This is a genomic window from Sulfitobacter sp. AS92, from assembly GCF_038900015.1.
Taxonomy (GTDB): domain Bacteria; phylum Pseudomonadota; class Alphaproteobacteria; order Rhodobacterales; family Rhodobacteraceae; genus Sulfitobacter.
This window is the reverse complement of the sequence record NZ_JBBMQL010000008.1, coordinates 113,875-171,362: the sequence shown is the minus strand read 5'-3', so window position 1 is coordinate 171,362 and position 57,488 is coordinate 113,875. Positions and strand designations below refer to the sequence as shown.

The following is a 57,488-nucleotide window of genomic DNA, read 5'->3' as shown; positions in this document are numbered from 1 at the left end:
CCGACTGGTCGAAACGCAGCGGCGCGGATTACCTCAACATGCGCGAAGATGGTGCCCATTCGCCCGGCCCCACACCTGCCGCAATTGAACTGCTGTTGGAGCGCGGCATTCGCGGCTTTGGCACCGAAACCGTCGGCACCGACGCGGGGCAGGGGATGCACTACGACCCGCCCTTCCCCGCGCATTATCTGCTGCACGGGGCGGGGAAATATGGGCTGCAATGCCTTTGCAACCTCGACCAACTGCCGCCCACGGGGGCCATGCTGATCGCACCGCCGCTCAAGATCAAAGGCGGGACCGGCAGCCCATTGCGGGTGCTGGCGCTGATACCGGGAGAGAGACCATGAGCGAGTACACCGCCGTCATCACCGGGGGCAGCAAGGGCATCGGTGCCGATCTGGCGCAGCGTCTGCTGGAGCGCGGCTATCGGGTGATCTCAATCGCGCGGGGCAGGCCGGAATGGGAGGCGGAAGGATGTGAGCATATCGAAGCCGACCTTCTCGACCCCGCCTCCGTCGCTGCCGTCGCCGCCGATATCGCTGCACGCTATGACGTGACCCATCTGGTGCATAACGCCGGTTTGATCTGGCCTAATCTGATTGAAGAGGCCAAGCCCGAAGACATCACCGGTCTAGCGCAACTGCACCTCGGCTCGGCCCTGACGCTTCTGCAAGCCTTCCTGCCCAACATGAAAGAACGGGGCTTTGGTCGGGTAATGTTCAACGCCTCCCGCGCGGCCTTGGGCGCGCCGACGCGCACGGCCTATTCGGCATCCAAAGCGGGGATGATCGGCATGGCGCGCACATGGGCGCTGGAGCTTGCGCCGCATGGAATCACCGTCAATGTCGTCGCCCCCGGCCCGGTGCAGACGGACAATTTTTGGGGCATCATCCCCAAAGAAAGCGAACGCGAAGCGGAATTGGCCAAACGCATTCCGGTGGGGCGCCTGGGGCAGGTCGAGGACGTGACCAACGCCTTTTTGTTCTTCTGCGATCCGGCCAATAGTTTCGTCACCGGCCAGACGCTTTTTGTTTGCGGTGGGTCAAGCATCGGGACGCTGACGCTCTGACGCCGATCCTCAGTCCTTGCGGAAATGCTGAACCAGTTCAGGCACATAGGCCTCACCCGCGCCGTTTTTGACAACTTTGGACAAGGCGCCATAAACCCCGTCGGCAATCTCAACCTGTGCGCCGGCTTGGGCGGACATTTGGCGGTAATAGTCGAAATCCTTCAGCGCGTTGCTGATCGCAAAGGGCAGCGCCTCGCGGTCGCCGCTTACGATGAAGGGCGACAGCCGATCAAGCGCGACGCTGGCGCCGCCGCCACCCGCCAAGACATCGACAAAACTCTGCGGATCAATACCCGCATCGGCCGATTGCGCGGCGGCTTCGGCGAGCAGCGACATAAAGCCAACCGAAACGTAGTTGTGCAGCAGTTTCAGGCGGTGGCCTGCGCTGACCTCACCCACATGTTTCACCTCTTCGGTGAAGGAGGCGAGAACCGGAGAGACCTTCTCAACAACAGCGGCATCACCCCCGACCAGCAAGTTCAGCTTCCCCTCATGGGCGAATTGCGCGGTGCGGGTCATTGGCGCGTCAACGAATTCGCCCCCCGCCGCTTTGACCGCCTCGGCCATCTTCACCGTCGAGGCGGGCAGGGAGGTGGAGCAATCGACCACAACCGCACCGGGGGTCAGCCCGGCAATCACGCCGCCCTCGCCGGTCAGGATCGCTTCGACCTGCGGGGAACCGGTGACACAGAGGATGATCACATCGGATGCGGCGGCAAGATCGCCCAGACTGTCGAAGGTCGTGGCACCAAGACTGTCCAATTCATCAGTCGACTGGTTGCCGGGGTGGTCGAAATAGCCAAGCGCAAAACCCCCGCGCCGCATCACGTTGCGGGCAATGCCGTGGCCCATCAAGCCAACACCGATCATACCGATTTTCATGGATTTTCCTTTGTTTGCCACCGCCTGCCCTGCGCGCGGTTCCCTCGGTGAAAGTTCTAGCGCGCGGCCCGCTATGGCGCAACGCGGATGAGGCGGCCTTTCTTGGCAAAACAGGGCTTTGTATATTTGAAACCGACACAACGGTTGATAGGAATAGCGCATTCATTGAATGAGGCTGACATGACTTTGACACCCCACCAGATCGCTGAGACCCTCTACCACGGGCAGTTCTGTCCGATGTTCATCGATGGCAAAGACGTGCCCGCGCTGTCGGGAGAGGTGCTGAATGTGGTCGATCCTGCCTCAGGCCGGGCGCTGGCGACGGTGCCGCGTGGTGGGGCCGAGGATGTCGATGCCGCCGTCGCCGCCGCGCGCCGGGCGTTTGAGGGGGAGTGGTCAACCTTCACGCCCTACGACCGGCAAGAGGTGCTCTTGCGCATTGCCGATGTGATGGAGCGGGATTGGGAAAGGCTCTGCGTCTCTGACACCGCCGACATGGGCCTGCCGTTGGCGCGGACCTTAGGCAACAAGCGCCGGGTGATCGGGATGCTGCGGTTCTACGCGGGCCAAGCGGTGGCGCTGCACGGCGATGTGATCGAGAACTCAGTCTCGCAGTCGATGTTCTCTTTCACCACGCGTGAGCCGGTGGGCGTGGTCGGCGCGATCATCCCTTGGAACGCGCCGACTGCCGCGTCGATCTGGAAGATCGCGCCAGCACTGGCGACCGGCTGCACCGTGGTTCTAAAACCTTCCGAAGACGCGCCCCTCACCCCGTTGCTGATCGCGCGATTGATGCAAGAGGCAGGTGTGCCCGATGGGGTGGTCAACGTGGTCACTGGCACAGGCCGCGAGGCCGGAGCGCGTCTGGCCGAGCATCCGGACGTCAACAAGGTGGTCTTCACCGGCTCTACCGCGACAGGCAAGACCATTGCCCGCGCCGGGGTCGAAAACCTTAAACGCATCACGTTGGAACTGGGTGGGAAATCTCCGCTTATCATCTGCAAGGACGCGGATATCGATAAGGCGGTTCCGGTCGCCGCGATGGCGGTCTACGCCCACTCGGGACAGATTTGTATCGCAGGGTCGCGGCTTTTCGTGGCGCGCGAAATTCAAGATGAGTTCATTGAAAAACTTGCAGCTTTCGCGCGCGGGCTGAAGATCGGACATGGGCTTGAGGAGGGCACAGACCTTGGCCCGCTGATCAACCGCGTGCAGGCCGAGAAGGTTGAGGGCTATATCGCTGCGGGCAAAGCCGAAGGCGCGCGGCTGGTCACGGGCGGCGCGCGACCCGAAGGCGACAGCTATGCCGGGGGTAACTTTCTTGAGCCGGTGATCTTTGCCGATGTGACCGACGATATGACCATCGCGCGCGAAGAGATTTTCGGCCCCGTGATCTCGGTCCTGCCCTTCGACACGATGGAAGAGGTGATCGCGCGGGCCAATGCCACGCCTTACGGTCTGGCCGCGGGCATCTTTACCCGCGATTTAGGCACCGCGCACCGCACGGTGAAGCGCCTGAAGGCAGGCTCAGTCTGGGTGAATATGTACCACGCAATAGACCCTGCGGTGCCGTTTGGTGGCTTGAAAATGTCGGGCTATGGCAAAGAAGGCGGGATCGAGCATCTTCACGCGTATTTGGATACAAAAGCGGTTTGGATTCAGACGGAATAATTTGCGCGCCGCCCGGCATCAACGTCGGGCGGCGCGCTTTAAAAACCGCTGACCTTCGGCAGCCAAGTGCTAATCGCTGGCACAAACGTCAGCAGCATCAGCACCAAAAAGTTCGCCAAAAAGAACGGCGGCATCTCGCGGATCAGCGCAGCGGGCCGCAGGTTCACCGCCGAGGATACCACGAAAATCAAGCTCCCCACTGGCGGGGTCGTAAGTCCGAGTGTCAGGTTCACGATCACCACAATCGCAAAATGATCCGGCGCAATGCCGAGCGCGTGGCTGATCGGCGCCAAGATAGGCACCAAAATCATCACACCTGGCAGCGGGTCCATGAACAGCCCAAAAAGCAGCAGGAGTACGTTGACCGCCAAGAGGAACAAGATCGGCGACAACTCCCAAGAGATGATCGTTTCCGCCAGAAACTGCGGCACGCCTTCGATCACCAGAACCCATGCAAAGGCGCGCGCCGCACCAAGGATCAAAAGCACTGCCGAAGAGATCAACGCCGCGCGCAGGATCAAGCCGGGCAGGTCGCGCAGCCGCAGCGCGCGGTAGACAAAGAACCCGCAGAAAAGTGCATAGAAGACCGCGATGACCGACGCCTCAGTCGGGGTGAAGATGCCGCCGCGGATGCCACCGACGATCAGCACGATCAGCCCAAGCGCGGGCAGCGCCATGAAGGTATTGCGCCACATCTGCGCTCGGTCGGGCCGCGCCTCATCGCTGCGGTAGTCGCGGTTCCAACTGACCCAACCATTGGCAGCAAGGCTGCCGACGGCCAGCAAAAGCCCCGGAATGACACCCGCCATGAACAGCGATCCGACGGACACTTCCTGATCTTGCAATGCGTAGATAATCATCACGATGGACGGCGGAATAATCGGCCCAACCACGGCCGACGAAATCGTCAGCGCCCCGGCGTAGGGGCGATCATAGCCGCCTTTTTCCATCATGCGGATCATCATCGCGCCCGGACCCGCGGCATCGGCCAGTGCCGATCCAGAGATGCCTGCAAACATCGTGGAGGAAATCACATTGGCATAGCCCAACCCGCCGCGCAGATGGCCGACAAACTGTGCCGCAAAGCGCAGCAGAGTGTGGGTGATTGCGCCGCCGGTCATAATCTCAGCAGCAAGGATGAAAAAGGGAACCGCCAGCAGGGGGAAGCTGTCGAGACCCGAGAACATTTCTTTCACCACAACGATCTGAGGGTAGGAACTGCCCAAGCCAATCGCGGCAAAAACCGAGATCGCCATGGCAAAGGCCACCGGCAGCCCCAGCACCATCAGGACAAAAAGCGACAGGAACAGAATTTCAGCCATTGGCGGCCCCCGGCATGCTCTCGGTCTCGCCGCTGGCGTGGTGGTAGTGACCCGCCATGATGAATGACTTGGCGATGATCAGCAGATGGACGATCAGCAGGATGAAACCCACCGGCATGGCAGCATAGACATAGCGAAAAGACAGCCGCAGCGCGGGTGACATTTGATACTGGGCGCGCTGCATGTAGTCCCAGCCGACCTGCACCATATAAGCGAAGAAAAACAACAATATCGCGACGATTGCTGCGCGCAATATCCGCTGGGTCCGGGTGCTCATCACATCATGTAAATTGGTAATCGCGACGTGGCCACCTTGGCGAAGGGCGAGACCTGCGCCGAGGAATGTCATCCAAATCATTAGATAGCGGGCAACCTCGTCAGACCAAGACAGCGAGTGATTGGTGCTAAACCGCAGGGCGACATTGGCCCCCACGACCAAGACCATCCCCGTCAAGCAAGCGATCACCACAGCGGCATTCAACCTGACGAATAGCTGTTCCAATCTGCGCATGGTTTTCCTTCCCGTGCAAAACGGCCGGAAGCGCTGCTCCCGGCCGTTTTTCGAATGTTGTCGCGCTTACTCAGTCGCGGCGATCTGGTCGATCAGCTCTTTGCCGTAAGTCTCATAGTAGCCTTCATAGGCGCTCTCAATCGAGGCGCGGAAGGTGGCTTTTTGCTCTTCGGTCAGCTCGTTGACCTCCATGCCGCGCTCTTTCAGCGTTTCGACGCCGCTTTGCTCAACATCGTCGACGAAGCCGCGCATGGCAGCCACAGCCTCGGTCGCGCCCTTCTCAAAAGCGGCCTTGTCTTCGTCCGACAGACCTTCCCAGAAGGGTTTGCTAACCAGCAACATTGCGGGCGAATACACATGGCCCGACAGCGTTAGGTACTTTTGCACTTCGTCCAGCTTGACTGAGACGATCACCGACAACGGGTTTTCCTGCCCGTCAATGGTGCCTTGCTGCAGCGAGCTGATGACCTCAGGCCATGCCATTGGCGTTGGTGCCGCACCGGCGGCGTTGAAGGCGTCAAGGTGCACCGGGTTTTCCATGGTGCGCAGCTTCATGCCCGCGATATCTTCGGGGGTCTCAATCGCGTTGCGGTTGTTTGTAATGTGGCGGAAACCCTGCTCACCCCACGCCAGCGCCACCATGCCCGCGCCGTCAAACTCGGCAAGGATATCTTGGCCAATTGGGCCGTCGAGCACGCGGCGGGCGTGGTCAAGGCTGCGGAACAGGAAGGGAATGTCGGTCACGCCGGTGGCGGGGACAAAGTTGCTCAGCGTGCCGGTGGAGACGATGGTCGCCTCAACAGTGCCAAGCTGCAAACCTTCGACCACTTCGCGCTCACCGCCCAAGCCGGAGGATGGGAAATGGCGGAAGCTGAACTTGCCGTCGGTTTCGGCTTCGACGACTTCCTGCCACTTCTGAGCCGCGACGCCGTAGTGGCTGTCGGGGGCAAGGGCATAGCCGATTTTCACTTCGGTTTGCGCGCTCAGTGCTCCTCCGGTGAGCGCGGCCAAAGTGGCGATAATTGCCGTGGGCTTCGTGATTTTGAACATTTTGTATCCTCCAGCGAACTTATTAATAAGGTCAGGAAAATTGCTAGCGTTAGGCACCTGGATTTGCAATGGGGCAAGGCCGCTTTGTGGACAAAGTTTCTACAGCGTTTTGGGTTGATTCCCTTCGTGATATGGTCCGGTGCGGATGCTACAACCTTTGACCACTTCAGCAGTATTCAGGGCTGACCCGGCTAGAGATCGAGTTCGATCTTGCGCACCCGGTCGCGCAACAGGGTTTTGGAAACCGTGAGCAAATGCTGCTCCATCGCCGAGGCTGCGCCGAGGGAGTCGCGCCGCGCAATGGCGTCGTTTAGCGTCATATGCTGCTCACCAAGGATTTGGAGCGTTTCAGGCGCGTGATAGGTGCGGCGGCGCGAGGTCCAAGCCACTTCGCGGCGGACTGCGCGGATGGATTCGTAAACGGTAAGAAACAGCGGATTTCGGGCCATCTCGGCGATCTTATAGTGGAACATGTCATCCGCGGCTTCATAGGCGTCCGGATCACTCAGGTTGACCGTGGCGCGCATCAATTGACCCAAACGCTCGATCTCTTGCGGGCGGGCGCGGTCGGCGGCGAGGGCGGCAAGGGCGGGTTCGATCTCAAGCCGCACTTCCATGACATCGCTTGGCGTCACCTGCCGGGCAAGGTGGCGCAGGCTGTCGGCGTTGGTGGCGGGGGGCGGCGTGGCGAAAGTGCCTTGACCGTGACGGCGGTAGATCGTGCCATCCTCTTGCAGCAGGCCAAGCGCCAACCGCAGCCGCGCGCGGCTCACCCCGAAATGTTCCGCCAGTGCCCGCTCGGGCGGCATGCGCCCGTCGTTCAAGATATCCCCCTGTCGGATCGCCCCGCGCAGCCGTTCGGCCAATTCGTCTTCTCTTGGGGCGGTCTGGGGATTTTGGTTCATGACTTGGAAAACGCTTCGAATAAATCAAACAACATACGCAGTGATGTTATCATCAGGAAAATTCCGAAGGCAAACCGAAGCGCGCGGCGCGGGATGCTGTGTGCCAATTTCACACCGACATGGGCAAAGCTGCTGGTCAGCGGGATGATGATGGCCGCAGCGGCAAGGTTCACATAGCCAAGCGAGAAGGGCGGCAGCCCCTCGGCCCCGAGCCCGGTCAGCGCATAGACCACCGCACCGGGCAGTCCGATGACAAAGCCTATCGCGGCAGAGGTGCCAACGGCGCGGCGAATGTCATAGCCCAGAAAGTTCAACAGCGGCACGCCGATGGTGCCCCCCCCGATGCCCATCATCGCCGAAAGCCCGCCCGTGATCACGCCAAGAACGGCCCAGATCGGTTTGGCAAAGCCGCGCGGCGTCGGGTCGTCCTTGGTCTTGCGAAAGATCATGTCGAGGGCGACGAGGGCCGCGACGGTGGCAAAGACCGCAACCAGGATCAGCCCTGAGACATAGCCCCCCAAAAGCGCGCCGATGACAACGCCCACCAAAAGCGACGGCGCCCAGAGTTTCAGCAAGTCCATATCAATCGCGCCGCGTTTAAAGTGGCCATAGCCCGAAGACAGCGAGGTAAAGACGATGGTCGCCAGCGAGGTGCCGACGGCCACTTGCATTGTAATCGCCGGGTCCATCCCCGCCGTCGACAGGGCAAGATAGAGCGCAGGGACAATCACGATGCCACCGCCAACACCGAGCAGACCCGCAAGGATGCCGCCAAAAATACCGGCAGTCACCGCAATGGCGAGGAGGGGCAGAAGCTGGCCGAGGTCTAGCGCGTTCATCGATTTAATCTTTCTTTGTCTCTAAATCTGTCGCCTGCGACCGGCTGGGTTTCCCCGCGGCGCGGCGCGCCTCTTCGGCCCGCGCAATCGCGGCATCAATCGGCGCGCGATCAGAGGTGCCCGAGAAATTGTCGAGGCTTGGCATCGCTTCGGCCACATGGAGGTAGCGCTCTCCTGCGACTTCAAGCAGCCGGTCAAGTTCGCTGAGCGGATCGCCGTGATCGTCGACGCGCAGGTCGAGATAGGCATGGTCCTGCCCGCGATGGATCACTAAGCCTGCCGCCTGGCGGCCCCGCTTGTCGCCGCCCGCCTCTTCGCCTGCGCGCATGGCAGCAAGCAGGCGTTCGGCCATCGGCAAGTCACTGCGCGCGGCATAGGTTTCAAACGTGGCCTCCACCACCTCCGGCCCGGTCAGCATATTGCCTGCGACGGAATGCATGTCGCCCACACGGTGCCCGGCCCAATCGACGCAGCCCGCGCCAGTGTGCGCGGCGAAATTCCCCTTAGCGTCGAGCATGTGGCATTGTCTGATATCGCGCCCCGCGTCGCGTGCGGCGAATTCCTTTAGCAGTGCGTCGGCAGGGTCACCGCTTTCCAGCATGCGCCGACCCTCGGTCCCCCAGAGCGGGTTAACGAAAGCTTGCGTCGCCACCGCGACGCGGCGACCGATGTAGGGCACAGCAGCCCCACACGCGAAAAAGCGGCTGGCGACAGCGATGCCGATCTCATGGCTTTCGGGGTCACGGGCGATGATGGAATAGGTCATGGGTCAACGTCCTACGGCATAGGCCTGCATGAGGCGGGGGGTCGCGGCGGCCTGAAGGCTGCCATCGGGGTGGCGCAGCGCGGCGGTCATGCGCCCCACTGACCAAGGCTCGGCCACGGTGACGATATGTCCCCGCGCGCGCAGACCGTCGATTACGGCAGGCCCGACATTGGGTTCGATCATCATCTCGCCGGGCAGGGCTTGGCGGGGGAAGAAGCTGCTTTGAAAATGCATGGTGTGGAACAACGGCGCGTCCATGCCTTCTTGCAGGTCGAGCCCGTGATGCACAAAGCGCAGGAACCAGATCAACTGCCATTGATCCTGCTGATCGCCACCCGGTGTGCCAAAGACCAACTGCCGCCCGTCCGAATGCTCGGCAAAGGAGGGGGTCAATGTGGTGCGCGGACGCCGACCGGGGGCGAGGGAGGTGGGCAAGCCCCGCTCAAGCCAGAACATTTGCGCGCGGGAGTTCAGCGGAAAGCCAAGCCCCGGCACGACAGGATTGCTTTGCAGCCAACCGCCCGAGGGGGTGGCCGAAACCATATTGCCCCAACGGTCGATCACATCAAGATGCACAGTATCGCCGCGTTTTTCGGTCAGATGCGCCATCGTCGGCTCTTGGGGGGCGGCATTCCTGATACCGAAATCACGGGCAGCGCGTTCGATATAACGCTCGGCCAGATGCTCCAGCCCCGCGATAATGCCGGGGCGTTGCTCTAGCGAAGCCTTCCCGTTGACCAGTTTCGCGCGTTCCGCGTTATATGCGTCAGAGAGCAGCTCTTCCATCGGGATGATGCTCTGTTCTGGGTCGCCGTAATAGGCCTCGCGATCGGCATAGGCGAGTTTCATCGCCTCGATCACCGTATGAGTAAAGGAGGCGCCCATCGGGTCCATTGCGGCAAGATCGAAATGCTTGAGGATGGCGAGGGCCTGCAAGAATACCGGCCCTTGCGACCATGCGTGGGTCTTATGCACCGTCCAGCCGTGGTACTCGTAAGTAAGCGTGTCTTCGTAGCTGGCCTGCCATTTGGCCATGTCCTCGCGCGCCAAGAGGGCGCTGTTCTTTTGCTCTGACACGTCATGCACGCAGGCGTCTTCAAGATAGTCATAAATCGCATCCGCCACGAAACCTTCGGACCAGATTTTGCGTGCGGCCTCGATCTGCGTCACGCGGTCCTCGCCCGCGGCTTCGGCCTCGCTTACCAACCGTTCATAGGTTGCCGCCAGATCGGGGTTTTTGAAGTTGGCGTTCGGCTCAGGGGCCTTGCCATCCGGCGTCCAGACAGCGGCGGAGGTGGGCCATTCGGCGGCGAAATACTCGGCCAGCCCCTTGATGGTGTTCGACACGCGCGGCAGCACTGGGTGGCCGTCGCGGGCATAGTCGATCGCGGGCTGCAGCACGTCGCGCAGGCCCATGGTGCCATGGTCGCGCAGCATCAGCATCCAGCCGTCAAAGGCACCGGGCACCACCGTCGACAGAAGCCCCGAGCCGGGGATCAGTTTCAGCCCGAGTTCCTCAAAATGCTCCAGCTTGGCGGCGGCGGGGCTGACCCCTTGGGCGCAGACGACCTTGGTCTCTTTTTTTTCCGCGTGGTGAAAGATGATCGGCAGATCGCCCGCCGGGCCGTTCAAATGCGGCTCGACCACCTGCAGGACAAAGCCCGCAGCGGCGGCGGCGTCAAAAGCATTGCCGCCTTTTTCCAGAATGCCGAAACCGACGGTCGAGGCGATCCAATGGGTCGAGGTGGTGACACCGAAGGAGCCTCGGATCTCGGGGCGGGTGGTAAAGGGGGTCATGTCGTCTCCGGTCAGTGTTCGCGCGGGTCCAGCGCATCGCGCAGACCATCGCCAAGAAGGTTAAAGCCGAGCACGACCATGAAGATCGCAATGCCGGGCCAGAGCGCCATCCAAGGCGCTTGATTGAGGAAGTTCTTCGCCGTGTTCAGCATTGAGCCCCAAGAGGGGGACGGCGGCTGCTGGCCGAGGCCTAAGAATGACAGCGATGCTTCAGCGATGATCGCGGTCGCCACAGTCAGCGTGGCCTGCACCAGCACGGGCGGCAGCACGTTAGGAAAGATATAGCGGCGCAGGATGCGCGGTGTGCTGAGACCAATGGCACGCGCGCTTTCCACGTAATCTTCGGCAGCAACACTTAGCACCTGACCGCGCGTCAGACGGATAAAGACCGGCGTGGCCGAGATGCCGATGGCGATCATGGCGTTGGTCAGACTTGGCCCCAAAAAGGCCGCCAGCGCGATGGCAAGGATCAAGAAGGGTGCGGCCAGCAGAGCTTCGGTGCAGCGCGAAATGATCGCATCCGTCCAGCCCCCGAAATACCCCGCGATGATGCCCAAAGGCACGCCAAGGCCAAGCGCGATGGCGACCGAAACGACACCCGCCAGCAAAGATGCCTGCGCCCCCCAGATCAAGCGCGACAGCACATCGCGGCCCAATTCATCGGTGCCTAGCCAATGCGCCGCCGACGGCGCTTTGCGCACCGCGCCCCAATCGGTCGCAGAGGGGTCGGGGATCGGAAGAATGGGCGCCAGCAATGCAATAGCGCAGAAGAAGACCACCAGCACCCCGCCCAGCATGGCACTGCGGTGGTGGCGAAACTTTTTCCAGACGCGGTTTTCAGGACGTGCCGAGAGGACGGGATCAGCGGCGCTTTCGGCGTCAATCGTGATGGGTGTGGCAGGTTGAGCCATTATTGCTTCCTCAGGCGGGGGTTCAGCAGCACATAGGCGACGTCGGCCAGCAGGTTCATAAAGATAAAGCCGACAGCGGTGACCAGCACGATCCCCTGCACCACGGCGTAATCGCGGTTGAACACCGCATCGACCACAAGCTTGCCAAAGCCGGGGATGGTGAAGATTTGCTCGGTCAGCACGGCCCCGGCGATCAGCTCACCAAAGAGCAGAGCGGTCAGGGTAACGATGGGTGTCAGCGCGTTGCGAAACGCGTGTTTCAGGATCACTTTGCGCTCTACCAGACCCTTGGCGCGGGCGGTGCGGACGTAATCACTGCTCATCACGCTCAGCATGGCGGAACGGGTGTGGCGCATCAGCGTTGCGGCTAGCGCCGTGCCCAGCACGAAGGCGGGCATCAGCATGACGGTGATTGAGCGAATGGGGTCTTCGCTCAGCGGCACATAGCCAGAGGCGGGCAACAGTTTCCATTTCACCGACACCAGCAGGATCAGCATGATGCCAAGCCAAAAGTTAGGGATCGACAGGCCCGACAGGGCCACGACATTGGCGACGTAATCGGTGACAGTGCCCTTCTTGACGGCAGAGAAGATGCCCGCAGGGATGCCAATCACCATGGCAAAGATCATCGCCATCGTCGCCAGCTGGATCGTCACGGGAAGTTTCTGTCCAATTAGCTCGAGCACTGGCTGGTTGGTGCGCAGCGAGATGCCGAGGTCTCCAGTCAGCGCGTTGCCGATCCAAGTGAAATATTGCACCGGGATGGGATCGTTCAGGCGGTATTTTTCGCGCAGAAATTCCAGCACCTGCGGGTCGCGTTCTTCGCCGGCCATGGCCAGCACCGGATCGCCCGGCAGCAGCTTTTGCAAGGTGAAGACAAAGACCGAGATCAGGATGATCGTCGGGATCGCGATCACCAGTCGGCGCAGGATGAAGGACAGCATTTTAAAACGTCTCGCTCAGAGGGAGGGACACCGCCGGGACCAGCCCGGCGGTGCGAATGAAGAAGGTTTAGCCTTCTTCTTTTTTCATACCTTCAAGGCGGATCATGCCATCAGGATAGGGGGTGAAACCGGTGATGCCGGAGTCCAGCGCCCAGATCCACGTCTCGTGGTAGAGGTACACGATCGGCATCTCGTCGTTCAGGATGGCCCGTGCGGCGGTGTAGCTTTCGCGGCGCGTGTCCTGATCGTTGGACTTGCGCGCCTTGTCGAGCAGCTCATCCACTTCCGGGTTCGAGTACTTAGAATCGTTGATGCCGCCTTCTGTGGTCATGAACTGGTGGATGTTGCCATCCGGGTCCACGCGACCGGACCAACCGATTTGGCTCGCCTGATAATCGCCCGCAGATTGGTCGGCCAGCAGGGTGGCGAATTCCTTGGAGGTGATTGAGATGTTGATCCCCGCCTCAGCCGCCATGGATTGCACGACCTGCATCAGTTGCAGCGGGATCGTGGTGTTAGGCACCTGTACCTCAAGGTCGATGCCATCGGCAAAGCCCGCTTCGGCCAGCAGTTCCTTGGCCTTTTCTACGTCACGCTCGGGCACGGGGAAGTCGGTGCTGTACCAAGGCGAGTTCGGCGGGAAGGGCTGGTTGCCCGCGGCGAAGGCACCGTTGAAGACGACCTGATTGATTGCTTCGCGGTCGATGGCATAGCTCAGCGCCTGACGCAGACGTTTGTCGTTGCCCCAAGGGTTGTCGCCCTTGTCGCCGTTGGCCACATTGACGGTGATGCCCTGATAGCCCAGCGACACGGCGCTTTCGACTTGGATGCCATCATCGGCTTCGGCCTGCGCCAGATCGGTCGCGGCCAGACGCTCAATCATGTCGACGTCACCCGATTGCAGGTTCGCCAGACGCACGGTGGTGTCGGGGATCGGCAGGTAGGTGACGGTGTCAAAGTGGTATTCGTCGGCGTTGTAATAGTCGGCGAATTTTTCCAGCACGATGCGGTCTTGGGCCACGCGCTCTTTGAACTGGTAGGGACCCGAGCAGACCGGCGCGAGGCCAAAGTCATCGCCAGCCGCTTCGGCGGCGGTGGGGGAGACCATCATGCCCGCGCGGTCAGCCAATTGGGCCATCAGCGTGGCGTCGGCATCTGCCAGGTCAAAGCGGATTTCGTGGCTGCCCAGCACTTCAACACCGGTGATCGAGCTCAGCTCGGACTTGCGGCGCGAGGTCTCAAGGTTCTGGCTGCGGTCGATGTTGGCGGCCACGGCTTCCGCGTCGAAGGGCGTGCCATCGTGGAACACCGCATCGTCGCGCAGTTTCATGGTCAGCTGCTTGCCGTCCTCGGAAAAGGACCACTCGGTAGCCAATTGCGGGATGATCTCAAGGTCGGGCGTGATGTCCACCAGCTTGTCGCAAAGCGACGTATAGACGATCCGCCCCACAAAGGTGCGCGACTGGTCGGGGTCCAGCACATCGGCATCCGATTGCAGCGCAATGCGCAGATCAGCTGCCTGAGCGCCGAGGGTCGTGGCCCCCAGTAACGCAGCGGCAAGGGTCATTTTAGTCAGTGTCATATCGTACTCTCCTGTCGTTTCATTTGGTCTGGTTCAGCCTGTTATTGTTGGTCTTGGCGGGGGCGGAGCGTTGTCCGATCCCGCATGGCGTCTTGGTAAAGCGCAAAGCGCGCAGCCGCGCCGGGGGCACGTTCGGGCACATCGGCAAGGCCGAGATCCGGCGTGGCGGCGGCGATCTCTTCGAAATAGTGGCAAGCGGCGATATGGCCGTTGCCGGCATCGGTTTCGCGTAAGGTGGGCGGCTCGCTCGCGCAGCGCTCTTTGGCATAGGGGCAGCGGGTGTGGAAACGGCAGCCCGAGGGCGGGTTTGCGGGGCTGGGCATCTCGCCCTCAAGCGCAGTCTGGGGCGTGCGCGCACCATGGGCGGCCACCGGAATGGCCGACAGGAGGGCGCGGGTATAGGGGTGACGCGGGTGGTTGTAGACGGTGTCAACATCGCCCTGTTCGACGATCTGCCCCAGATACATCACCGCCACGCGGTCGCTCATGTGGCGGATCACGGCCAGATCATGCGCGATGATGACCAGCGTGAGGCCCAACTCGTCGCGCAGATCGCTTAAAAGGTTGATCACCTGCGCTTGCACCGACACGTCAAGCGCCGATACCGGTTCATCCCCGATCACCAGCTTGGGGGAGGAGGCCAGCGCGCGGGCGATCCCGATCCGCTGGCGTTGACCGCCGGAAAACTCATGCGGATAACGTTCGGCGTGCTCGGGGCGTAGCCCGACTTTGGCCAGCAGTTCTGCCACTTTGCCGCGCCGATCAGCGGCGGACATTTTCGGGAAATGCGTCTCCAGTGGTTCGCCGACCAGCTTGCCGACACTCATGCGCGGATTCAGCGAGGAAAAGGGATCTTGAAAGATAAACTGCATGTCGCGGCGCAGCGCCGTCAGATCACGCCCAGCGAGGCTGCGCACGTCCGTACCGTCAAACTGTACATCGCCCTCGGTCGGCGTCAGCAGCCGCATCAAGAGCCGCGCGAGGGTGGATTTGCCGCAGCCGGATTCGCCGACAATGGCAAATGTCTCTCCACGCCGCACGTCGAAGGACACGCCGTCGACGGCCTTCACGGTGCCGCTTGCAGCCAGCATGCCGCCGCCAGTCTTGAAGTGTTTTTTAAGCGCGCGCGCCTTGAGGATATGGTCGCTCATGCGCTCTGCTCCAGATGGTTTTCCAGCGGGGCGAAATGACAGGCCACGGCGTGCCCGCCCTCAAGCGGGGCAAGCGGCGGCTCCTTGGCGCAGACCGGCTGAGCAAAGGGGCAGCGCGTGGAAAAGCGGCAGCCTTCGGGCATGTTCTGCGTCGTCGGCACCATGCCCGGCACGGTGGCCAAACGCCCGCGCGGACCGCTCAACTGCGGGATCGAGGACATGAGGCCGATGGTATAGGGGTGCTGCGGATCGTTAAAAATACGCTCCGCCGGACCGGTCTCGACAATGGTGCCCGCATACATGACGGCCACGGTATCAGCGATTTCGGCGACAACACCCAAATCATGGGTGATCATGATCGTGCCCATGTCGGTCTCGGCCTGAAGGTCGCGAATCAATTCCAAAATCTGCGCCTGAATGGTCACATCAAGCGCGGTTGTCGGCTCATCTGCGATCAGCAGTGCGGGGTCGTTCACCAGCGCCATGGCGATCATCACCCGCTGGCGCATGCCGCCCGACAACTGATGCGGATAATCCCGCATCCGCTTTTCCGGCGCGGGAATGCCGACACGCTTGAGGATCGCCAGTGCCTTATCCTCGGCCTCGGATTTGCTGGCGTCGCTATGGGCCAGCACGGCTTCGGCAATCTGGTCGCCAATGCGAAACGCGGGGTTGAGCGAGGTCATCGGCTCTTGAAAGATCATCGTCATCCGGCTGCCGCGCAGCTTGCGCATTGCCCTGTGATCAGCAAGGTCGAGTTTTTGCCCCTCAAAGATCATCTCCCCCGATCGGATCGTCGCAGCACCCGCAGGCAAGAGCCCCATCATCGCCAATGAAGTCACGCTTTTGCCGCAGCCACTCTCCCCGACAACGCAGAGCGTCTTGCCGGGGCTTACCGAGAAATTGACGTGATTGATCTGGTCGCTCGGCAGGCCACGAAAGCGCAAGCTGAAGTCACGCACTTCGAGTAAAACCTTGTCGGAACCGGTGTCAGGGTTGGGCAATGGACCGCTTTCTTGAACCAATATAAGATTGGTCGAGTATGCGGTTGCAAGTTTCTTGCTGTCAATCCGGGGATTTCAGTTTTTAAAAGAGTCCTTACCGCACAATCTGTTGCATCCGCTTGAGCCGGATTTTCCCGCGGTATAGCTCAATTTTTGAGCGGCTTTTGAAGGTTAGGTGCGCGTTCAACCGGAAAGGACTGCACCCGGTAGAGAAGGCGGACGGTATTTGCGAAAGGATGAATTGAGGAGGGTGGGGGCGCTTTCTACGCGACAGCGCTATTGTAGGGCGGTCGATTTGTTGCTTTATCGAAGGGGAGCCAAGAATTTCGAAAGGGCGGCATAACCCCATGACCAGCAAACCTAAATCGGCAGAACGCAAACGCGGGTCCGGGGCGCAATTTGTCTATTCGATCTTACGCGATGAAATTCTTGACCTAACCCTGCTTCCTGGCAGCCCCATCGACGAGATTCGCCTCTCCGAGCGGTTGTCGATGTCGCGCACCCCGATCCGTGAGGCATTGGTGCGACTGGCGAGCGAGGGACTGGTGACCACGCTGCCCAACCGCTCAACCGTCGTGTCGAACATCGACTTCATGAACCTGCACACCTTTTTCGATGCGATGACATTGATGTACCGCGTCACGACGCGCCTTGCGGCGCAGTTTCATACGCCCGCGGATATGGCCGCAATCCGCGCCCGGCAGGCCGAGTTCGCAAAAGCGGTAGAGGCACAAGATGCATTGTCGATGATTGCCACAAATCGAGAGTTCCACGCCGAGATCGCCCGCGCCGGGCGTAACCCCTATTACGAATCGCTCTGCCTGCGGCTTTTGGATGAGGGGCGGCGGCTTCTGCGGATGTACTACCAGTCCTTCGACGACCAGCTCCCGAATGAGTATGCGCAAGAACATGAAGACCTGATCGCGACCATTGAAGCCCGCGATATCTCCCGTGCGGATTCTCTGGCCAAAACCCATGCCGACCAAATCGTGCGGCAGATTCAGGCGCTGATTTCACGGGACCGGCGGCAACATATCGACATCTAAACTGCTGTAGTAAAGTCGTAATTTCAAAAGAATGCTTAGTAGAAAGATTTATTGTCGACAAATAAAATACAATCATTAAAATGTAGCCAAGCCCGGCAATAACGCAGCCGGTTACTATGATGGAGAGATAAATGAACCCTTCGATTTTTTCCGGCTGCATCCCGGCCCTAATGACCCCCTGCACTGAAGACCGTATTCCTGACTTCGACGCGTTGGTGCGCATGGGCAAAAAGCTGATCGCCGATGGTATGAGCGCGGTCGTTTACTGCGGCTCAATGGGTGATTGGCCGCTGCTGACCGATGCAGAGCGAATGGAGGGGGTTGAACGTCTAGTCAACGCGGGCGTTCCGGTTGTTGTTGGTACGGGTGCTGTGAACACCAAGCTGGCCGCCGAGCACGCAGCACATGCGCAGAAAGTAGGCGCAAAAGGTTTGATGTTGATTCCGCGCATCCTGTCGCGTGGCCCTTCGGTCGCTGCCCAAAAGGACCATTTCAAAGCTGTCCTTTCCGCTGCACCAGAGCTTCCGGCCGTAATCTACAACAGCCCCTATTATGGTTTCGCCACCCGTGCCGATCTCTTCTTTGCCCTGCGGGCGGAGCATTCGAACCTCGTCGGTTTCAAGGAGTTCGGCGGCGCGGATGACTTGCGCTATGCGGCTGAAAACATCACCAGCCGCGATGATGACGTGACTCTGATGATTGGCGTCGACACCACTGTTTTCCATGGTTTCGTCAACTGCGGTGCGACGGGCGCCATCACCGGCATCGGCAACGTACTGCCGCGCGAAGTGTTGCATCTGGTGGCCCTCAGCCAAGCCGCAGCGGCGGGCGATGCCGAAGCGCGCCAGCGGGCGCAGGAACTCGACGCGGCGCTTGGTGTTCTGTCCTCCTTTGATGAGGGTCCCGATCTCGTACTCTATTATAAGCATTTGATGGTGCTCGAAGGCCATGCAGAATATGCGCTGCATTTTAATGAGACCGACGCGCTGAGCGACAGCCAACGCGGCTATGCAGAGGTGCAGTATAAGCTGTTCCGCACGTGGTATGCCGACTGGAGCCAGCAAGGCGGCGCGGTCGCCAAATACGCGGCCTAATTTTCCGCCCACCTCTCCCCGGCTGGGCAGGCCCGTCGCATCCGCGGCGGGCCTTTTGCGTTGCCGGACAGTCATCTCAAAGAAGATAATTGCAAACGCATATAAATTTGATTAGCATCTTTTCAGGGATCAACGCACCAAGAGCGGGTGCGCCAATTTGGGGAGAATAATTGAGATGAGTGCAACAGATTTAATGCGTGATTTTGGGGCGATGCTCGCCTCTGGCGGGGTCGAAGTGGTGGACTGTTCGGGCGTTTTGGGTCCGGATACACCGATCCTGCAACTGCCAGCCGATTTTGCCAAGCCGACACCCAAAGTCGAGATCCACAAGATCAGTGAATATGATGAAGATGGCCCATTCTTTGCGTGGAACTGGATGGTTTTGGGCGAGCATTCCGGCACGCATTTCGACGCGCCGCATCACTGGATCACGGGCAAGGATTACGAAGACGGGTTCACCGATACGCTTGACGTGCAGCGCCTCGTCGCGCCGGTGAATGTGATCGACTGCTCGCAGCAATCTCAAGAAGACCCTGACTTCCTGCTCGACGCCAAAGGCATTAAGGAATGGGAGGCCGAGTATGGCGAGATTGGCGAGGGCGAATGGGTCGTCATGCGCACCGATTGGGACAGCCGTGTAAATGACGAAGCGCGGTTCCTTAACGCGGATGAAACCGGACCGCACAGCCCCGGACCGACCCCGGATGCGATCGAGTATCTGATAAGCAAAAAGATCGTCGGTTGGGGCACCCAATGCATTGGCACCGATGCGGGTCAGGCCGGCGGGATGGAGCCGCCGTACCCGGCGCATAACCTGCTGCATAAGAACAACTGTTTCGGTCTGGCAAGCCTTGCCAATCTCGACAAGCTGCCGCCCAAGGGCGCGATCCTGATTGCGGCGCCGCTGAAGATTAAGAATGGCACCGGCAGCCCCATTCGGGCGCTGGCGCTGGTGCCGAAGGGCTGATCGGTGTCGGATCCACGCCTTTCTGACGCGGACAGCGCGCCGCTCGACCAGATGGGGCTCGATAACTTCGCGCCCTATCTGATGAACCGGATCATGGGGCGGTATAATGCCGCCCTATCTACCGAGATGGCGGCGCTTGGCTTGACCACGCCGCAGATGCGCTCCTTGGCGGTGCTTTCGGTCACGGATGGGATCTTGATCCGCGAATTGGCGGTCTATGCGGTGGTTCAGCAATCCACGCTCAGCCGTGCGTTGGACGCGCTGGTGCGCGACGGCCTGGTGCGGCGTGAAACCGATGCCACGGACAGCCGTGCCACCCGCGTCTACCTGACTGCAAAGGGCGGCGATGCCTATGCCCGGCTCTGGCCGCATATGGCCGAAGCCTATGGGGCGATGTTCAAGGGCATCGACGCGGTCGAGAAAGAGGCCTTTGTGGCCACGCTGCGCACCATGCTGCGCAACATCCGAAAACACGATTTTTAAGAGGGTCCAATGGCCGAGCGTTCGTTCAAGGCAGAGGTGGAACACCTGCGCAAAGGAGACGGTGACGTCTTCACAGGTGAGGGTATCCTCGCGATTACCAAAGCCCTTCTGGAAAACGGGGTCGGCTATGTGGGCGGCTATCAGGGCGCGCCGATCTCGCATCTGATGGACGTGTTGGCCGATGCCGAAGAGCTTATGGGTGAGCTTGGCGTGCGGTTTGAGGCGAACGCTTCTGAAGCTGCAGCGGCGGCGATGCTGGCAGCGAGCGTGCATTACCCGATCCGTGGGGCGGTGACCTTCAAGGGGCCGGTGGGGGTCAACGTCGCCTCCGATGCGCTGGCCAACCTGAGTTCTTCGGGCGTGACCGGCGGGGCGCTGGTGATTGTGGGCGAAGACTACGGCGAAGGCTCTTCGATCATGCAAGAGCGCAGCCACGGCTTTGCCATGAAGTCGCAGTTCTGGATGCTCGATCCGCGCCCCAACCTGCCCTGTATCACCAAGGCGGTCAAAGACGGGTTTGAACTGTCGGAGGCGAGCAACACGCCCGTCATGCTGATGGTGCGCATCCGGTCGTGCCATGTGACGGGCAGTTTTGAGACCAAAGACAACCAGCGCCCACCGCTGACCGTGTCCGAAGCCGCCGCCAACCCCCGCTCGGACTTCAACCGCGTTGTGCTACCCCCGATGTCCTATCTGCATGAGAAGGATAAGATCGAGAACCGCTGGCCAGCGGCAGAGAAGTTCATCCGCGACAATAAGTTGAACGAGTTCTTCGGCCCCGAAAAAGCGCCCTTGGGCATCGTCGTCCAAGGTGGCATGTACAACTCCGTCATCCGCGCCCTGCAACGGCTGGGCCTTGCGGATATCCACGGCCAGACCGAAGTGCCGCTCTATGTGCTGAACGTCACCTATCCGCTGCTCAAGGATGAGTTCGACGACTTCTGCGCGGGCAAAGACCATGTTTTGGTGGTCGAAGAGGGCCAGCCGGATCACATCGAACAGCAGCTTGGCTCCTACCTTTATAAACTCGAACGCAAGGTCCGGCTGCACGGCAAAGACGTGCTGCCGATGGCGGGGGAGTACACCGGTCAGGTTTTGCTCGACGGTGTTACAGACTTCTTGAAAGTCGCGGCACCAGACATGTTGCCCGGTAAGGTCCGCGCCCCCAATGCAGAAGCGCCCGCGATCCCCGATCTGTCCGACACGGTGCCTATCCGCCCGCCCGGTTTCTGCACCGGCTGTCCGGAGCGGCCGATCTTTGCGGCCATGAAACTGACCGAGCAGGAGTTGGGCAAACACCAGATTACCGGAGATATTGGCTGCCACCTGTTTGGCGTTCTGCCCCCATTTGAGATCGGCGGCTCGACCATGGGCTATGGCCTAGGCCCCGCGTCAAATGCGGCCTTCGATGGGGGCGGCGACAGGCGGGTGATCTCGATCATGGGCGACGGCGGGTTCTGGCACAATGGGTTGTCGACCTCGATCGGGAACATGGTTTTTAACAAATCCGACAGCGTCGCGGTGATCGTCGACAACTACTATTCTGCCGCCACCGGCGGGCAGGATGTGATGTCGTCCCGCGCGCATAATGACACAAAATCTACCAACAATCCGATTTCCAAGGCGCTCAAGGGCGTGGGCGTGGAATGGGTGCGCCAGATTGACCGGACCTACGATGTCGGCAAGCTGCGCGAAGTGCTGCGCGAGGCGCTGACCACCGACTATAAAGGGCCGAAGGTGATCGTCGCCTCCTCGGAATGTATGCTCAACAAGCAGCGTCGCGAGAAGCCGCTGCGCAACAAGGCGATCAAGGAAGGCCGCCGCATGGAGGTGCCGCGTTTTGGCGTCGATGCGGATGTCTGCACCGGGGATCACGCCTGTATACGGCTCTCGGGCTGCCCGTCGCTGTCGCTCAAACGGCTCGACGATCCGCTGCGCGATGACCCGGTGGCGCATATTGATCAGACCTGCGTCGGCTGCGGCAACTGCGGCGAAGTGGCCGATACGGCGGTGCTCTGCCCGTCCTTCTATCAAGCCGATGTGGTGCATAACCCGACCCGTTTTGAGCGGTGGCGTGCCGAAAAAACCAGCCAAATCATCTCGTGGCTACAAAGACGGCGCGACGCGAAGCGGCTGCGCAGCGAAGGAGTGACGACGTGAATATGATCCTGCCGCAAAAGACACCCGATGCGCGTGTCGGTGAAATTATCAAGCTTGCGGTCATGGCCGTGGGCGGGCAGGGCGGCGGTGTCTTGACCGGCTGGATCGAATCCATGGCGCGGGCCGAGGGCTATGTCTGTCAGGCGACCTCGGTCGCGGGCGTGGCACAGCGGACGGGGGCCACGATCTATTACGTCGAAATGGCCCGCAAGAGCGCGTTAGAGCCGGTCTTTGCCCTCGCCCCTGCCGCGGGTGATGTCGACGTGTTGATCGCGGCCGAGATGATGGAGGTTGGCCGCGCGGTGATGCGCGGTTTCGTGACGCCAGACCGCACCACGTTGATCGGCTCGACCCACCGCGCGCTTGCGGTGAGCGAGAAGATGGCCCCCGGCGACGGCATTGCCGACGCGGATGAAGTGCGTGCCGCTGCAGAAATCGCGGCGCAAAAACTGGTGTTGGAGGATATGGAAGGGCTGGCCGTGGGCGCGGGTTCTGTCATCTCCGCCTCGCTTTTCGGCGCATTGGCAGGCTCTGGCGCGCTGCCGTTCCGCCGCGAAGCTTATGAAGATGCGATCCGCGCAGGCGGCAAAGGGGTGGAACCATCGTTGCGTGCCTTTGCTGTGGGATATGACGCGGCGCAGGGCCGTTTGCCGACCGCCGCATCTGTCGCATTGGACGAGTCCGAAACCCCCTTTCGCCTCACCGGACCCCAAGCGTTGCAAACCCAATGGGACGCGTTGGTCACCCGCGCCGATGCGCTGCCAGAAGCGGTGCATGATCTGGCGTTTGCGGGCCTGTCTAAGGTGGTCAATTTCCAAGACTGCGCCTATGGCACGCTCTACCTCGACCGGCTCGATACCGTGCTGGCCCGCGACAGTGCTGCCTGCGATTGGCGGCTGTCGGCGGAGGCGGCGAAATACATCGCCAATGCCATGGCCTATGATGACATCATTCGTGTGGCAGACCTGAAAACCCGCGCGCCGCGTTTTACCCATATCCGGCAGGAAATGCGGGCGGGCGACGCGAACCTGATGCAGTTGACCGAGTACTTTCACCCCCGCGCCGAGGAAATCGCAGGGCTGATGCCCGCGCGTCTTGGGGCGAAGGTGGAAGCGAGCGACACGTGGATGGCCCGGCTGAACCGCTGGTTCGATAAGGGCCGCCGCCTGCGCACGGACCGGCTGCCCGCATTCTTAATGCTGCATGTGCTTGGGGGGCTGAAGGGCTACCGCTTGAAAACCCACCGCCACGCGATTGAGGTGGCGCATCTTGAGGATTGGCTGTCGCGCTGTCTGGCCCAGGTCGAGGCCGATTACGACGTCGCGGTCGAGCTGGTGAAATGCCGGCGCCTTATCAAAGGCTATTCCGACACCCACGCGCGAGGTTTGGGGAAATTCGACAAGGTGATGGATGCCGCTGATCTGCTGCGTGGGCGCGATGATACGGCGCAATGGATCGCGCGTCTGCGGGAGGCGGCCTTGCAAGATGCCGAAGGTAAGGCGCTTGATGGGGCGATCGCGACAGTGCGTTCTTTCGTTTAGGGGCAGCGCCTATTTTCTGTGCAAATCCTGCGTGACGTTTGACAGGACGCGCAGGTTGCTCGTATCCCAGTTGACCGGCCCACAATGCCGCGCATAGCTGATGCTGAACAACCGGGGTCACTGCCATGGAACTTTCGCATCTCATCGCCTTTAATGTCGCACTCATCGCATCGATCCTCAGCCCCGGCCCGGCCTTTCTGATCGCGCTGAAAACCACACTGAGTTCGGGCCGTCAGGCAGGTGTCGCCGTGGGGTTTGGCCTCGGCCTTGTCGCCTCTTTCTGGACCCTTGCCGCGCTCTTGGGGTTGGAGGCGGTATTCCTTGCTTTCCCATGGGCTTATGCCCTCGTCAAAGGGGTCGGCGCGGTCTATCTTCTCTATGTCGCATATGGCATGTGGCGTGGCGCGCTTGAACCTGTGACAACCACCGTGAAACCTGCTCGTCACGCCTTCCGGCAGGGGATGATGATCAATATCCTGAACCCCAAATCGGTGCTTTTCGCCGCAGCGGTGCTGGTGGTCATCTTCCCGGAAAAGATGCGCTTGGGCGAGAACCTGTTGATCGTTGGCAATCACCTGATCATCGAAGTGATTTTCTACACAACACTGGCCTTCGGCATGAGCCGCCCCGCCGTGAGCCAAGGCTACCTGCGCGCTAAAATTTACCTCGACCGGGTAGCTTCGGCGGTTCTTGGGCTTTTGGGGCTGCGGCTGTTGTTCTCGCGTTAAAGCTCGGCCTCCCACCTCCGCGACAGGCGCATCGCACCATTGATGATCCCCACCATGGAATAGGTTTGCGGGAAGTTGCCCCATCCCTCTCCAGTGGCAAATGCAGTATCTTCCGACATCAGACCAAGATGGTTGCGTGCCTCGAGCAGTTCCTCGAACAGCTTGCTCGCTTCCTCCTCACGCCCAATGCGAGCCAGTGCGTCGATCCGCCAGAAGGCACAGACGTTAAAGCCCACCTCCGGCACGCCGAAATCATCTGCTTCCTCATAGCGTAGCATGAACGGGCCCCGGCCCAACACTTCGGAAAGCCGCTCTACCGTGGCGATGAACCGGGGATCTTTCGGCGGCAGAAATCCGACTTCGCCCATCAACAAGACGCTGGCGTCCAAGGTTCTGCCACCGAAGCTTTCGACAAAGGCACCGCGTTCCTCCGACCATGCATTGTCTAGGATTTTATCGCGGATCACTTCCGCGCGGTCTGACCAAAGGGTGGCGCGGTCTTCCAGTTCCAGATGCCGCGCAATCTTGCCCAGCCGGTCACAGGCGGCCCAGCACATCAGCGACGAAGACGTGTGGATCCGCGCGCGGCTGCGCAGCTCCCAAATCCCGGCATCGGGCTGATCGTGCAACTCCCACGCCTGTTCGCCCAAGGGCTCTAACTGTTCAAATGCCGTGCGCCCGGTGTTAAGTGGCAGGCGGTGATCAAAGAACGCGGGCGCCGCGCCAAGGATGATATTGCCGTAGGTGTCATGCTGGAAATGCTCATGCGCCTGATTGCCGATCCGCACCGGCCCCATGCCCCGAAACCCCTGCAAGCTGGGCGAGATACGCTCCGTCAAAGCCGTCTCAAGCCCCAGCCCCAGCACCGGCTGGATATGCCCGCCTTCGGCATCGGCGACGGCGTTCATCAGCCATTGGAAATAATGTTCCAACGTGCGTGTCGCGGCGAGGCTATTGAGCGCACGGACAGTGAAAAACGCATCGCGCACCCAGCAATAACGGTAGTCCCAGTTGCGCCCCGAATCTGGCGCTTCGGGGAGGGAGGTGGTGATCGCGGCGATCACGCCGCCTGTGGCCTCATAACTGCAGAGCTTCAGCGTAATCGCGGCGCGGATCACGGCCTCCTGCCACTCGAAGGGGATCGCCAAACGCTGCGTCCAGCGCTGCCAGTAGCGGGTGGTTTTCGTGCGGAAGGTATTGCCGATCTGCTCGGCACTGTCTGACAGCGTTTCATCCGGGCCGAGGATGAAAGTCATTTCGCCTTCAAGATTGATCAGCCGCGCGTCAAGCACATGGTCAATCGGCGCATCGGTGGTCAAGCGTATGTTCTGCTCTGGCCCCACGAAACGCACATGGTTCGAGCCGCGGGTGAGCGTCGGGGCGATTTCGCCCCATTGGAAGCGCGGGCGCAGACGCATCCGCACACGGGGCGAACCTTCGATACGCCGCACCTGGCGCACCAACATTTGCGGGCGAAAGCTGCGGCCATAGGCCGAAAAACGGGGGCAGAAGTCGATAATCTCAACCGTGCCCTTGGGGCTGCGCAACACTGTGCGCAGGATCGCGGTGTTGGGTAAATAGCTTTGCTCGCTTTCGGTCATGCCTTCAAGTTCGACGGCAAATTCACCATCACCCTCTTCGCCAGCACCATGCCCCATGAGACTGTGAAAGACCGGGTCTCCGTCAAATCGTGGCAAGCAGAACCAATTGATTGCCCCTTCGCGACTGACCAATGCTGCGACAGCGCAGTTCCCGATAACACCCAGAACCATAAGTCCCTCTTTTCTATTCTCAACGCGTCTGCCGGGCGAACCAGGTCAGCGCAAAATCTCTTCCAGCCAATCGGCAAAGCCTGCCACATCGTCGATCCGGTGCTGCGCCTGCGTGGACTCCTGACCGATCTTGATCCCAAAGCCACCCAATGCCTGTGCCGCGCGAAAGCCGTCTTCGTCAGTGACATCGTCGCCCACCATCACAGGCAGACGTTCCGCAAACGCAAGCGAGGCCATAAAACGCTCAACCGCACCGCCCTTGTCGACACCTTTTAATGCGATTTCGCTGACCATCTTGCCATGCAGGCCACGCAGGTTGGCGTTTTCCTCGACGAGTGTATCGACAAAGGCACGGCAGGCCTCGCCTTGATCGGGTGCCTTGCGGTAATGCAGCGCAATCGCGCCGGGTTTGCGCTCTGACGTGACACCCTGCAGCAGGGCAAATTCCTCGACCCGGTCAATGACCTCGGTAGGGATGCCTGCGTCTTGTGTCGTCACATGATCATCGGTGCCCAATCGAAGTTCAAGCCCGTGAGAGCCCGAAACCGGGAGGCGCAGTGCGCCCAGAATGCCATCCACATCCGCCAGCGCGCGACCCGAGATCACCGCCACCGCGCCATCTGTCGCCGCAACGAGGCGGGTCAGCAGATGTCGCGTACGATCGGGCAGGCGGGCATCTTCTGGATTGTCGACGATGGGGGCCAAAGTGCCGTCCAGATCCAGAAAAAACGCGTGGCGCTGGACTGGGATCAGCGGCGGCAGATCGTTGTGCGGCAAGGTGGTGCTATCCATAGGCTTGGGTCTATCCGTCTCATGGCGCGGGTATTTCACCGAGAAACCTATGCGTCACCGCAGCGAAATCAAAGCATTTATGCTGCAACTGCGCAAAGACCTGCAGAGCGCACGGCGGGAACCCATGAACCGCAAGAACGTTGAGCAGAACGTCGCTCTCTATCGCCTGCCTCACATGCTTGCCCCGGAATCCCCGATGAACGCACCGTCCTCGCTTAGATACTACCCCGATAGTAAGCCCGGCATTGCTCGCCGGCGCTGCGGGCGGGGGTTTTCTTACTTTGCGCCCGATGGCGCGTGCATCAAAGACAAGGTTGAACGCGAGCGGCTGGTAAAGCTGGCGGTGCCCCCGGCCTATGAACAGGTCTGGATCTGCCCTCATGTGAATGGTCACCTACAGGCCACAGGTTTCGATGCGCGGGGGCGCAAGCAATATCGCTACCATCCGCTTTGGTCCGAGGCGCAAGCGCAGGAAAAATACGCGAGTTTGGCCGATTTCGCCGAAACCCTCCCCCGGCTTCGCCGTCGGGTCCGTCGTGATCTTAAAGGCGAACTGGGCGACCGCGCCTTTGCGCTGGCGGCCGCGGTCGCGATGATTGACCGTTTGTCTCTCCGGGTGGGCAATCAGGTCTATGCCAAAACCAACCGCACCTATGGCACGCTGACGCTGAAACGGCGGCACCTGACGTTGCGCGATGGAAAGTTGCAGGCGTCCTTTATGGCGAAAGGAGGCAAACGGGTGCGTCGACAAATTGCCAATCGGACCCTTATGCGCGCGCTTGAAAAGATTCGCGACCTGCCGGGCGCCGACCTGCTTACGTGGGTTGATGACGAAGGGACGCCGCGTACGTTAACCTCTTCGGCGTTGAACGATTATATTGCCGATGCTGCGGATGTAGATGGGTTCTCGGCCAAGACGTTTCGCACTTGGGCAGGCTCGGTCGCGGCGTTCAATGTGGCGCTGACCCATGATAGACCGACCATTAAGGCGATGGCTGAGGCCGCCGCTGAGCGGTTGCACAATACGCCCACCATTGCACGCAACAGCTATATCCATCCGCAGGTGATTGACCTGTGTCAGCATCCGATGGACCTGCCGGAACCCCCTGATATAGACGACATGACCCAAGCCGAACGCGGGCTCTTGGCGTTTTTGCGCGCGCAGGCATAAGTTTCTTTTGCCGTTCAGCCGAACTTTAATCGCGCTCAAGCATTATTAACATGAATAGCGTTTAGCCTGTTTTTAGAAGGATGCGAATTTCATGAGCGATAAAGACGGGCCATCTCTCAGCGGTGTTCTTGATCAAATGGAGCATCTTTCCGGAGGGGCGGACAGGCAGATCACCGTCGAAGAAATTATCGACTGTCTGGGCAACCATTCCTTTGCATCAACCATTCTCGCGTTCAGCCTGATATCCACGTCGCCTGCCAGTGGCATTCCCGGGGTCACGGCCTTTGTGGGTTTTGTGGTCATGTTTTTGGTGGTTCAGATGATTTTTGGCCGCAACAGTCTGTGGCTTCCGGGCTTCATCATGCGGCGAGATATTGCCGCGAAAAAGCTCCGGGAAGGTGTGAAATGGTTGCGTCGTCCTGTGTCATTTGTGGATCGCTTTATGCATGAGCGCACGACCTTCTTGCTCCATCGCCCGTGGATATATCTACCGCTGATTATGGTGCTTTCAGTTACCATTTTTATGCCGTTCATGGAGATCGTACCAACTTCCGGCTCCATTGCCTCTGCAATGATCGCCATATTCGCGGCGGGCTACCTCATGCGGGACGGTCGGGTGGTGATCCTTTCAATGATATTGATGTCGCTGCTGCCCGTTGGCGTTACATGGTTCTTTCTTGGGCGGTGAAAAAATAATCAGGCCGTATCTCCTTGCTGCGCCTGCAAAAGGTTTGACCGGCGGCTTCGCAGATGGGAACCTTTGGTGAACTGAACCATTAAACCGTTAGTGGTGGTCGGCGTTCCGTCTATTCAGGCTCGGCGGCCGAAAATGATTGTTCCCGAGGCAAAAAATGGCTGGCAGATTAATTGTAATCTCAAATCGTATCCCGTCAGAGGCCGCCCCTTCTGGAGGATTGGTGTTTGCACTGCATGAGACGCTACGCAAAATCGGCGGCGTCTGGATCGGCTCGCATCCCGAAACCACAGACGACCCTGCTGAAAATCTAAGCGAATACGGCGATCAGGGTGAATATGCACGGCTAAGCTTCAGCCTTAGCCCAGAAGACTACCAAAACTTCTATCTCGGCTTTTCCAATTCGGTGCTCTGGCCCGTCTGTCACCGTCGCGGTGATTTGGTAGAGCTCGAGCGCGGTTTCGAGCGCGGCTATAGCGCTGTCAACGCGCGCCTTGCCCGTCAGGTGATGAAGGTCGCCGCACCGGACGATATGATCTGGGTGCATGACTATCATTTCTTTCCCCTTGCGACAGAACTGCGCAAACTTGGCTTTACGGGCAAAATCGGATTTTTCTTGCATGTTCCCTTCCCCGCTTTGGGCGATATGGGCGCCCTCCCGCGGGAGGCTAATCTGGCGCATTGGCTGGCGGATTATGACCTTGTTGGCTTGCAGACCCGAGCCGACGTAGCGCGCTGCCTTGAGATGTTCCGCGCCGAGACTGATTCCGAGTTTCTGATGAACGGCACGATCAAATGCGGTGCACGTGCAGTGGCGATCCGGTCCTTCCCCATTGGCATCGACGTGGAGACATTTGTGCAGGCCGCGCAGGGAGGGAGCGCGCAAGATCGGCTTGCCGACGATATGGCAGGCGACATCGTCATTGGCGTTGACCGGCTGGATTATTCCAAGGGCTTGCCCAATCGATTCCGTGCTTTTGGCCGCTACCTTGAAACCCGTGATGAACGTGAGCGGCGTGTGAGTATGGTTCAGATCGCCCCGCCAAGCCGCGAGGAAGTCGCCGCCTACCGCGAGTTGCGCTACGAGTTGGAAGAATTGGTTGGCCGCGTGAATGGCGAGCACGGAGAGATCGATTGGACCCCGTTGCGTTATATTCACCGCAACCTTGACCGCAATCTGCTGGCAAGGCTCTACCGCCGTGCGCGGGTGGGGATCGTCACGCCGTTTGCGGATGGGATGAACCTTGTCGCTAAGGAATACGTCGCAGCACAAGACCCCGAAGACCCAGGCGTATTGATACTGTCGCATATGGCGGGTGCCGCCGAAGACCTGACCGATGCAATTTTGGTCAATCCCTATGACATCGAAGAGATGAGCGAAGCGTTGAAGACGGCATTGGCCTTACCTTTGGAGGAGCGCAAACGCCGTCACGCCAAATGCATGGCGCAGGTGCGCGCAACCGACGTAAACCGGTGGAGCCAGACTTACGTACAGGCGCTCAAGACCTGCGCGGCAACGCTGGTGGTCAAACCTCCAGCACGGGAATGGTCTGAGGCTTAGGATCAGCGTCACTCCTCCGGGGCGAAGTGCACTTCGGTTCCCCAGCTGTCGCATTTTTCAGCCAGGCCAGCGGGCAGGGGCAGATCGGTAAAGAACATATCAACTTCTCGGGCCGAGGCGATGCGCGCCGGGGCAGAGCGTTTGAATTTGGAGTGATCCGTCACCAGAAAGGTCTTGCGCGACTGCGCGATGATACATTGGCTAACGCCCACCTCTTCGATGTCGAAGTCCAAGAGATCGCCATCCGCATCCATGGCCGAGCAGCCGATCACCGCAATGTCGAACTTAAATTGACGGATCGTCTCAATCGTCAGATTGCCGACCAAGCCGCCGTCCATACGGCGCAGCGCACCGCCGGTCAGCACGATGCGGCATTCGGGATTGTCGACCAAAATATTGGCCACGTTCATGTTGTTTGTGACCACCATCAGATCGCGGTGACGGAGCAGCGCGCGGGCCACCGCCTCGGTGCTGGTGCCGATGTTGAGAAAGACCGAGCAGCCGTCAGGGATGTGTTCGGCACAGGCGCGGGCGATGCGAATCTTGGCCTCCTCATGCAAGTTGCGCCGCTCGGCATAGCCGATATTGCTCGCCCCCGAGGGCAGCACCGCGCCGCCGTGCACCCGCTCCAACTTGCCGCTATCAGCCAGTTCGGTGAGGTCACGGCGGATGGTCTGATGGGTCACGCCGAAATGCTCGGCCAGCCCATCGACCGTGACTTTGCCTTCGCGCCGGGCGATTTCAAGAATGTCGGGATGGCGGAATGTCTGTGAAATGGGTGTCGCTCCTGCCTGCTGTTGGCGCATTATCTCCAGCGCTTTGGCTAACGCAAGCAATCGCGCAGCAACTTACGCTTAACATGTTCGCTACGCTGGTGAAACGAACATAAACGAAAATAAAACTTGTGCAGATAAGAGTCGTTTCGTATCACTGCCCCTGAATTGGACAGTCTGAGCTGGGGAGGGCCGGATCGTGAACCAACAGCCCGATAGCCATAAGGCCACGGCCCCGGTCGATCTTTTCGTTATCGGTGGCGGTATTAACGGTGCTGGTATTGCGCGCGACGCCGCCGGGCGGGGTCTTAGCGTGACCTTGGCCGAGATGAATGATCTGGCCTCCGCGACCTCTTCGGCCTCGACCAAACTGTTCCACGGCGGGCTGCGCTACCTTGAGTATTTCGAGATCGGCCTCGTGCGTCACGCGCTGACCGAACGCGAAGTGCTGCTGAAAGCCATGCCGCATATTTCTTGGCCGATGCGCTTCGTGTTGCCCTATCACCGCGACATGCGGTTCGAGGGGGATACGCCGACCTCCAAATTGCTGCGGCTGTTCATGCCGTGGATGCGCGGCCGTCGTCCGGCTTGGCTGATCCGCTTGGGCCTGTTTCTTTATGACAATCTCGGCGGGCGCGAAATTCTGCCCGCCACCCGCAGCCTTTCTTTGCGCGACACGCCAGAGGGCGCGCCGCTGGAAGATCGGTTCGAAAAAGCGTTCGAATATTCCGATTGCTGGATTGAAGACTCGCGACTTGTGGTGCTGAACGCCCGCGACGCAGAATTGCGCGGCGCCCGCATCCTGACGCAGACCAAAGTGCTGGCGGCCTCTCGCGAGGGTAGTGTCTGGGCCGTGACGGTTGAGCACGGCAAGGACGGCCCGCAAGAGGTGATCCGCGCGAAAATGCTGGTCAACGCGGGCGGCCCATGGGTGGGTGACATCATTCAAAATACCGCGCGGCTGAACTCCTCCGAAGGGGTGCGGCTGGTGCGCGGCAGCCATATCGTGACCAAGCGGCTTTACGATCACGACAAATGCTATTTCTTCCAAGGCACCGATGGGCGGATCATCTTCACGATCCCCTATGAGCAGGATTTCACTCTGATCGGCACCACGGATGCGGATCACCCCGATCCTTCGGTCGCCCCGGAATGCACCCCCGAAGAGCAGGATTACCTGATCAACTTCGTAAACGGCTATCTCAAGCAGGACATTACCCGCAAAGATATCGTCTGGACCTATTCCGGCGTCCGCCCGCTTTATGACGATGGGGCCAGCAGCGCCACGGCGGCCACGCGGGACTATACGCTTAAAGTGGACGAAACCGGCGGCGCGCCGATCCTCAATGTCTTTGGCGGCAAGATCACCACATACCGCAAACTGGCCGAAGACGCACTGGAGCTGATCGCACCGCATTTCGGCGGGCTGTCGGATCATTGGACCGCTGGCGTGGCGCTGCCCGGTGGGGATTTCCCGGTGAACGGCGTGGCGCAGTTGATTGCGCGGCTGAAAGCGGATTATGACTTTCTTGATGAAAGCTGGGCAGCACGGCTGATCCGCGCCTATGGTACCGATGCATGGGCGATGATTGGCGAGGCGAAAACGCTCGCGGATATGGGCGAGCACTTCGGCGCGACCCTCACGGCGGGCGAGGTCGCGTGGCTGATGAACAAGGAATATGCCCTCAGCGCAGAGGACGTCGTTTGGCGCCGCAGCAAGTTGGGCCTGCGAATGGATGAGGCGCAGATCGCGCGTCTTGATGAATGGATGCAGATGCGCGCGGCAAAACAAGCCGCCTCTGCGGCGGAATGAGGGGAGGACGAACGTGAGTTTGATCCTAAAAAACGTGTCGAAAACGGTGGGCGGTCAAACGCATATCCACCCGACCGACCTGACCTTGGAAAAGGGCACAATGAACGTGCTTTTGGGGCCTACGTCTGCGGGCAAGACCTCGCTGATGCGGCTGATGGCGGGGCTTGATGTGCCCAATACGGGGCAGGTGATCTGGAACGGTGAGGATGTCACCGGGATGCGCGTCCAAGACCGCAAGGTGGCGATGGTCTACCAGCAGTTCATCAATTACCCCTCGATGACCGTTTACGACAACATCGCATCGCCGATGAAGCTGGTGGGCAAGTCGAAGGATGAGATCGACCGCGCTGTGCGCGAGACGGCTGAACTCATGCAACTGACCCCGATGCTTGACCGCAAACCGCTTGAGCTTTCGGGCGGTCAGCAACAGCGCTGCGCCTTGGCGCGGGCGCTGGTGAAAAACGCAGGTCTCGTGCTGCTGGATGAGCCGCTGGCGAACCTTGATTACAAACTGCGCGAAGAACTCCGCGCCGAGATCCCGCGCATCTTTGAACGCGCCGGGTCGATCTTTGTCTATGCCACGACAGAGCCGGAAGAGGCGCTGCTTTTGGGCGGCAACACCGCGACGCTTTGGGAGGGCCGCGTGACGCAATTCGGCCTGACGCCAAGCGTTTACCGTCGGCCCGAGAATGCCACGACCGCGCGCGTTTTCTCTGACCCGCCGATGAACTTTCTGAGCATGACCAAATCGGGCGACACGCTGCGGTTTGACGGCGGCGAAATGCCCGCGCCTGCCACGATGGCGAGCCTCAGAGACGGCGAATATACCGCTGGCTTCCGCCCCAACCACTTGACACTCGCGGCACAAACACCGGGCGCGATCGCGTTTGACGCAAAGCTGAACGTGACCGAGATCACTGGATCGGAAACCTTTATTCACCTCGACTATCACGGCGCGAAATGGGTCGGGCTGGTGCATGGCATCCAACACCTGAAGCCGGGACAGCCGCTGTCGGTCTATCTGGATCCAGCGCATATCTATCTCTTTGACGCGAACGGGGCCCTTGTCTCTGCCGCGCCCTATGCGGAGGCGGCATAATGGCCAAGATCACGCTTGATAACCTTGCGCATTCCTATCTGCCGAACCCCGGCCATGAGGATGATTTCGCTCTCAAGGAATTGAACCACGACTGGATCGACGGCGAAGCCTATGCGCTTTTGGGCGCTTCCGGTTGCGGCAAGTCTACATTGCTCAACATCATTTCGGGGCTGTTGCAGCCGTCGCAGGGGCGCATCCTGTTTAATGATGTGGACGTGACCCACGCCCCCACCGCCGAGCGCAACATCGCGCAAGTGTTCCAGTTCCCGGTGGTCTACGACACGATGACGGTGCGCGACAATCTCGCCTTCCCGCTGCGCAACCGGGGTGCGGATGCCTCTTATGTCGCGAGCCGCGTCCAGCAGATCGCGCAGATGATCGGCATGGAAGACGAATTGAACCGCAAGGCGCGGGGCCTCACGGCGGATGCCAAACAAAAGATCAGTCTCGGCCGGGGCATGGTGCGCGAAGATGTCAACGCGCTGTTGTTCGACGAGCCGCTGACGGTGATCGACCCGCACATGAAATGGGAGCTGCGCACGCAGTTGAAATCGCTGCACCATGAATTCGGCCACACGATGATCTATGTGACCCATGACCAGACCGAGGCGCTGACCTTCGCGGATAAGGTCGTGGTGATGTACGATGGTCGCGTGGTGCAGATTGGCACGCCGCAGGAATTGTTCGAGCGGCCCGCGCATACTTTCGTGGGCTATTTCATCGGCTCGCCGGGGATGAACCTTTTTGACGCGCAGATCTCGGGCAATGCCGCGCAGGTCGCGGGCACACACATTGACCTGACCAAAAGCTACGCCCCCAAAGGTGGCAAGACGCAACTGGGCGTCCGGCCCGAGTTTATCCGCCTCAATGGCGAAGGGCTGGGCCTGCCTGCCAAGGTGACGCGCGTCGAAGACGTGGGCCGCCATAAGATCATCCGCCTTGATGTGGGGGGTCAGCCGGTCAGCGCCATTGCCGGAGAAGGCGCAACCGTGCCCAGCGAAAACACCGCGATCAGCTTCGATCCGGCGGGCATCAATGTCTATGCCGATGATTGGCGCATCAGCGCAGAGGGAGAGGCCGCATGAACAAGACCGTCAATCAAAAGGCATGGTTCCTTGTCCTGCCCGTTCTGATCCTCGTGGCGTTTTCGGCTGTGATCCCACTGATGACCGTGGTGAATTACTCGGTGCAAGACACCTTTGGCCGGAATGAGTTCTTTTGGGCGGGGCTTGAGTGGTTTTCCGACATGCTCGACAGCGACCGGATGTGGGACGCTTTGGGCCGTCAGTTGATCTTCTCGGGCGTCATTCTGGCAATTGAAATTCCGCTGGGCATCTTTGTTGCGCTGAACATGCCGAAAAACGGTTTCTGGGCCAGCTTTTGTCTGGTGCTCATGTCGCTGCCGTTGCTGATCCCGTGGAACGTGGTCGGCACCATCTGGCAAATTTTTGGCCGCGTCGACATTGGCCTTTTGGGCTATACGCTCGACAAGCTGGGGATCACCTATAACTACACCCAAGACATCACCGCCGCTTGGATCACCGTTGTTGTCATGGACGTCTGGCACTGGACCTCGCTGGTGGCGCTTTTGGCCTATGCCGGTCTGCAGTCGATCCCGGATGCCTATTACCAAGCCGCCAAGATCGACCAAGCCAGCCGTTGGGCCGTCTTCCGCTACATCGAACTGCCGAAAATGGCAGGGGTGCTGATGATCGCGATCCTGCTGCGCTTTATGGACAGTTTCATGATCTATACCGAGCCCTTTGTCGTCACCGGGGGCGGGCCGGGCAATGCCACGACCTTCCTTTCCATCGACTTGGTGAAAATGGCCATCGGGCAGTTTGACCTCGGCCCCGCCGCCGCCTTCAGCCTGATGTATTTCCTCGTTATCCTGTTGATCTCATGGGTGTTCTACACCGTGATGGTCAACCTCGACAAAAGGGATGGTGTCTGATGACCGATAGCACCGCACAAGCCCCCGGCGCCGCCGCCATTCCCGGTGACCTGACCGACAGCACCCCCGCGCGCCGCCGCTTCCGGCCCAAAGGCTCGGTGGTGGTAATGACGCTCTACCTGATCTTCCTGCTGCTGCCGATCTATTGGCTGATCAACATGAGCCTGAAGACCAACGCCGAGATTTTGGGTAGCTTCTCGCTTTACCCGCGCGATCTGACGCTGGCGAATTATGCCAAGATCCTCACCGATCCAAGCTGGTACATGGGCTACGTCAACAGCCTGATCTATGTGGTGATGAACACGGTGATTAGCCTCGCCGTGGCGCTGCCCGCCGCCTATGCGTTTTCGCGCTACAGCTTCATGGGCGACAAGCATCTGTTCTTCTGGCTGCTGACCAACCGCATGGCGCCACCCGCGGTATTCGCGCTGCCGTTCTTCCAGCTTTATTCCTCGGTCGGGCTGTTCGACACGCATATCGCCGTGGCGCTGGCGCATTGCCTGTTCAACGTGCCGCTGGCGGTCTGGATCCTCGAAGGGTTCATGCGCGGCGTGCCCAAGGAAATCGACGAGACTGCCTATCTCGACGGCTATTCTTTCCCACGCTTCTTTATCCGCATTTTCACCCCCCTGATCGCATCAGGCATCGGAGTCGCGGCCTTCTTCTGCTTCATGTTCTCATGGGTCGAACTGCTGCTCTCGCGCACGCTGACCTCGGTTGATGCCAAACCCATCGCCGCGACCATGACCCGTACCGTCAGCGCCTCCGGCCTCGACTGGGGCGTGCTGGCGGCAGCGGGTGTGCTCACAATCGTGCCCGGCGCGCTCGTGATCTATTTCGTCCGCAACTACATCGCCAAGGGCTTTGCCCTCGGGCGGGTATAAGGGAGACCGCTTATGTCTTGGATGGCTTGGACCATGCCCACCGCGATCTTCTTCGGTGTCATCGCGCTGTTACTCGTGACCTTCACGATCCTCGCGATCAAATTCCCTGAGACGCCCCGCACCGGCATTCTCAGGATCGAAACAACCCGTGGTGACCGTCTGTTCATCACGCTTCTCGGCTCGGCCTTTATCAATTTGATCTGGCTGGGTTTCGACGCGGGACCGCAGCCCTATGCGCTGCTGGTCTGCCTTGCCTATGCCGCAGCTGTATTTCGCTGGGTCTAGGCGCTTACCACTGGCCGACCCCGTACAATCGGGGCGGCCAAACGATACGACCAGATGTCTAGGGAGGACACAATGAAACGATCAATGATGAAATCAAGCACCGCGCTTGCGGTTACGCTTGGCCTGCTGGCCGGGCCCGCTTTTGCGGATATGGAAGCCGCGAAAAAATTTCTCGATGAGACCATCGAGCGTTCGGCACTGAGCCGCGAAGAGCAAGAAGCGGAAATGCAGTTCTTTGTCGATGCTGCTGAGCCGTTCAAAGGCATGGACATCAAAGTGGTGTCCGAGACCATCACCACGCATGAGTATGAGGCCAACGTGCTGGCCCCGGCCTTCACCGCGATCACCGGCATCAACATCACCCACGATCTGATCGGCGAAGGCGATGTGGTCGAGAAGTTGCAGACGCAGATGCAGTCGGGCGAGAACATCTATGACGCCTATATTAACGACTCTGACCTGATCGGCACCCACTGGCGCTATAAGCAAGCGCGCAGCCTGACCGACTGGATGGCGAATGAGGGCAAAGACGTCACCAACCCCGGTCTTGATCTGGACGACTTCATCGGGTTGGACTTCACCACCTCGCCGGATGGTGAGCTTTACCAGCTCCCCGACCAGCAGTTCGCGAACCTCTATTGGTTCCGTCAAGACTGGTTCACCGATCCTGAGTTGATGGCCGAGTTCAAAGAAAAATACGGCTATGATCTGGGCGTCCCGGTCAACTGGTCTGCTTATGAGGACATCGCCGAGTTCTTCACCGGCCGCACCATCGATGGCGTCGAAGTCTTTGGCAACATGGACTACGGCAAGAAAGACCCAAGCCTTGGCTGGCGCTACACCGATGCGTGGATGTCCATGGCTGGCATGGGCGACGTGGGCGAGCCCAACGGTCTGCCGGTTGACGAATGGGGCATCCGGGTGAACGAAAACTCGCAGCCTGTCGGCTCCTGCGTTGCGCGTGGCGGTGCCACCAACGATGCGGCGGCGGTCTATGCGATCACCAAATCCATCGAGTGGCTTGAGAAATACACGCCCCCCGCCGCTGCGGGCATGACCTTTGGCGAAGCCGGTCCGGTTCCTGCCCAGGGTGCGATTGCCCAGCAGATGTTCTGGTACACCGCCTTCACCGCGGACATGGTCAACGACAGCGCCAAAGCCGTGCTGAACGAGGACGGAACACCCAAGTGGCGCATGGCCCCCAGCCCGCATGGCGCCTATTGGAAAGAGGGCCAGAAGGTTGGCTACCAAGACGTGGGCAGCTGGACGCTGATGGAAAGCACGCCCGTCGACCGCGCCAAAGCCGCATGGCTCTACGCGCAGTTCGTGACGTCGAAAACCGTTGATGTTGAAAAGGCCCATGCTGGTCTGACCTTCATCCGCGAGTCGACCATCCAGCACGACAGCTTCACCGAACGCGCGCCGAAGCTTGGCGGTCTGGTGGAATTCTACCGCTCGCCCGCGCGCGTTGCATGGTCGCCCACCGGGACAAACGTGCCGGATTACCCCAAGCTGGCGCAGCTTTGGTGGCAGAACATCGGCGACGCCATGTCCGGTGCGAAGACCCCCCAAGAAGCGCTCGACAGCCTCTGCGCCGAGCAGGAAAAAGTGCTGGAACGGCTTGAGCGCGCAGGCGTCCAAGGTGATCTGGGTCCGAAGATGAACGAAGAGCAGGAAGCCTCCTACTGGCTGGAGCAAGAGGGTTCGCCCGTTGCCAAGCTCGACAACGAAGACCCAGAGCCTGAGACCATCAGCTATGAAGAGTTGATCAAGTCCTGGCAGTAAGCCAAACTTTGGGGGGCCGGGGCGCAAAAGCGTCCCGGCCCCTTTTTTCATGTCCAAACCATTATCCGGGGGCTGCGCCATGACCCATATCCTCGCCATTGATCAAGGAACCACATCCTCGCGGGCGATCCTCTTTGACGGCAACATGTCGGTGACGGCTACGGCCCAAGAAGAATTCCCGCAGCATTTCCCCCGCTCCGGCTGGGTTGAGCATGATCCCGGCGATCTGTGGTCCACCACCGCGGGCACCTGCCGCGCGGTGATCGAAAAGGCTGGCCTGCGCCCCGATGACATCACCGCCATCGGCATCACGAACCAACGCGAGACGACGCTGGTCTGGGACGCAAAAACCGGCAAACCGGTCCACAACGCCATCGTTTGGCAAGACCGCCGCACCAGCGATTTCTGCCGCGAACTGCGCGAGCGGGGTGACGACAAGATCATCACCGAACGCACCGGCCTGCTGGCTGATCCCTATTTCTCTGGCACCAAGCTGAAGTGGATCCTCGACAACGTCGAAGGTGCCCGCGATCGGGCGCGGCGGGGCGAGCTGCTCTTCGGTACGGTCGACAGCTTCCTGATCTGGAAGCTCACCGGCGGCGCGCGCCATGTGACCGACGCCACCAACGCCGCGCGCACCATGCTCTATGACATTCACAAAGGCCGCTGGAGCACGACGATCTGCAAAATGTTCGACATTCCGGTCGAGATGCTCCCCGAGGTACAAGACTGCGCCGCCGATTTCGGCACCACGCGCCCCGATCTCTTTGGCCGCGAGATTCCCATCCTTGGCGTGGCGGGCGACCAGCAGGCCGCGACCATTGGCCAAGCCTGTTTCCAGCCCGGCATGATGAAATCGACCTACGGCACGGGCTGTTTTGCGCTGCTAAATACGGGTGAGACTGCGGTCACCTCTACCAATCGCCTGCTCACCACCATCGCCTATCAACTCGACGGCAAGCCGACCTACGCGCTCGAAGGGTCGATCTTTGTCGCCGGGGCCGTGGTGCAATGGTTGCGCGACGGGCTGAAAATGATCCGCGAAGCAAGCGAGACCCAAGGGCTGGCAGAACAGGCCGACCCGCATCAGAACGTGGTGCTGGTGCCTGCTTTCGTTGGCCTAGGTGCGCCTTACTGGAATGCGGAATGCCGGGGTGCGATCTATGGGCTGACGCGCAATTCCGGCCCCGCCGAATTGGCCCGTGCGGCGCTGGAAAGCGTCGGCTACCAAACCCGCGATTTGCTGGAGGCGATGCAGGCCGATTGGACAGCGCAAGGCCAATCGGGTGAAATCGCCACCCTGCGGGTTGACGGCGGGATGAGCGCCAGTGACTGGGCGATGCAGTTTCTCTCAGACGTTATCGGCGCTTCGGTCGACCGTCCTGATGTGCTGGAGACCACAGCACTCGGCGCGGCATGGTTGGCGGGGCAGCGGGCAGGGATTTACCCTGACATGGAAGGCTTCGCCCGCGAATGGGCGCTCGACCGGCGCTTTAAACCCCAGATGGATGAAGCCACGCGGGATGAGAAATACGGCGCATGGAAGCGCGCCGTGAACGCCACGTTGCAATTCTGATGGAGGTAATCGCGCCTTTCGGCTTCGCCACCGCCGGGCACATCCGCTTTGGCCGGGGTGTGGCAGGTGAAGCCGTTGATGCCGCGCGCGCCTATGGCAGCCGGGTGCTGATTGTGCGCGGTGGATCTGTCGCTTGGGTGGATGAGTTGAGCCGCGAGCTGACCGCAGCGGGATGTGACGTGACCGAGGTCCGCAGCAACGGCGAGCCCTCTGTCGACGATGTCCGCTCTGCCGCGGCGGCGAGACGGGGGGCGCAGGTGGTGCTGGGCGTCGGTGGCGGCGCGGTGATTGACCTTGCCAAAGCCGCAGCCGCGCTGATCCCTTCGGAATGCGACGTGATGGAACATCTCGAAATCGTGGGCGCCGGCAGGCCGTTACAGGCCGCCCCGCTGCCGATGATTGCCATCCCGACCACCGCAGGCACCGGCGCCGAGGTCACAAAAAACGCCGTGATCGCCGTGCCGGAGGCCGCACGAAAAGTAAGCCTGCGCGACGTGCGGATGCTGCCGCGTTTGGCCTTGGTTGACCCCGCCCTGACCGACGGGGCACCGCGCGGGGTGACATTGGGGTCTGGCCTCGACGCGCTGGTGCAGGTGATTGAGCCTTACCTTTCTAACAAAGCCAACCCGCTGAGTGATGCGCTTTGCCGCTCAGCAATCCCACAAGGGATCGCGGCCCTCAAACGTCTGGCAGAGGGCGAGGACAAAGCCGCGCGGGATGCGCTGGCCTATGTCAGTCTCTCGGGGGGGCTGGCGCTGGCCAATGCGGGGCTTGGCGCGGTGCATGGGCTGGCCGGAGTGATCGGTGGACGTTTCAACGCCCCGCACGGTCTGATCTGCGGGCGTCTGTTGGGGCCGGTGTTGGCGGCCAATAGCCGCGCGCTCGGCGCATCCGTGCGGTTTGCTGAGGTGCAAAGATGGCTGACAGAGGGCTTTGATCTGCCCAAGACCGATACTTTTGACGCCCTTGCGGCGCTGCTCGACGGCTGGGGGCTCGACCGTTTGAACCGCTGGATTCCCGAAGGGACGGACCTTGGCGAGACTGCGCATGAAGCGGCTATGTCTTCTTCTATGCGGGCGAACCCTTGCGTGCTCGGTCAAGACGCGCTCAAAAGCTGCATCCGCGCGGCACGGTAAGGCGCGCAAGGGCCACAGGCCCCTGCGCGTGTTTTTCATCCGGCGCGCGGCGGTGTTTTGCCTTCGCCCAAGTCCCAAAACACCCCGGCCATCACGCGCAGCGCGTCGCGGCAGACGGGTTTCAGCACATGTTCATCCGGCGCGTGTTGCGAGCAACTGCGGTAGGAATGCGGCACCCAGACCGTCGGCAGGCCGAGAATGTCACTGAAACTATCGTTGGGCAGTGACCCTGCAAGGTTCGGCAGGATATGCGGCGCTTTGCCTGCTGTCTCGGTCAAGGACTGGGCGACAAACTTCACCCAAGGGTGATCCGCATCCAGACGCGTTGCGCGAAAGAAGCCCCGGTCATGCGGCTCGATCCGTACGTCTTCAAACCCGTGTTTATCAAGGTGACGGCGCAGCGATGGCAGGATGTCTTCGGGATCGGTGCCGACCACATAGCGTAACTGGCAGGTGGCCGTTGCATGGGCCGAGATCGCGTTGACCGGCGCTTCGGGCACGCCGCTTTTCATCGCCAGTACGGCAAAGCTGTTCCAGCCATAGGCGCGCTCCACCGGGGTCAGGTCTTCTTCGCCCCAGTCCATATCGATGGCCGGGCCATCGTCGCTTTCAATCGGCAGGTCTTTTAGGGCTTCGCGGACCGAAGGTGTCAGGCTGTCAGGCCGCCATTCCGCGATCTGAATTTGCCCGCGTTTGTCGGTGATGGTCGACAGCGCCTGTGCCAAGATCATCGCTGGATCCGCTAGCAAACCACCCCAATTTCCCGAGTGGTGCGCGCCCTCGCGTTTCTCGACGATCAGGTCAAACGATACCCCACCGCGTGAACCCATGAACATCGTCGGCACATCGGGTTGCAGCCGCGGGCCATCGGAGGCGATGAGCACGTCTGCCGTCAGCTTCTCGCGATGCTCTGTAAAGAATTCTGGCAGGCCCGCGCTGCCGGTCTCTTCGCTCATTTCGATAACGATGCGGCAGTTGAAACCCAGCTTACCGCGCGTTTTTAGGACCGCTTCGATCGCTGCGATGTTGATCAGATGCTGGCCTTTATTGTCCGCTGTGCCACGGCCATAGAGCTTGTCGCCTTCCTCGACCAATTTGAAGGGATGCAGCCCTTCGCGCCACTGATCGGTCTGCGCGCGGATCACGTCGCCGTGGCCGTAGGTTAGCACGGTTGGCAGATCGTCACCTTCGCGGCGCTCGCCCACAAGGAATGGTCCGCCGCGCGGGTCGGGGTTGTCGTGAAAGCTGCAGGCAAAACCCATCGCGCTCAGGCGCGGCTCCATGGTCTCAATCAGGTAACGCTTGAGTTCAGGCGCTTGGTCTGGGTTCTGGCTTTCGGTCTCATAAGAGACGAGGTTGCCCAGTTCGGTTTGGAAAATACCCTCATCGAAATAGGTCGAGATCGCTTGGATCGCGCTGTCGCGGCTCATGGTCAAATGTCCTTTGTCAAATCTTCGGAAATGGCGTCGCCCCAGGGCGACATGATCTCGGTACAGCCCGAATTGCGCCCCGCGTCGCGCATCACGCCGGCAGGGCAGGCAAAGGCGTAAGGGAAGATGGTGCGTTTGGTTTCGGCGACGGTGTTGTCTTCGCGCAGGCGGTCCAGCACAGCGCATGGCAGGTCTTCGTCGGCGATAAGTTGATTGGCGTCCGAGGCGTCGATCCGGGGCGCGTGGAAGCTATCTTCCAACGACATATCGAAATCGGTCACGAAAGACGAAAGCTGCGCCACCGCACCGAGGATTTTGCGCCCGCCGGAGGCACCGAAGGCAAAGCGTTTATCACCCTGTTCGCCGACCACCGGGCAGACGTTCATCAGGCAGCGTTTGTTCGGGCCGAGCGAGTTTGGACGGCCCTGAACAGGGTCGAACCACATGATGCCGTTGTTCATCAAAAACCCGGACGAGGGGGAGACGACCCGCGAGCCAAAGATCGAAAGAAGCGTCTGGGTCTGCGCCACCATATTGCCGTGACGGTCGACGACCGAGAAATGCGTGGTGCAGCCCGGGGCCTCGGGGCTTTCGCCCGTGTCGCCCATTGACCCGAGCCGCCGCGCGTAGGCGCCTTTAAGGGCGTTGGCCATCGCGGCATAGCTGTCGGGACCGGGTGCGTTGCCCAAGGTTTCGGTCTCAAGCGAGGCGAAAGTATCGCGGAAAGTCGGCCCTGCGGTGAGGCCCGGCACAACGTGGAACCGCGCGTCGCGATAGGCAAAATCGAGCGGGGCGTGGAATTCGGCCCGGTAGGCGTTCAGGTCTTCGCGCGACAGGCTACCGCCTTTGTCCTGCACATCCTGCGCCATCGCCACACCGAGGTCACCGTCATAGAGCGCACGCGCCCCGTGTCGGGCGATCTGATCCAAGCTGTCGGCCATGCGCGACTGGTCCAGCCGCTTTTCTGCCAGTGCGGTCCAGCCGCTGATCGTCGGCCATTGACCATCTTCAAGAAAGAGCGCTGCGGCATCGGTATCTTTGGCCAATTCGCGCGTGCAAGATGCGATGACGAGCGCGGCGTACCAATCGACCAAAAGCCCCTTGCGCGCGTGGTCAATCGCAGGCGATAGCAGCTCACCCCATGGCATCTTGCCGAAACGCTCATGCGCTTGGCCTAACCCATCAACCACACCCGGCACCGCGATGGCAGTCGCACCCTGCACGTTGCGGTCGCCCTCGACATGTTCCCACGGAAAAAGATCGCCCGCCTTGCCGCGCCCGCTGAGCGGATAGTTCGCCGGGTCAAGCGCGCCGGGGCTGCGCATGCCGTGGTTCAACGCGTGGGCCTGACATTCTTCAGCGCGCCAGAGCATCATTGCCCCGCCCCCGGCAGGGCCGCTCATCCACGGCTCCAGCACCCCGATGACGAATGAGGTGGCCACGGCTGCGTCTACCGCGTCGCCCCCAGCCGCCAGTACTTCGGCCCCCGCGATTGCTGCAAGCCGGTGCTGGGCCGCAACGACGCCATGTTCGGTTTCGATGACGGTTTTGCGGGTTTGACTGCTGTGCGACAGGTTCGATGACATGGGATTACTCTTGCTCGTACATGGGGGTTTCCGGATCGTGCAGATGGCAGGCAACATGGCCCTCCGGGATCGGGATGTGGCGCGGCGCTTTTTGCTTGCAGAAATCCGTCGCGCGCGGGCAGCGCGGGTGGAAATGGCATCCCGGCGGCGGCGCGATGGGGTTGGGGTAGGCCATGCCAAGCTGCGTGTCCGGCACGCCCAAACCCGGCTCGGGCGTCAGGACCGATTTCAGCAGCGCCTGTGTGTAGGGGTGACGCGGGGCGTCGAAGAGCCCGGCAACCGAGTTCTGCTCGACGATCTCGCCCAGATACATCACTGCCACGCGGGTCGCGAGGTGCTCGACCACGGCGAGGTCATGGCTGATGAAAAGGTAGGTCAGGCCAAACTCTTCGCGCAGCTCACCCAATAGGTTGAGGATTTGGCTTTGTACTGAGACATCCAGCGCCGAGGTCGGCTCGTCGCAAATCACCACTTCGGGCTTCATGATGAGCGCGCGCGCAATGGCGACGCGCTGGCGTTGGCCGCCTGACATCTGGCTGGGATAGGTGTTCATCACGCGTTGCGGCAAGCCGACGACGTCGAGGATTTCCTTAACCTTTTTCTTGCGGCTGGCCTCATCCCCAATACCATGCACCCGCAACGGCAGAGAGATCACGTCATAGATGCTCTTGCGCGGGTTGAGCGAGGAATAAGGATCCTGAAAGATCGGCTGGATTCGTCGCGCCAGCGCTAGACGGCCCTGCTGCGTGATCTCTTCGCCGTCAATCTTAACGTGACCGGCGGTGGGTTGTTCCAGACCCAGCAGGATCTTGGCGAGGGTTGATTTACCGCAACCGCTCTCACCGACCAGCCCCAGCACTTCGCCGCGGCCCAGTTGCAGTGATACGTTGTTCACGGCTGTCAGCGGTTTGACCTTGCCAAACATGCCCTGTTTCACCCGGTAGGTTTTGCTGACGCCCGAAAGCTCCAGCACCGGGGGGGTGTTTACGCTGTCCTTCATACGGTCAGCTCCTTCTCGGAATGGCGTTTGCCATCGGGGAAAATGCAGCGGAAGGCGTGATTGCCGTCTTCTCTTTTCGGGATCTCGCCCCGGCATTCGGCCACCGCGTGCGGGCAACGGGTGCGGAAAACGCAGCCTTTGACCTCGCCCACCAGCGAGGGCACGATGCCCGGAATGGTCCCCAGCTTCGCACCGCGGTCGGTCTTGCCGGGCAGCGGGATACAGCGCAGAAGGCCGCGGGTGTAGGGATGCGAAGGCGCGTTGAAGATGTCGGCCACCGGGCCAGTCTCAACCAACTCGCCCGCGTACATCACCGCGACCTTGTCGGCCACGCGCGCCACGACGCCGAGGTCATGGGTGATCAGGATCACGGCCATGTTCATCTCGCGCCCCAGATCGTGCAGCAGCCGCAGGATCTGCGCTTGGATCGTCACATCGAGCGCGGTTGTCGGCTCGTCCGCGATGATTAGTTCCGGCTCGCACATCAGCGCCATCGCAATCATTACACGCTGGCGCAGACCGCCTGATAGCTGGTGCGGATACTGCGATAGACGGCTTTCGGCAGCGGTGATGCCGACTTTCTCTAGCAGTTCAATCGCCCGGTCCCGCGCTTGCTGGCGGCTGACTTTGCGGTGCAGCAGCAGCGCCTCGGCCAGCTGATCGCCGATCGTATAGGCCGGGTTGAGCGAGGTCATCGGCTCTTGGAAAATCATCGCCATCCGCGCGCCGCGCAGTTTGCGCATCTGGCTTTGGCTGGCGGTGGTCAACTCAGTCCCGTCAAAGGTCATCCGATCCGCGCGGCGGTAGATGGATTTGCCCAACAGCCCCATCAACGCCAGCGAGGTCAGGGATTTCCCCGAGCCGCTTTCCCCCACGATGCACAGGGTTTCGCCACGGTTGAGATCAAAGTCGATCCCACGCACCGCATGCAGGGTGCCGCTGCCCGTGGGAATGTCGAGCCGCAGGTTGCGGACACTCAAAAGAGGTTCTGTCATGGGTCAGCTCCGGTTTTCGGGGGCGGTCACGTCGCGCAGACCATCGCCCATCAGGTTGATCGCCAGCACCAGCACGAAAAGAACAGCACCGGGGATCAGGACGAGCCATGGCTCGAACAGCATCATGTTTTTGCCTTCAGAGACCATAAGTCCCCAGCTGGGCGTCGGCGGTTGCACCCCAAGGCCAAGGAAGGACAGCGCCGCTTCGAGCAAGATCGCATGGGCCATTTCCAGCGTCACGACGACGATCAGGTTGTTGGCGATGTTCGGCATAATCTCGGACAGCAGGATGCGCGGGGTGGAGGCACCGATGACCTGTGCTGCCGCAACATACTCGCGCCGCCGGACCTGCATGGTCGAGGCGCGCATCACCACGGCGAAGCGGTCCCAGAGCAGCAGACCAAGAACGCCGATCACGACCTGAAGCGAGCCGCCAAGGATCGCCACAACCGCGAGGGCGACCAGCACCACGGGCATCGCCAAACGCACGTTGATGAGGAAGGTCACGACCGCATCGACCTTGCCACCGAAGTAGCCCGCAGCCACGCCCATGGCCGTGCCGATCACGCCAGAGATCAGCGCCGCCACGGCCCCGATCAACAGCGATATCCGTGCGCCATAGATCAGGCGTGACAGGTAATCGCGACCAAGGTGGTCGGTACCCAAAGGATGCTCCCAATCGCCGCCGAGGAACACAGGCGGCTCCATCCGGGTCATCAGGCTTTGTGCATAGGGGTCATGTGGTGCGATCCATGGGGCGAGGATCGCGATGATCGTAAGGATCACGAGGACAATCGCCCCGATCAGCAAACCCTGATGCCCAAAGACGCGCTTGCGCAGCATCTGGCCGGGGGTCGGGCCGGTGATTTCGTCCAAAAGGCTGTCATGTGTACCAGCGGTGATCATGTCAGCTGCTCCTCATGCGGGGGTCGAGCCATGCGTTGAGCACGTCTGCGAGGAAGGTGAATACGATGTAGAACATCGAGAAAATCAGGATCAGCGCCTGCACGGTGGGCAGGTCATTTCGCGCGATGCTTTCCCAAGCGAGATAGCCCGCGCCATGCAGGGCAAAGATCGATTCAACCACGATGGAGCCGCCCAGCATGAAGCCCATTTGCACGGCAGCAAGGCTCACCACTGGGATGATTGCATTGCGCAGCGCGTGACGGAACAGAACGCGGGTCTCGTTTGCGCCCTTGGCCCTCGCGGTGCGGATGTAGTCAGAGTTCAGAACATCCAGCATGCCTGCACGGGTCAGGCGCATGATCGCGGGCATCGCGTAATATCCCAGTACGATGGTCGGTAGAATGAAATGACGCCAAGTCTCGGTGCCCGATGGCGGTAGCCAGCCCAGTTGGATGGCAAAGACAACAATCAGGATCAAACCGAACCAAAAGCTTGGCATCGCTTGCCCGGCGACCGAGATGAACAGCGCCACACGGTCAATGATTGAATTGGGGCGGATCGCGGCGACCACGCCAAGCGGCACGGCAGTCAGCAGCGCGAAGGTAATGCCGCAAACGCCCAGTATCATGGTGACACTGAGACGGTCGGCAATGAGCGAGGCAACCGGCAGGCGAAAATAGTAGCTTTCGCCAAAATCGCCCTGAATGGCCGAGAACAGCCATTCGCCGTATTGTACCAGCATCGGACGGTCAAAACCGTAGAGGCGGCGCAGAGCCTCGACATCTTCGCCACTGGCGGTTTCGCCCGCAAGTGCGGCGGCGGGGTCGCCCGACAGGAACAGCAGGCTAAAGCTGATAAACGACACAGTGAAGGCCACGAGAATGGCCAATCCCAATCGTTTGAGAATGAATTGAAGCACGGGTGCAACTACCTTGAGGCTGCGCCGCAGGCGGATGGCCTGCTGCGTGGGTCTGGGTGGGGTGCGGAAAAAAGCAGGGCAGGGACACCGATCACGGCGCCCCTGCCGTTTGGTTTACTTCCAGCTAACCGTGGTGAAGCGCAGAACTTCGTCGGCTGTGGGCGTGTATTCCACCTCGTTGGTGGTCACGTAGTTGGTGTTGTAGGAGAACATCGGCGCCCAATAGGCTTCCTCGGTGATGCGTTCGATCGCCTTGGAGTAGTTCTCTTTGCGCACGGCCTCATCGGTCGAGCTGTCGGCGATGTTGAGGTATTCTAGCGTCTCGTCGTCCATCGCATAGTCGAGCGAGCCATGCTTGAAGAACTGGCTGACCATCGCGGAGGCGTCGTTGATCGAGTAACTGCCCCATGTCTGGAAGGAGATCGGCGTCTCGCCCTTCATGTTCAACTCGCGCAGGGCGGAATACTGCAGCATCTTGAAGTTGGTATCGATGCCGACGGCGTTCAGGTAGCTGGTGATCGCTTCGGCGTATTCGCGGTCGCGGTAAGCGTAGAAATCAACCGAGAACCCGTCTTCAAAACCCGCTTCGGCCAGCAGTTCCTTAGCTTTCTCGGGGTTGTATTCATATTCTACCGCGGCTTCTTCGTCGCAGCCGAACTGGCTGGGGAAACAAGGCGTATAGACGACTTTGGACTTGCCCTTGAGCAATGCGTCGACGAGCTCCTGACGGTTGATCGCGTGGTTCACCGCCTTGCGTACGCGCACGTCGGAGAAGGGGCTGTCCTCGGACCGGCCTGCGGCGTCCATCGCCAGATAGCCAACACGCATGGTGGATTCGTTGGAGACCTGAAACTCGTCCCGCTCGGCCAGCTTTTCGGCTTGGTCCGAAGGCACCTGCCAGATCAGATCGAGCGATCCGCTGAACAGTTCAGCCATCTGCGTGTTCACATCCGGGATGGTGCGGATGTCGACGTTTTTGATGCTGGGCTTGCCTTTGGGGCTGTCGTGGTAGCCTTCATAAGCTTCCAGTTTGAAGTGCTGGCCGGGGACGACTTCGGTCACTTTGTAAGGGCCGGTGCCGACGGGTTTCAGGCCCATACCTTCTGGGCCGGCTTCTTCGTAGTAGTCGCTGGGGTACATCGACACGGGGCCGGAGAGGAATTCGATGGCCGCCGGGAATTTCTCTTTCAGCATGATGCGGACGGTGTAATCGTCGATCTTCTCGGCCGACTTCATCCAGTTCACGTTGCGCTGCGTTTTCACGCCGTTGGCCTCATCGGCCACGTAGTTGACGGTGAACACCACATCATCGGCGGTGAAGTCGGAGCCGTCGTGGAATTTCACACCTTCGCGCAGTTTGAATTCGATGGTCGTGTCGTCGATCCATTCCCATTCGGTGGCGAGGTTGCCGATGTATTCGTTGCTGACCGGATCGCGGTAGATCAAACCGTCCCAAACCGCGCGCTGCAGCACAACGCCTTCGCGGGATGAGTTGAAGTAGCTGTCGACGTTCTCAAGCTCTTTGGTGAAGGCAACGTTCAGCGTGTCGTCTGCCTTGTCCGCCCAAGCAGCACCCGTGGCGGCGGCAAGGACAAGCCCGGTAATGGTAGATTTCAGGACCGTGGATTTCATGGTCAACTCCCCTGTTGGTTTACGAATTTAGTTCCGTATCGTTTTTGACTTGCGAAGCGTATCATATAATAATACTTGATATCGCTATACGATTAGTAAACGCAATCCGTTCGGTATACGTCAAGCCCCGGTTTGATATTTTGGGCTAACTTTCGGGGTAGGTGATTGGAAAAGAAGCAAAATACGCTCTATGTTGGGTCACTCGCCAAGGGGCTGCGATTGCTCCGCGCCTTTGATGAATCGCATACGGAATTGTCCCTTGTGGCGCTTGCAGAGCGCAGCGGGCTGGACAAAAGTGCGGTGCAACGTCTTGCAAATACGCTGCATATCGAAGGGATGCTCGACAAAGATCCGGTGACCCGGCGTTTTCGTCCGTCCCATGCGTGGCTGGAGCTGGCCTACGCCTATTACTGGTCGGATCAACTGGTTGGGCAGGCGATTCCCAAGCTGATCGACCTCAGTCAAGAGATTGGCGAGACGGTCAATCTGGCCGAGCTTTCCAGGGACCATATCATCTATGTTAGCCGCTTGCCCTGCCAACGGACATATTTCGCGGCCACGGTCATTGGGCGGCGGCTGCCTGCGCTATCAACCTCAGCAGGCCGCGCGATCATCTCAACTTTTTCACCTGAGGATCGGGAAGAGGCGATTGAGACTTGGCCGCTTAAACCCTTTACCGCGCGCACCACTTTGGACCGCGCGACAATCCGCACCAGCATCAATGAGGCGGTGCAGCAGGGCCATGCGATTTCCAGCGATCAAATGATCCTGTCAGAGATCGGCGTGGCCTGCCCGATCATCGGCCCCGATGGGCGTGCCTTTGCGGCGGTGCAATGTTCGGTCTCAGCCCATACATGGACGCGTGAGCGGATCAGGGCGGAGATCCTGCCACGGCTGCAAGACACCGCGAACGCCATCTCGCCCTCGTCACAGGTGCACCGACGTTAAATAGCCGGGGCGTTGCGGCCCCGGCCAATGATTTCTTATTCCCAGTTCAGCTTTTCTTCGCGCTCCCAGAACCGCAGCTTGCGGCAGGACTTCAGAAAATCGCCGGCATTGTCGGCGGTGATCTCCGTGGTGCCCTCGTCCTTCTCAACACCGGCGGCCTTGAGCAGCGGATCGGCGGCCTTTGTCCACGCGATGAACTTGTTATGCGCGAAAGCGTCCGAGACGAAATCCTGCGAGGGTTTGTTCTTGGCGATCCTGTCGGCTTTCTCGTCGCCAAAGACCAGTGCCACGGCATCAAACACAACCGACGGCCCACCGTCGATCTTTTCATCCCCCGCGCGGGTGCTGCCGTCCGACAGGGTGACCCCTTGAATATGAGGTGTGACGATGGCTACCATCGCACCTTCATCCTTAAAAGTTTGCTCAAGCGCTTCCACAACAGATGCATCGGCACCATCCGTCAAGTAGAGCCCCAGCTTACGCCCCGCAAAAGTGTTCGGCGGGTTCTTAAGAATGCTCAACGCGTCGGATGCAGGCAGATCGGTGATCGGCGCGCGGGCAGGGGTCGCAGGTTCGGGCATCTCGGTTACACCGAGACCGTTGGCGACTTGTTTCGCCAAATCATCGTGCACGTTCATCAAGTGCGACAGCATCCGCAAGCGAATACGCTCCTCCTGACACTTGGACAGCTCGAACGTATAGGCCGCTGCGATATGCTGCTGTTCAATCTTGGTCTGGCTGATGTAGAACTGTCGCGCTTGGCTGTAGTGGTCGGCGAATGTCTCTGACCGCACGCGCTGTTTGGTGCCACTGACTTCTTCCGCGTAGCTTTTGAATCCAATCTCCGGGTTCTCACGCGGGCCGCCATCGTCGCCCCAGCTGTTCGGCTCATAGTTCACCCGACCTTTGGGATTGTGCATCGCCATATGGCCGTCTTGCTGGAAGTTGTGGAACGGGCATTTCGGCGCGTTGATCGGGATATGGGTAAAGTTCGGCCCGCCGAGGCGTTTGATCTGCGTGTCGAGGTAGGAGAAGTTTCTTCCTTGCAGCAGCGGGTCGTTGGTGTGGTCGATCCCGCGCACGATGTTCTGGGTGCAGAAGGCGACCTGCTCCGTCTCGGCAAAGAAGTTGTCGACGTTGGCATCCAGTGTCAGCGTGCCGATGATGCGCACCGGCACCTGTTCTTCGGGGATTAGCTTGGTCGCATCCAGGATGTCGAACTCAAAGTTGTCAGCAAACTCATCGTCAAAGACCTGAATGCCCAGATCCCACTGCGGGAAATCGCCCGCGTCGATGGCATCCCACATGTCGCGGCGGTGGAAGTCCGGGTCCGCGCCATTGATCTTGAGCGCCTCGTTCCAGACGACCGATTGCACGCCCTGCTTGGGCTTCCAATGGAACTTAACGTAATGGGATTTGCCCTCAGCGTTGACCAACCGGAAGGTATGCACGCCGAAGCCTTCCATGAAACGGAAGGAGCGCGGGATCGCCCGGTCGGACATCTGCCAAACCGTCATGTGGATCGCTTCGGGCGAGAGCGAGATGAAGTCCCAAAAGTTGTCATGCGCCGATTGCGCCTGTGGGAAGCCCCGGTCGGGGGCGGCTTTGACGGAGTGGACGAGATCGGGGAATTTGATCGCATCTTGGATGAAGAACACAGGGATGTTGTTACCAACCAAATCCCAGTTGCCCTCTTTGGTGTAGAATTTGGTCGCAAAGCCACGCACGTCACGGGCCAGATCGAAGGACCCTTTGTTGCCCGCCACGGTCGAGAAACGGGTGAATGTCGGGGTTTTCTCGCCCACACGCTGGAAAATGTCAGCGGCAGAGAGGTCGGGGATCGCCTCGGTCAGCTCAAAGTGCCCATGCACCCCGTAGCCGCGCGCGTGGACGACGCGCTCTGGAATGCGCTCGTGGTCAAAATGGAACATCTTCTCGCGAAAAATGTGATCTTCCATCAAGACCGGCCCGCGCGGGCCCGCTTTGAGCGAGTTCTGATCATCCGCGATCGGACCGCCCTGCGCGGTCGTCATCGTCTTTTCGCGGTCCGTGGTTTGCTGGCGGGGTTCGCCGCCTTTGCCAAGTTCTTTATCTGTCATGATCTTTCTCCACAGCGCCCCCGGACTATGATCGGGAGGATTTGTTGCAAATTCGCGGTGGGCCAACTGGCCCTTTCAGGGTGGGGCGCAATTGCCCAGCCCTACGAGAGTTCAACCGCCTGGAGGGCGGCGGGTTCCCAAGCGTTCGTGACCGGGCTCCGAAACTTCTCCCCGGACCAGAATTTGGACGGCACGGTATGTGCGGCCCGGTCAAACGCGCCGTCTTGTCCGTTAAGGAACGCCGACAGAACCGAAATGTGCGCAGGCAGATCGCGAACCGATACACGCTCAACAGATGGCACCTCCGGCGGCCAGCACCCCATCACGCCACGGCGCTGCTGATCGATCAAGAATGCCGCATTCGGCAAGCAGTCATCGGCCAGATAATCCGCCCCGGCTAATCTGGTGCGCAAAGTATCCGCCATACCGCCGTCAGCCCGCCCGACAAGACGGCAGGAGGCTTCGATCCAGATATCATCTACATGCCGAACTTTTTTGCCAAACTCTCTCAACGTACGGATGATTTGGCGGTCTTCGGCGCAGGGGATCGGGGCAAAGCCACCGACGGATTCATAGGCATCCCGGGTGAAACCAAGGCTGGCGCCGGGGGCGCCACCGTGGCTGCCGCGAAGATCAGCGCAATTCGGGGCATGGCGGGCATAGAGCTCAAGCACCAGGGCGCGGTAAGCTGTTTCATAGTCGTGCAAACTGGGGTCTAAACTGGCCAAGCAATCGGCCTCAGCAGGGTTTAGCGTGACCTTTCCGCAAACCGCATCAACGTCTTGCAGGTGATGGATGCTTTGGGCAACCCAGTCGGGGCTTACTTGACAATCGGCGTCGGTCGTCAAGATATGACGCAGATGGGGCATCTGCTCAAGCGCAAGGGCACAGCCCCGCTGCCGCGCCGCCCCGACCCCCATCCCGGGGGCAAGGGTGATATCGAGCACGGTTAGGTCGATGTGGTGCTGCCTCGCTGTGAACTGCGCAATTGCGGCAGTGTCATCATCGGTATTATTGACCACAACCACGACCCGGACCCGTTCGTTACACTGTGGGGCGAGGGCGGTGAGACAGGCCGCAATCCGCTCCGCCTCATTTCTCGCGGGGATGATGACCGCGGTGTCCTTGCAGCGCTCGAAACTCATGTGCTCCCTCCCGGCAGCGCGCGGTCTATCCGGTAGTCGTCGGTCTGGGTCACGCAGGTGAAATCTTGTGTGGTGAGGGTCTGTGCAAAGCCTTGCAACGCCTCCTCTCCCTCAAGTGGATTTCCGGTAGGGCCGCGCCACGTCACGCAGATGATCTCGGCCTGCGGCCACCGTGTCGCAATGTCTGTCGCCAGCTGTTCCAAGCCCGCGTGATCCAGAAAATAAAGTACCTCTGACAAGATCAGCAGATCAAAATCGCCTTCGGGCAGAGGGCCGGGGTAGAAGCCTTGAACAAAGCGCCCTTGTGGTACGGTCTGCCGCGCGGCGCGTAGCGCGGTCGCCACAGCGTCCATCCCAGTATAGCGCGCGCAAATATCGATCAGATGCCGCGCCAACTGGCCGTTGCCGCACCCCAATTCAAAGGCACTGCGATAGCCGCTTTGCGAAAGCGCCGCGCGGGTTGCTTTGAATTTTGCCTGCTCATAAGCGCTGTGCTCAAACCCCCAAGGATCGCTGGTCTGCGCGTAGAGCCCTTGCAAATGATCCAATCCAACGCCCATCACGGCATCCTCCAGAAAATCTCATCTTCCTGCGCGAACAGCTCGACCATGGGTTCAGGCAGGACAAAGCCCTCAGGATCATCTTGCACGACCTGACCAAGCTGACTGCGATGCGCCCGGATGGCGTTGATCTTGGCGTCGCGGAAAGAGGAAGTGTCGAGCAGAACCGGGTCATATGGCGCGGTGTTTTGCGCAAACTGGGGGTCGTCCCAACGGCTCCAAACCGGGTAGTTGTAGAAATGCAGGTCAGGCCGTGTGTCGCGCAAGGCGTCAGCGAGTTGTGCGGTGCTCTGGTGATCGCAGTGTTTGTCTTCGCGCGCCGGGACAAAGATATGGCGTATGTTTTGCGCGTCAATCACGTCGGTAAGCGACGCCAATACCTCGGACGTCGCAACTTCATGCATCCGGCTGTCAGGCAGGCCAAGCCAAGTCAGGTCTTCAGCCTTGCCGCCCAAAATATTAAGCGCTGCAAGCAACTCCGCGCGGCGTGTCTCGGCCAAGCGGGCAGGGGGCCAGTCGCGAGAGGCAGGGTGGCTGGCGCTGCCATCTGTCACGCAAACCACATGCGCGCCCGCCGCCGAAAAAGCACGGGCCAAGAGGCCACCGCAGGCAAGGGTTTCGTCATCAGGATGCGGGGCCAGAACAGCAATCTTTTCCCTGCCAGAAAGGGCGTCGAGAAGGCGGGCATTCCCACTCATCCGAAGACACCCCAGACCGTTTCATGAGAGGATAAGGCTTGGCGCGCGGCGCGTTGTAGAAACGCATCCCGCGCGGCTTGGCGCAGATAGACCGACAGATCGCGCGCCATCCGCCCGGTTTCGGAGGTTGCCGCGAAATGCCGCAAACCAAGGCTTTGCTCCACTGCCTTGATCGCATCAAGGGCGACTTCCTCGGTATAAATCCGCGCGGCGATCGACGTGCTGACGATGGTCTCGGGTTGCACATCATCTACGCTGGCCAGTGCGGCGCGTTCGACCAAGGCCATCCCGGCCCAGATACGCATCAACACCTGCATAAGCCGCGCCAATTGGGCGTCGGTCTCTAAACGGTCCATCGCGCGGAGGGCTGTTGCTGCCGTGTCGATAAGACCTGCCGCCGCTCCGGCCTGAAGGGCGGCAATCCGCCAGACCCCGCCAACAAAATGCGGCTCGTTCAAATAATCACCCGGCGCGCCGATCAGGTGCGTCTCTTGCGCGGGCATGCCAGAAAAATCGAACCGGCCCGACGCCGTGGCGCGCATGCCCAGCATGTCCCACTGCGATGCATCCCCACGTTTCGGGTCGGTAACCTCTACCAGCGCAAGCTGAACCTTAGGGCCAGAATTCAACGTAATAAGCGCATGCGTGACGGTGCCCAGACCAGAGGCGAAAATCTTTTCACCCTGCAAGATATCTGCTTCAGAAGTGGCGGCTGTGCCCCCATCGGCCCCCCAAACCCCGAAGAGGCCGCCTTGCTCAATCACCTGTTCCGCGTGTTGAATTTGCACCTTGGTGCCATACAGACGAACGAGCCGTAGGGCGTTTACATGCCCTTCCCACAACCGTCCCACGCTAAGATTGGCAGCGCCGATCTGCATCAAGGCACGAGCGGTCCGCAGCGGCGACGCGGCGCCGTCCTCAAACATCAGCCCGGCGTCACGAAGGATGTCGATGGATGCAGCGATCGGTCTCTCACCGCTTTCCTCGGCAGGGGCCGCGACGCGCAGGGCTTGCCGGGCGGCATCGGAAAGGGCGTCAATCTGAGGGGCGGGCGGAAGGGGATCGAAACGTGGGGCACTGTTCATGGCAGCGTCCGAATGTCGGTACAGGTTGCTACCATCAAATCAAGTGTCACGATTCACTCCCCATATATAGAACGGGGCAGACCGCGCGAACGGCGGCACTGCCCATGCAAGTGCAACCGTTCAGTTTGGTAGTTGGTTCCCGCAAGCGGCACTGTCGCGCAAACGGCGGGGCCTTTGGCAGGTTACCCTTCGGGAATATCGCCCATCACTTTGGGCACGTGATAGCCTTTTCGCACTGCGTCACGCGCCCGCAGGCGTTGGTACCACGCGCGCACGTTCGGATAGTCGGCAAGGTCGATCTGCTGCCATTCATAGCGCGAGACCCAAGGCCAGCAGGCCATATCGGCGATAGAGTATTCGCCGCAGATATGGTCACGCCCCTCCAGTTGTTTGTCGAGCACGGCGTAGAGACGTTTGACCTCAGCGCTGAACCGCTCTTCTGCATAGGCGGCTTTGCCGGGGTTAAAGTGCAAGAAATGGTGCGCCTGCCCGGCCATGGGGCCGAAACCGCCCATTTGCCACATGAGCCATTGCATCACTTCGGCCCGCGCCGCCTGACCTTCGGGCAAGAAGCGGCCATGTTTCTCGGCCAGATACCACATGATCGCGCCGGATTCCATCAAGCTGACCCCGGTCTCATGGTCGACGATGGCGGGGATTTTGTTGTTGGGGCTGATCTTTAGAAACTCGGGTGTGTGTTGTTCGTCTTTGCCGATGTTGATGGCATGCACGTTATAGTCGATCCCAAGCTCTTCGAGCAGGATCGA

General features: G+C 60.4%; 52 protein-coding genes (2 of these 52 only partly in view). 23 read left to right on the top strand and 29 right to left on the bottom strand.

What is annotated here, in order from left to right; genetic code table 11:
* Positions 1-347 carry the 3' portion of a cyclase family protein gene (locus tag WNY61_RS14705; RefSeq protein WP_342852159.1) on the top strand. 436 nt of this gene lie to the left of the window's left edge, so the window shows 347 of its 783 coding nt (coding positions 437-783); its start codon lies beyond the left edge, outside the window; the stop codon is at positions 345-347.
* Complete coding sequence (locus tag WNY61_RS14700; RefSeq protein ID WP_342852158.1) at positions 344-1,069, top strand: SDR family oxidoreductase; 726 nt, start codon at positions 344-346, stop codon at positions 1,067-1,069. Before WNY61_RS14705 ends, WNY61_RS14700 begins: the two co-directional genes overlap by 4 nt.
* Before the next feature lie 9 nt (positions 1,070-1,078).
* Here the strand turns inward: WNY61_RS14700 and WNY61_RS14695 are convergent, their stop codons facing one another.
* Complete coding sequence (locus WNY61_RS14695; RefSeq protein ID WP_342852157.1) at positions 1,079-1,951, bottom strand: NAD(P)-dependent oxidoreductase; 873 nt, start codon at positions 1,949-1,951, stop codon at positions 1,079-1,081.
* A 180-nt stretch (positions 1,952-2,131) separates the two neighbouring features.
* On the opposite strand from WNY61_RS14695, the gene WNY61_RS14690 reads away from it, so the two are divergent.
* Complete coding sequence (locus WNY61_RS14690; protein ID WP_342852156.1) at positions 2,132-3,622, top strand: aldehyde dehydrogenase family protein; 1,491 nt, start codon at positions 2,132-2,134, stop codon at positions 3,620-3,622.
* 38 nt (positions 3,623-3,660) lie between these two features.
* On the opposite strand, the gene WNY61_RS14685 is transcribed toward WNY61_RS14690, so the two are convergent.
* The 12 genes from WNY61_RS14685 to WNY61_RS14630 all read right to left on the bottom strand — a co-directional run bounded on the left by WNY61_RS14685 (position 3,661) and on the right by WNY61_RS14630 (position 16,404).
* Positions 3,661-4,944, bottom strand: coding sequence for a TRAP transporter large permease (locus WNY61_RS14685; protein ID WP_342852155.1), 1,284 nt, complete (start codon positions 4,942-4,944; stop codon positions 3,661-3,663).
* The gene (locus WNY61_RS14680) at positions 4,937-5,455 is read right to left on the bottom strand and encodes a TRAP transporter small permease (RefSeq protein ID WP_342852154.1); all 519 of its coding nucleotides are present in this window, start codon (positions 5,453-5,455) and stop codon (positions 4,937-4,939) included. The genes WNY61_RS14685 and WNY61_RS14680 overlap by 8 nt, the downstream gene beginning before the upstream one ends.
* Before the next feature lie 66 nt (positions 5,456-5,521).
* Positions 5,522-6,505 (bottom strand): TRAP transporter substrate-binding protein, encoded by a 984-nt coding sequence (locus WNY61_RS14675; RefSeq protein ID WP_120352327.1) that lies wholly within the window; start codon positions 6,503-6,505, stop codon positions 5,522-5,524.
* Positions 6,506-6,696: 191 nt separating this feature from the next.
* Positions 6,697-7,410, bottom strand: coding sequence for an FCD domain-containing protein (locus WNY61_RS14670; RefSeq protein WP_342852153.1), 714 nt, complete (start codon positions 7,408-7,410; stop codon positions 6,697-6,699).
* Positions 7,407-8,249, bottom strand: coding sequence for a sulfite exporter TauE/SafE family protein (locus WNY61_RS14665; protein ID WP_342852152.1), 843 nt, complete (start codon positions 8,247-8,249; stop codon positions 7,407-7,409). The genes WNY61_RS14670 and WNY61_RS14665 overlap by 4 nt, the downstream gene beginning before the upstream one ends.
* 4 nt (positions 8,250-8,253) lie before the next feature.
* Positions 8,254-9,015 (bottom strand): DUF1028 domain-containing protein, encoded by a 762-nt coding sequence (locus WNY61_RS14660; protein WP_342852151.1) that lies wholly within the window; start codon positions 9,013-9,015, stop codon positions 8,254-8,256.
* Positions 9,016-9,018: 3 nt separating this feature from the next.
* On the bottom strand, positions 9,019-10,812 hold the full coding sequence (locus tag WNY61_RS14655; protein WP_342852150.1) for a gamma-glutamyltransferase family protein: 1,794 nt from the start codon (positions 10,810-10,812) through the stop codon (positions 9,019-9,021).
* 11 nt (positions 10,813-10,823) lie between these two features.
* Positions 10,824-11,723 (bottom strand): ABC transporter permease, encoded by a 900-nt coding sequence (locus WNY61_RS14650; RefSeq protein ID WP_342852149.1) that lies wholly within the window; start codon positions 11,721-11,723, stop codon positions 10,824-10,826.
* The gene (locus tag WNY61_RS14645) at positions 11,723-12,667 is read right to left on the bottom strand and encodes an ABC transporter permease (protein WP_342852148.1); all 945 of its coding nucleotides are present in this window, start codon (positions 12,665-12,667) and stop codon (positions 11,723-11,725) included. The genes WNY61_RS14650 and WNY61_RS14645 overlap by 1 nt, the downstream gene beginning before the upstream one ends.
* A gap of 67 nt (positions 12,668-12,734) precedes the next feature.
* Positions 12,735-14,249 carry an ABC transporter substrate-binding protein gene (locus WNY61_RS14640; protein WP_342852147.1) on the bottom strand — a complete coding sequence of 505 codons (1,515 nt, stop codon included), beginning with the start codon at positions 14,247-14,249 and terminating at the stop codon, positions 12,735-12,737.
* A gap of 41 nt (positions 14,250-14,290) precedes the next feature.
* Positions 14,291-15,400, bottom strand: a complete 1,110-nt coding sequence (locus WNY61_RS14635; RefSeq protein WP_342852146.1) for a dipeptide ABC transporter ATP-binding protein — start codon at positions 15,398-15,400, stop codon at positions 14,291-14,293.
* Positions 15,397-16,404 carry an ABC transporter ATP-binding protein gene (locus tag WNY61_RS14630; protein WP_342852145.1) on the bottom strand — a complete coding sequence of 336 codons (1,008 nt, stop codon included), beginning with the start codon at positions 16,402-16,404 and terminating at the stop codon, positions 15,397-15,399. The genes WNY61_RS14635 and WNY61_RS14630 overlap by 4 nt, the downstream gene beginning before the upstream one ends.
* Positions 16,405-16,751: 347 nt before the next feature.
* Between WNY61_RS14630 and WNY61_RS14625 the strand changes: the two genes are divergently transcribed.
* From WNY61_RS14625 to WNY61_RS14595, 7 genes are all read left to right on the top strand, one after another.
* Positions 16,752-17,450: a GntR family transcriptional regulator gene (locus WNY61_RS14625; RefSeq protein WP_007121337.1), complete on the top strand. Its 699-nt coding sequence runs from the start codon at positions 16,752-16,754 to the stop codon at positions 17,448-17,450.
* 131 nt (positions 17,451-17,581) lie between these two features.
* Positions 17,582-18,544 carry a dihydrodipicolinate synthase family protein gene (locus WNY61_RS14620; protein WP_342852144.1) on the top strand — a complete coding sequence of 321 codons (963 nt, stop codon included), beginning with the start codon at positions 17,582-17,584 and terminating at the stop codon, positions 18,542-18,544.
* A 175-nt stretch (positions 18,545-18,719) separates the two neighbouring features.
* The gene (locus WNY61_RS14615) at positions 18,720-19,511 is read left to right on the top strand and encodes a cyclase family protein (RefSeq protein WP_342852143.1); all 792 of its coding nucleotides are present in this window, start codon (positions 18,720-18,722) and stop codon (positions 19,509-19,511) included.
* Between the two features lie 3 nt (positions 19,512-19,514).
* On the top strand, positions 19,515-19,994 hold the full coding sequence (locus WNY61_RS14610) for a MarR family transcriptional regulator (protein WP_342852142.1): 480 nt from the start codon (positions 19,515-19,517) through the stop codon (positions 19,992-19,994).
* A 9-nt stretch (positions 19,995-20,003) separates the two neighbouring features.
* Complete coding sequence (locus tag WNY61_RS14605) at positions 20,004-22,154, top strand: indolepyruvate ferredoxin oxidoreductase subunit alpha (protein ID WP_342852141.1); 2,151 nt, start codon at positions 20,004-20,006, stop codon at positions 22,152-22,154.
* Between the two features lie 2 nt (positions 22,155-22,156).
* Positions 22,157-23,695 carry an indolepyruvate oxidoreductase subunit beta family protein gene (locus WNY61_RS14600; RefSeq protein WP_342852186.1) on the top strand — a complete coding sequence of 513 codons (1,539 nt, stop codon included), beginning with the start codon at positions 22,157-22,159 and terminating at the stop codon, positions 23,693-23,695.
* Positions 23,696-23,820: 125 nt separating this feature from the next.
* Positions 23,821-24,423, top strand: a complete 603-nt coding sequence (locus tag WNY61_RS14595) for a LysE family translocator (protein WP_342852140.1) — start codon at positions 23,821-23,823, stop codon at positions 24,421-24,423.
* Here WNY61_RS14595 and WNY61_RS14590 read toward each other — a convergent pair.
* Both WNY61_RS14590 and otsB read right to left on the bottom strand, forming a co-directional pair.
* Positions 24,420-26,195: a glycoside hydrolase family 15 protein gene (locus tag WNY61_RS14590; protein WP_342852139.1), complete on the bottom strand. Its 1,776-nt coding sequence runs from the start codon at positions 26,193-26,195 to the stop codon at positions 24,420-24,422. The genes WNY61_RS14595 and WNY61_RS14590 overlap by 4 nt on opposite strands.
* Before the next feature lie 45 nt (positions 26,196-26,240).
* Positions 26,241-26,987 carry a trehalose-phosphatase gene (gene otsB, locus WNY61_RS14585; protein ID WP_342852138.1) on the bottom strand — a complete coding sequence of 249 codons (747 nt, stop codon included), beginning with the start codon at positions 26,985-26,987 and terminating at the stop codon, positions 26,241-26,243.
* 124 nt (positions 26,988-27,111) lie between these two features.
* Here otsB and WNY61_RS14580 point away from each other — a divergent pair, with 124 nt between their 5' ends.
* The 3 genes from WNY61_RS14580 to WNY61_RS14570 all read left to right on the top strand — a co-directional run bounded on the left by WNY61_RS14580 (position 27,112) and on the right by WNY61_RS14570 (position 30,413).
* Positions 27,112-28,158 (top strand): DNA topoisomerase IB, encoded by a 1,047-nt coding sequence (locus tag WNY61_RS14580; RefSeq protein ID WP_342852137.1) that lies wholly within the window; start codon positions 27,112-27,114, stop codon positions 28,156-28,158.
* Positions 28,159-28,249: 91 nt separating this feature from the next.
* Positions 28,250-28,846, top strand: coding sequence for an exopolysaccharide biosynthesis protein (locus WNY61_RS14575; RefSeq protein ID WP_342852136.1), 597 nt, complete (start codon positions 28,250-28,252; stop codon positions 28,844-28,846).
* A gap of 163 nt (positions 28,847-29,009) precedes the next feature.
* On the top strand, positions 29,010-30,413 hold the full coding sequence (locus WNY61_RS14570; RefSeq protein ID WP_342852135.1) for a trehalose-6-phosphate synthase: 1,404 nt from the start codon (positions 29,010-29,012) through the stop codon (positions 30,411-30,413).
* An 8-nt stretch (positions 30,414-30,421) separates the two neighbouring features.
* Here WNY61_RS14570 and WNY61_RS14565 read toward each other — a convergent pair whose 3' ends face one another.
* Positions 30,422-31,189, bottom strand: coding sequence for a DeoR/GlpR family DNA-binding transcription regulator (locus WNY61_RS14565; protein WP_342852185.1), 768 nt, complete (start codon positions 31,187-31,189; stop codon positions 30,422-30,424).
* Positions 31,190-31,385: 196 nt separating this feature from the next.
* Here WNY61_RS14565 and glpD point away from each other — a divergent pair, with 196 nt between their 5' ends.
* The 9 genes from glpD (at position 31,386) to WNY61_RS14520 (ending at position 41,718) form a co-directional block, all read left to right on the top strand.
* Positions 31,386-32,999 carry a glycerol-3-phosphate dehydrogenase gene (glpD, locus tag WNY61_RS14560; RefSeq protein WP_342852134.1) on the top strand — a complete coding sequence of 538 codons (1,614 nt, stop codon included), beginning with the start codon at positions 31,386-31,388 and terminating at the stop codon, positions 32,997-32,999.
* 13 nt (positions 33,000-33,012) lie between these two features.
* Complete coding sequence (locus WNY61_RS14555; RefSeq protein ID WP_342852133.1) at positions 33,013-34,098, top strand: ABC transporter ATP-binding protein; 1,086 nt, start codon at positions 33,013-33,015, stop codon at positions 34,096-34,098.
* On the top strand, positions 34,098-35,183 hold the full coding sequence (locus WNY61_RS14550) for an ABC transporter ATP-binding protein (RefSeq protein WP_342852132.1): 1,086 nt from the start codon (positions 34,098-34,100) through the stop codon (positions 35,181-35,183). The genes WNY61_RS14555 and WNY61_RS14550 overlap by 1 nt, the downstream gene beginning before the upstream one ends.
* On the top strand, positions 35,180-36,052 hold the full coding sequence (locus WNY61_RS14545) for a sugar ABC transporter permease (RefSeq protein WP_067628794.1): 873 nt from the start codon (positions 35,180-35,182) through the stop codon (positions 36,050-36,052). The genes WNY61_RS14550 and WNY61_RS14545 overlap by 4 nt, the downstream gene beginning before the upstream one ends.
* Positions 36,052-36,936 (top strand): carbohydrate ABC transporter permease, encoded by an 885-nt coding sequence (locus tag WNY61_RS14540; protein WP_342852131.1) that lies wholly within the window; start codon positions 36,052-36,054, stop codon positions 36,934-36,936. Before WNY61_RS14545 ends, WNY61_RS14540 begins: the two co-directional genes overlap by 1 nt.
* A gap of 12 nt (positions 36,937-36,948) precedes the next feature.
* Positions 36,949-37,221, top strand: coding sequence for a DUF2160 domain-containing protein (locus tag WNY61_RS14535; RefSeq protein ID WP_342852130.1), 273 nt, complete (start codon positions 36,949-36,951; stop codon positions 37,219-37,221).
* 87 nt (positions 37,222-37,308) lie between these two features.
* On the top strand, positions 37,309-39,006 hold the full coding sequence (locus WNY61_RS14530; protein WP_342852183.1) for an ABC transporter substrate-binding protein: 1,698 nt from the start codon (positions 37,309-37,311) through the stop codon (positions 39,004-39,006).
* Between the two features lie 79 nt (positions 39,007-39,085).
* A complete protein-coding gene (glpK, locus tag WNY61_RS14525) occupies positions 39,086-40,582 on the top strand; it encodes a glycerol kinase GlpK (RefSeq protein ID WP_342852129.1) in 1,497 nt (498 codons plus the stop codon).
* Positions 40,546-41,718, top strand: coding sequence for an iron-containing alcohol dehydrogenase (locus WNY61_RS14520; protein WP_342852128.1), 1,173 nt, complete (start codon positions 40,546-40,548; stop codon positions 41,716-41,718). Before glpK ends, WNY61_RS14520 begins: the two co-directional genes overlap by 37 nt.
* Before the next feature lie 35 nt (positions 41,719-41,753).
* On the opposite strand, the gene WNY61_RS14515 is transcribed toward WNY61_RS14520, so the two are convergent.
* The 7 genes from WNY61_RS14515 to WNY61_RS14485 form a co-directional block, all read right to left on the bottom strand.
* Positions 41,754-43,148, bottom strand: a complete 1,395-nt coding sequence (locus WNY61_RS14515; RefSeq protein ID WP_342852127.1) for a M20 family metallopeptidase — start codon at positions 43,146-43,148, stop codon at positions 41,754-41,756.
* Positions 43,149-43,150: 2 nt separating this feature from the next.
* On the bottom strand, positions 43,151-44,734 hold the full coding sequence (locus tag WNY61_RS14510; protein WP_342852126.1) for a gamma-glutamyltransferase: 1,584 nt from the start codon (positions 44,732-44,734) through the stop codon (positions 43,151-43,153).
* A gap of 4 nt (positions 44,735-44,738) precedes the next feature.
* Positions 44,739-45,734 (bottom strand): oligopeptide/dipeptide ABC transporter ATP-binding protein, encoded by a 996-nt coding sequence (locus tag WNY61_RS14505; RefSeq protein ID WP_342852125.1) that lies wholly within the window; start codon positions 45,732-45,734, stop codon positions 44,739-44,741.
* Complete coding sequence (locus tag WNY61_RS14500) at positions 45,731-46,729, bottom strand: ABC transporter ATP-binding protein (protein WP_342852124.1); 999 nt, start codon at positions 46,727-46,729, stop codon at positions 45,731-45,733. The genes WNY61_RS14505 and WNY61_RS14500 overlap by 4 nt, the downstream gene beginning before the upstream one ends.
* A 3-nt stretch (positions 46,730-46,732) precedes the next feature.
* Entirely contained in the window at positions 46,733-47,635 is a 903-nt protein-coding gene (locus WNY61_RS14495; RefSeq protein ID WP_300053004.1) for an ABC transporter permease, read from the bottom strand.
* 1 nt (position 47,636) lies between these two features.
* The gene (locus tag WNY61_RS14490) at positions 47,637-48,554 is read right to left on the bottom strand and encodes an ABC transporter permease (protein WP_040702053.1); all 918 of its coding nucleotides are present in this window, start codon (positions 48,552-48,554) and stop codon (positions 47,637-47,639) included.
* Positions 48,555-48,668: 114 nt separating this feature from the next.
* Positions 48,669-50,186: an ABC transporter substrate-binding protein gene (locus WNY61_RS14485; protein ID WP_342852123.1), complete on the bottom strand. Its 1,518-nt coding sequence runs from the start codon at positions 50,184-50,186 to the stop codon at positions 48,669-48,671.
* Positions 50,187-50,351: 165 nt separating this feature from the next.
* Between WNY61_RS14485 and WNY61_RS14480 the strand changes: the two genes are divergently transcribed.
* Positions 50,352-51,134, top strand: coding sequence for an IclR family transcriptional regulator (locus WNY61_RS14480; protein ID WP_342852122.1), 783 nt, complete (start codon positions 50,352-50,354; stop codon positions 51,132-51,134).
* 35 nt (positions 51,135-51,169) lie between these two features.
* Here WNY61_RS14480 and WNY61_RS14475 read toward each other — a convergent pair whose 3' ends face one another.
* The 6 genes from WNY61_RS14475 to WNY61_RS14450 all read right to left on the bottom strand — a co-directional run.
* Positions 51,170-53,233 carry a catalase gene (locus WNY61_RS14475; protein WP_342852121.1) on the bottom strand — a complete coding sequence of 688 codons (2,064 nt, stop codon included), beginning with the start codon at positions 53,231-53,233 and terminating at the stop codon, positions 51,170-51,172.
* Between the two features lie 101 nt (positions 53,234-53,334).
* Positions 53,335-54,378, bottom strand: a complete 1,044-nt coding sequence (locus WNY61_RS14470) for a glycosyltransferase (protein ID WP_342852120.1) — start codon at positions 54,376-54,378, stop codon at positions 53,335-53,337.
* A complete protein-coding gene (locus tag WNY61_RS14465) occupies positions 54,375-54,938 on the bottom strand; it encodes a class I SAM-dependent methyltransferase (RefSeq protein ID WP_342852119.1) in 564 nt (187 codons plus the stop codon). Before WNY61_RS14465 ends, WNY61_RS14470 begins: the two co-directional genes overlap by 4 nt.
* Positions 54,938-55,636, bottom strand: coding sequence for a PIG-L deacetylase family protein (locus tag WNY61_RS14460; protein WP_342852118.1), 699 nt, complete (start codon positions 55,634-55,636; stop codon positions 54,938-54,940). Before WNY61_RS14460 ends, WNY61_RS14465 begins: the two co-directional genes overlap by 1 nt.
* Positions 55,633-56,721 carry an acyl-CoA dehydrogenase gene (locus tag WNY61_RS14455; RefSeq protein WP_342852117.1) on the bottom strand — a complete coding sequence of 363 codons (1,089 nt, stop codon included), beginning with the start codon at positions 56,719-56,721 and terminating at the stop codon, positions 55,633-55,635. Before WNY61_RS14455 ends, WNY61_RS14460 begins: the two co-directional genes overlap by 4 nt.
* A 182-nt stretch (positions 56,722-56,903) precedes the next feature.
* Positions 56,904-57,488, bottom strand: the 3' portion of a protein-coding gene (locus tag WNY61_RS14450; RefSeq protein ID WP_342852116.1) for a glutathione S-transferase N-terminal domain-containing protein. It continues 45 nt past the right edge of the window; only the last 585 of its 630 coding nucleotides appear in the window; its start codon lies beyond the right edge, outside the window; the stop codon is at positions 56,904-56,906.

Excerpts from the sequence above, each read along its gene's own strand:
- WNY61_RS14700 (WP_342852158.1), top strand. The coding sequence starts at position 344 with ATGAGCGAGTACACCGCCGTCATCACCGGGGGCAGCAAGGGCATCGGT.
- WNY61_RS14695 (WP_342852157.1), bottom strand. The coding sequence starts at position 1,951 with ATGAAAATCGGTATGATCGGTGTTGGCTTGATGGGCCACGGCATTGCC.
- WNY61_RS14690 (WP_342852156.1), top strand. The coding sequence starts at position 2,132 with ATGACTTTGACACCCCACCAGATCGCTGAGACCCTCTACCACGGGCAG.
- WNY61_RS14685 (WP_342852155.1), bottom strand. The coding sequence starts at position 4,944 with ATGGCTGAAATTCTGTTCCTGTCGCTTTTTGTCCTGATGGTGCTGGGG.
- WNY61_RS14680 (WP_342852154.1), bottom strand. The coding sequence starts at position 5,455 with ATGCGCAGATTGGAACAGCTATTCGTCAGGTTGAATGCCGCTGTGGTG.
- WNY61_RS14675 (WP_120352327.1), bottom strand. The coding sequence starts at position 6,505 with ATGTTCAAAATCACGAAGCCCACGGCAATTATCGCCACTTTGGCCGCG.
- WNY61_RS14670 (WP_342852153.1), bottom strand. The coding sequence starts at position 7,410 with ATGAACCAAAATCCCCAGACCGCCCCAAGAGAAGACGAATTGGCCGAA.
- WNY61_RS14665 (WP_342852152.1), bottom strand. The coding sequence starts at position 8,249 with ATGAACGCGCTAGACCTCGGCCAGCTTCTGCCCCTCCTCGCCATTGCG.
- WNY61_RS14660 (WP_342852151.1), bottom strand. The coding sequence starts at position 9,015 with ATGACCTATTCCATCATCGCCCGTGACCCCGAAAGCCATGAGATCGGC.
- WNY61_RS14655 (WP_342852150.1), bottom strand. The coding sequence starts at position 10,812 with ATGACCCCCTTTACCACCCGCCCCGAGATCCGAGGCTCCTTCGGTGTC.
- WNY61_RS14650 (WP_342852149.1), bottom strand. The coding sequence starts at position 11,723 with ATGGCTCAACCTGCCACACCCATCACGATTGACGCCGAAAGCGCCGCT.
- WNY61_RS14645 (WP_342852148.1), bottom strand. The coding sequence starts at position 12,667 with ATGCTGTCCTTCATCCTGCGCCGACTGGTGATCGCGATCCCGACGATC.
- WNY61_RS14640 (WP_342852147.1), bottom strand. The coding sequence starts at position 14,249 with ATGACACTGACTAAAATGACCCTTGCCGCTGCGTTACTGGGGGCCACG.
- WNY61_RS14635 (WP_342852146.1), bottom strand. The coding sequence starts at position 15,400 with ATGAGCGACCATATCCTCAAGGCGCGCGCGCTTAAAAAACACTTCAAG.
- WNY61_RS14625 (WP_007121337.1), top strand. The coding sequence starts at position 16,752 with ATGACCAGCAAACCTAAATCGGCAGAACGCAAACGCGGGTCCGGGGCG.
- WNY61_RS14620 (WP_342852144.1), top strand. The coding sequence starts at position 17,582 with ATGAACCCTTCGATTTTTTCCGGCTGCATCCCGGCCCTAATGACCCCC.
- WNY61_RS14615 (WP_342852143.1), top strand. The coding sequence starts at position 18,720 with ATGAGTGCAACAGATTTAATGCGTGATTTTGGGGCGATGCTCGCCTCT.
- WNY61_RS14605 (WP_342852141.1), top strand. The coding sequence starts at position 20,004 with ATGGCCGAGCGTTCGTTCAAGGCAGAGGTGGAACACCTGCGCAAAGGA.
- WNY61_RS14600 (WP_342852186.1), top strand. The coding sequence starts at position 22,157 with ATGATCCTGCCGCAAAAGACACCCGATGCGCGTGTCGGTGAAATTATC.
- WNY61_RS14595 (WP_342852140.1), top strand. The coding sequence starts at position 23,821 with ATGGAACTTTCGCATCTCATCGCCTTTAATGTCGCACTCATCGCATCG.
- WNY61_RS14590 (WP_342852139.1), bottom strand. The coding sequence starts at position 26,195 with ATGGTTCTGGGTGTTATCGGGAACTGCGCTGTCGCAGCATTGGTCAGT.
- otsB (WP_342852138.1), bottom strand. The coding sequence starts at position 26,987 with ATGGATAGCACCACCTTGCCGCACAACGATCTGCCGCCGCTGATCCCA.
- WNY61_RS14580 (WP_342852137.1), top strand. The coding sequence starts at position 27,112 with ATGAACCGCAAGAACGTTGAGCAGAACGTCGCTCTCTATCGCCTGCCT.
- WNY61_RS14575 (WP_342852136.1), top strand. The coding sequence starts at position 28,250 with ATGAGCGATAAAGACGGGCCATCTCTCAGCGGTGTTCTTGATCAAATG.
- WNY61_RS14570 (WP_342852135.1), top strand. The coding sequence starts at position 29,010 with ATGGCTGGCAGATTAATTGTAATCTCAAATCGTATCCCGTCAGAGGCC.
- WNY61_RS14550 (WP_342852132.1), top strand. The coding sequence starts at position 34,098 with ATGGCCAAGATCACGCTTGATAACCTTGCGCATTCCTATCTGCCGAAC.
- WNY61_RS14545 (WP_067628794.1), top strand. The coding sequence starts at position 35,180 with ATGAACAAGACCGTCAATCAAAAGGCATGGTTCCTTGTCCTGCCCGTT.
- WNY61_RS14540 (WP_342852131.1), top strand. The coding sequence starts at position 36,052 with ATGACCGATAGCACCGCACAAGCCCCCGGCGCCGCCGCCATTCCCGGT.
- WNY61_RS14535 (WP_342852130.1), top strand. The coding sequence starts at position 36,949 with ATGTCTTGGATGGCTTGGACCATGCCCACCGCGATCTTCTTCGGTGTC.
- WNY61_RS14530 (WP_342852183.1), top strand. The coding sequence starts at position 37,309 with ATGAAATCAAGCACCGCGCTTGCGGTTACGCTTGGCCTGCTGGCCGGG.
- glpK (WP_342852129.1), top strand. The coding sequence starts at position 39,086 with ATGACCCATATCCTCGCCATTGATCAAGGAACCACATCCTCGCGGGCG.
- WNY61_RS14520 (WP_342852128.1), top strand. The coding sequence starts at position 40,546 with ATGGAAGCGCGCCGTGAACGCCACGTTGCAATTCTGATGGAGGTAATC.
- WNY61_RS14515 (WP_342852127.1), bottom strand. The coding sequence starts at position 43,148 with ATGAGCCGCGACAGCGCGATCCAAGCGATCTCGACCTATTTCGATGAG.
- WNY61_RS14510 (WP_342852126.1), bottom strand. The coding sequence starts at position 44,734 with ATGTCATCGAACCTGTCGCACAGCAGTCAAACCCGCAAAACCGTCATC.
- WNY61_RS14505 (WP_342852125.1), bottom strand. The coding sequence starts at position 45,734 with ATGAAGGACAGCGTAAACACCCCCCCGGTGCTGGAGCTTTCGGGCGTC.
- WNY61_RS14500 (WP_342852124.1), bottom strand. The coding sequence starts at position 46,729 with ATGACAGAACCTCTTTTGAGTGTCCGCAACCTGCGGCTCGACATTCCC.
- WNY61_RS14495 (WP_300053004.1), bottom strand. The coding sequence starts at position 47,635 with ATGATCACCGCTGGTACACATGACAGCCTTTTGGACGAAATCACCGGC.
- WNY61_RS14485 (WP_342852123.1), bottom strand. The coding sequence starts at position 50,186 with ATGAAATCCACGGTCCTGAAATCTACCATTACCGGGCTTGTCCTTGCC.
- WNY61_RS14475 (WP_342852121.1), bottom strand. The coding sequence starts at position 53,233 with ATGACAGATAAAGAACTTGGCAAAGGCGGCGAACCCCGCCAGCAAACC.
- WNY61_RS14470 (WP_342852120.1), bottom strand. The coding sequence starts at position 54,378 with ATGAGTTTCGAGCGCTGCAAGGACACCGCGGTCATCATCCCCGCGAGA.
- WNY61_RS14465 (WP_342852119.1), bottom strand. The coding sequence starts at position 54,938 with ATGGGCGTTGGATTGGATCATTTGCAAGGGCTCTACGCGCAGACCAGC.
- WNY61_RS14460 (WP_342852118.1), bottom strand. The coding sequence starts at position 55,636 with ATGAGTGGGAATGCCCGCCTTCTCGACGCCCTTTCTGGCAGGGAAAAG.
- WNY61_RS14455 (WP_342852117.1), bottom strand. The coding sequence starts at position 56,721 with ATGAACAGTGCCCCACGTTTCGATCCCCTTCCGCCCGCCCCTCAGATT.